The 56291-nt window shown below is 57.9% G+C and carries 51 protein-coding genes and 7 pseudogenes; 25 read left to right on the top strand and 33 right to left on the bottom strand.

Annotation, left to right across the window (positions count from 1 at the left end):
- Positions 1-14 precede the first annotated feature (14 nt).
- The 5 genes from ACIQUB_RS16740 to ACIQUB_RS16720 all read right to left on the bottom strand — a co-directional run bounded on the left by ACIQUB_RS16740 (position 15) and on the right by ACIQUB_RS16720 (position 3843).
- Positions 15-1331 carry a sensor histidine kinase gene (locus ACIQUB_RS16740; RefSeq protein WP_402930753.1) on the bottom strand — a complete coding sequence of 439 codons (1317 nt, stop codon included), beginning with the start codon at positions 1329-1331 and terminating at the stop codon, positions 15-17.
- Positions 1328-2005: a response regulator transcription factor gene (locus tag ACIQUB_RS16735; RefSeq protein WP_402930752.1), complete on the bottom strand. Its 678-nt coding sequence runs from the start codon at positions 2003-2005 to the stop codon at positions 1328-1330. The genes ACIQUB_RS16740 and ACIQUB_RS16735 overlap by 4 nt, the downstream gene beginning before the upstream one ends.
- Positions 2002-2568, bottom strand: a complete 567-nt coding sequence (locus tag ACIQUB_RS16730; protein ID WP_402930751.1) for a cytochrome b/b6 domain-containing protein — start codon at positions 2566-2568, stop codon at positions 2002-2004. Before ACIQUB_RS16730 ends, ACIQUB_RS16735 begins: the two co-directional genes overlap by 4 nt.
- A 3-nt stretch (positions 2569-2571) precedes the next feature.
- Positions 2572-2838: a PepSY domain-containing protein gene (locus ACIQUB_RS16725; RefSeq protein WP_402930750.1), complete on the bottom strand. Its 267-nt coding sequence runs from the start codon at positions 2836-2838 to the stop codon at positions 2572-2574.
- A gap of 324 nt (positions 2839-3162) precedes the next feature.
- Complete coding sequence (locus tag ACIQUB_RS16720) at positions 3163-3843, bottom strand: permease (protein WP_402931191.1); 681 nt, start codon at positions 3841-3843, stop codon at positions 3163-3165.
- A 369-nt stretch (positions 3844-4212) separates the two neighbouring features.
- Between ACIQUB_RS16720 and ACIQUB_RS16715 the strand changes: the two genes are divergently transcribed.
- Positions 4213-5778, top strand: a complete 1566-nt coding sequence (locus ACIQUB_RS16715; RefSeq protein ID WP_402930748.1) for a catalase — start codon at positions 4213-4215, stop codon at positions 5776-5778.
- A 560-nt stretch (positions 5779-6338) separates the two neighbouring features.
- On the opposite strand, the pseudogene ACIQUB_RS16710 reads toward ACIQUB_RS16715, so the two are convergent.
- From ACIQUB_RS16710 to ACIQUB_RS16700, 3 genes and pseudogenes are all read right to left on the bottom strand, one after another.
- A pseudogene (locus ACIQUB_RS16710) lies at positions 6339-6747 on the bottom strand (IS21 family transposase); the annotation flags it as partial.
- A gap of 577 nt (positions 6748-7324) precedes the next feature.
- Positions 7325-8143: an alpha/beta fold hydrolase gene (locus ACIQUB_RS16705; protein WP_402930746.1), complete on the bottom strand. Its 819-nt coding sequence runs from the start codon at positions 8141-8143 to the stop codon at positions 7325-7327.
- Positions 8144-8238: 95 nt separating this feature from the next.
- Entirely contained in the window at positions 8239-9687 is a 1449-nt protein-coding gene (locus tag ACIQUB_RS16700) for an HWE histidine kinase domain-containing protein (RefSeq protein ID WP_402930744.1), read from the bottom strand.
- Positions 9688-9842: 155 nt separating this feature from the next.
- On the opposite strand from ACIQUB_RS16700, the gene ACIQUB_RS16695 reads away from it, so the two are divergent.
- The 8 genes from ACIQUB_RS16695 to ACIQUB_RS16660 all read left to right on the top strand — a co-directional run bounded on the left by ACIQUB_RS16695 (position 9843) and on the right by ACIQUB_RS16660 (position 21976).
- The gene (locus tag ACIQUB_RS16695; RefSeq protein WP_402930742.1) at positions 9843-9998 is read left to right on the top strand and encodes a DUF2256 domain-containing protein; all 156 of its coding nucleotides are present in this window, start codon (positions 9843-9845) and stop codon (positions 9996-9998) included.
- 64 nt (positions 9999-10062) lie between these two features.
- On the top strand, positions 10063-11139 hold the full coding sequence (locus ACIQUB_RS16690; RefSeq protein WP_402930740.1) for a catalase family protein: 1077 nt from the start codon (positions 10063-10065) through the stop codon (positions 11137-11139).
- Positions 11140-11212: 73 nt separating this feature from the next.
- The gene (locus ACIQUB_RS16685) at positions 11213-13489 is read left to right on the top strand and encodes an FdhF/YdeP family oxidoreductase (RefSeq protein WP_402930738.1); all 2277 of its coding nucleotides are present in this window, start codon (positions 11213-11215) and stop codon (positions 13487-13489) included.
- A gap of 39 nt (positions 13490-13528) precedes the next feature.
- A complete protein-coding gene (locus tag ACIQUB_RS16680; RefSeq protein ID WP_402930736.1) occupies positions 13529-13738 on the top strand; it encodes a hypothetical protein in 210 nt (69 codons plus the stop codon).
- A 679-nt stretch (positions 13739-14417) separates the two neighbouring features.
- Positions 14418-15653: an efflux RND transporter periplasmic adaptor subunit gene (locus ACIQUB_RS16675; RefSeq protein ID WP_402930734.1), complete on the top strand. Its 1236-nt coding sequence runs from the start codon at positions 14418-14420 to the stop codon at positions 15651-15653.
- 8 nt (positions 15654-15661) lie between these two features.
- Positions 15662-18799, top strand: coding sequence for an efflux RND transporter permease subunit (locus tag ACIQUB_RS16670; protein ID WP_402930732.1), 3138 nt, complete (start codon positions 15662-15664; stop codon positions 18797-18799).
- A gap of 634 nt (positions 18800-19433) precedes the next feature.
- Positions 19434-20747, top strand: coding sequence for an ABC1 kinase family protein (locus ACIQUB_RS16665; RefSeq protein WP_402930730.1), 1314 nt, complete (start codon positions 19434-19436; stop codon positions 20745-20747).
- Positions 20748-21541: 794 nt separating this feature from the next.
- Positions 21542-21976 carry an SDR family NAD(P)-dependent oxidoreductase gene (locus tag ACIQUB_RS16660; RefSeq protein WP_402930728.1) on the top strand — a complete coding sequence of 145 codons (435 nt, stop codon included), beginning with the start codon at positions 21542-21544 and terminating at the stop codon, positions 21974-21976.
- A 407-nt stretch (positions 21977-22383) separates the two neighbouring features.
- Here ACIQUB_RS16660 and ACIQUB_RS16655 read toward each other — a convergent pair.
- A pseudogene (locus tag ACIQUB_RS16655) lies at positions 22384-22697 on the bottom strand (cytochrome b); the annotation flags it as partial.
- Here ACIQUB_RS16655 and ACIQUB_RS16650 point away from each other — a divergent pair.
- From ACIQUB_RS16650 to ACIQUB_RS16635, 4 genes and pseudogenes are all read left to right on the top strand, one after another.
- On the top strand, positions 22694-23362 hold the full coding sequence (locus tag ACIQUB_RS16650; protein ID WP_402930726.1) for a hypothetical protein: 669 nt from the start codon (positions 22694-22696) through the stop codon (positions 23360-23362). The pseudogene ACIQUB_RS16655 and the gene ACIQUB_RS16650 overlap by 4 nt on opposite strands.
- A gap of 214 nt (positions 23363-23576) precedes the next feature.
- Positions 23577-23696 (top strand): annotated as a pseudogene (locus ACIQUB_RS16645) (hypothetical protein); the annotation flags it as partial.
- A gap of 52 nt (positions 23697-23748) precedes the next feature.
- A complete protein-coding gene (locus tag ACIQUB_RS16640; RefSeq protein WP_402931230.1) occupies positions 23749-23982 on the top strand; it encodes an RES domain-containing protein in 234 nt (77 codons plus the stop codon).
- A gap of 382 nt (positions 23983-24364) precedes the next feature.
- A pseudogene (locus tag ACIQUB_RS16635) lies at positions 24365-25003 on the top strand (hypothetical protein); the annotation flags it as partial.
- A 274-nt stretch (positions 25004-25277) separates the two neighbouring features.
- Here ACIQUB_RS16635 and ACIQUB_RS16630 read toward each other — a convergent pair.
- From ACIQUB_RS16630 to ACIQUB_RS16590, 9 genes and pseudogenes are all read right to left on the bottom strand, one after another.
- Positions 25278-25745, bottom strand: a pseudogene (locus ACIQUB_RS16630) (Fic/DOC family protein); the annotation flags it as partial.
- Positions 25746-25796: 51 nt separating this feature from the next.
- Positions 25797-25961 (bottom strand): antitoxin VbhA family protein, encoded by a 165-nt coding sequence (locus tag ACIQUB_RS16625; RefSeq protein WP_402930724.1) that lies wholly within the window; start codon positions 25959-25961, stop codon positions 25797-25799.
- A gap of 27 nt (positions 25962-25988) precedes the next feature.
- Positions 25989-26411 (bottom strand): hypothetical protein, encoded by a 423-nt coding sequence (locus ACIQUB_RS16620; protein WP_402930722.1) that lies wholly within the window; start codon positions 26409-26411, stop codon positions 25989-25991.
- Positions 26404-26667, bottom strand: a complete 264-nt coding sequence (locus tag ACIQUB_RS16615; RefSeq protein ID WP_402930720.1) for a type II toxin-antitoxin system prevent-host-death family antitoxin — start codon at positions 26665-26667, stop codon at positions 26404-26406. Before ACIQUB_RS16615 ends, ACIQUB_RS16620 begins: the two co-directional genes overlap by 8 nt.
- A gap of 54 nt (positions 26668-26721) precedes the next feature.
- Entirely contained in the window at positions 26722-27189 is a 468-nt protein-coding gene (locus tag ACIQUB_RS16610; RefSeq protein ID WP_402930718.1) for a hypothetical protein, read from the bottom strand.
- A 19-nt stretch (positions 27190-27208) separates the two neighbouring features.
- Positions 27209-27445, bottom strand: coding sequence for a hypothetical protein (locus ACIQUB_RS16605; protein WP_402930716.1), 237 nt, complete (start codon positions 27443-27445; stop codon positions 27209-27211).
- A 97-nt stretch (positions 27446-27542) separates the two neighbouring features.
- Positions 27543-27884, bottom strand: coding sequence for a hypothetical protein (locus ACIQUB_RS16600; protein WP_402930714.1), 342 nt, complete (start codon positions 27882-27884; stop codon positions 27543-27545).
- Between the two features lie 1078 nt (positions 27885-28962).
- Positions 28963-30243 (bottom strand): type II toxin-antitoxin system HipA family toxin, encoded by a 1281-nt coding sequence (locus tag ACIQUB_RS16595; RefSeq protein WP_113238619.1) that lies wholly within the window; start codon positions 30241-30243, stop codon positions 28963-28965.
- Positions 30243-30653, bottom strand: coding sequence for a helix-turn-helix domain-containing protein (locus ACIQUB_RS16590; protein WP_402930711.1), 411 nt, complete (start codon positions 30651-30653; stop codon positions 30243-30245). The genes ACIQUB_RS16595 and ACIQUB_RS16590 overlap by 1 nt, the downstream gene beginning before the upstream one ends.
- A 578-nt stretch (positions 30654-31231) precedes the next feature.
- On the opposite strand from ACIQUB_RS16590, the pseudogene istA reads away from it, so the two are divergent.
- Positions 31232-31711, top strand: a pseudogene (istA, locus tag ACIQUB_RS16585) (IS21 family transposase); the annotation flags it as partial.
- A gap of 119 nt (positions 31712-31830) precedes the next feature.
- On the opposite strand, the gene ACIQUB_RS16580 reads toward istA, so the two are convergent.
- Complete coding sequence (locus tag ACIQUB_RS16580) at positions 31831-32379, bottom strand: hypothetical protein (protein WP_402930709.1); 549 nt, start codon at positions 32377-32379, stop codon at positions 31831-31833.
- A gap of 64 nt (positions 32380-32443) precedes the next feature.
- Between ACIQUB_RS16580 and tnpA the strand changes: the two genes are divergently transcribed.
- From tnpA to ACIQUB_RS16555, 5 genes and pseudogenes are all read left to right on the top strand, one after another.
- On the top strand, positions 32444-32899 hold the full coding sequence (tnpA, locus tag ACIQUB_RS16575; protein ID WP_113239831.1) for an IS66-like element accessory protein TnpA: 456 nt from the start codon (positions 32444-32446) through the stop codon (positions 32897-32899).
- Positions 32896-33249, top strand: a complete 354-nt coding sequence (gene tnpB, locus ACIQUB_RS16570; protein WP_402930706.1) for an IS66 family insertion sequence element accessory protein TnpB — start codon at positions 32896-32898, stop codon at positions 33247-33249. Before tnpA ends, tnpB begins: the two co-directional genes overlap by 4 nt.
- Positions 33250-33297: 48 nt before the next feature.
- Positions 33298-34853: pseudogene (gene tnpC / locus ACIQUB_RS16565) on the top strand (IS66 family transposase).
- A complete protein-coding gene (locus tag ACIQUB_RS16560; protein ID WP_113237858.1) occupies positions 34850-35398 on the top strand; it encodes a UPF0149 family protein in 549 nt (182 codons plus the stop codon). Before tnpC ends, ACIQUB_RS16560 begins: the two are co-directional and overlap by 4 nt.
- Positions 35399-35481: 83 nt before the next feature.
- Positions 35482-35907 (top strand): sulfocyanin-like copper-binding protein, encoded by a 426-nt coding sequence (locus tag ACIQUB_RS16555; RefSeq protein WP_402930704.1) that lies wholly within the window; start codon positions 35482-35484, stop codon positions 35905-35907.
- Positions 35908-35998: 91 nt separating this feature from the next.
- Here the strand turns inward: ACIQUB_RS16555 and ACIQUB_RS16550 are convergent, their stop codons facing one another.
- From ACIQUB_RS16550 to ACIQUB_RS16505, 10 genes are read right to left on the bottom strand one after another with little or no spacing between them, the layout of a single operon-like run.
- Positions 35999-37453 carry an NAD-dependent succinate-semialdehyde dehydrogenase gene (locus tag ACIQUB_RS16550; RefSeq protein WP_402930702.1) on the bottom strand — a complete coding sequence of 485 codons (1455 nt, stop codon included), beginning with the start codon at positions 37451-37453 and terminating at the stop codon, positions 35999-36001.
- Positions 37450-38379, bottom strand: coding sequence for a 2-hydroxyacid dehydrogenase (locus ACIQUB_RS16545; protein ID WP_402930700.1), 930 nt, complete (start codon positions 38377-38379; stop codon positions 37450-37452). The genes ACIQUB_RS16550 and ACIQUB_RS16545 overlap by 4 nt, the downstream gene beginning before the upstream one ends.
- Before the next feature lie 7 nt (positions 38380-38386).
- Positions 38387-39712, bottom strand: coding sequence for an NAD(P)/FAD-dependent oxidoreductase (locus tag ACIQUB_RS16540; protein ID WP_402930698.1), 1326 nt, complete (start codon positions 39710-39712; stop codon positions 38387-38389).
- Positions 39713-39751: 39 nt separating this feature from the next.
- A complete protein-coding gene (locus ACIQUB_RS16535; RefSeq protein ID WP_402930697.1) occupies positions 39752-40105 on the bottom strand; it encodes a cupin domain-containing protein in 354 nt (117 codons plus the stop codon).
- Positions 40106-40128: 23 nt separating this feature from the next.
- Complete coding sequence (locus ACIQUB_RS16530; protein WP_402930695.1) at positions 40129-40809, bottom strand: ABC transporter permease; 681 nt, start codon at positions 40807-40809, stop codon at positions 40129-40131.
- A gap of 1 nt (position 40810) precedes the next feature.
- Positions 40811-41524, bottom strand: a complete 714-nt coding sequence (locus tag ACIQUB_RS16525; protein ID WP_402930693.1) for an ABC transporter permease — start codon at positions 41522-41524, stop codon at positions 40811-40813.
- Between the two features lie 59 nt (positions 41525-41583).
- On the bottom strand, positions 41584-42402 hold the full coding sequence (locus tag ACIQUB_RS16520; RefSeq protein WP_402930692.1) for a transporter substrate-binding domain-containing protein: 819 nt from the start codon (positions 42400-42402) through the stop codon (positions 41584-41586).
- Between the two features lie 37 nt (positions 42403-42439).
- Complete coding sequence (locus tag ACIQUB_RS16515; protein WP_402930690.1) at positions 42440-43213, bottom strand: amino acid ABC transporter ATP-binding protein; 774 nt, start codon at positions 43211-43213, stop codon at positions 42440-42442.
- Between the two features lie 32 nt (positions 43214-43245).
- The gene (locus ACIQUB_RS16510; RefSeq protein WP_402930688.1) at positions 43246-44646 is read right to left on the bottom strand and encodes an aspartate aminotransferase family protein; all 1401 of its coding nucleotides are present in this window, start codon (positions 44644-44646) and stop codon (positions 43246-43248) included.
- 10 nt (positions 44647-44656) lie between these two features.
- A complete protein-coding gene (locus ACIQUB_RS16505) occupies positions 44657-46144 on the bottom strand; it encodes an NAD-dependent succinate-semialdehyde dehydrogenase (protein WP_402930686.1) in 1488 nt (495 codons plus the stop codon).
- Positions 46145-46280: 136 nt separating this feature from the next.
- On the opposite strand from ACIQUB_RS16505, the gene ACIQUB_RS16500 reads away from it, so the two are divergent.
- Positions 46281-46757, top strand: coding sequence for an Lrp/AsnC family transcriptional regulator (locus ACIQUB_RS16500; RefSeq protein WP_402930684.1), 477 nt, complete (start codon positions 46281-46283; stop codon positions 46755-46757).
- Between the two features lie 196 nt (positions 46758-46953).
- On the opposite strand, the gene ACIQUB_RS16495 is transcribed toward ACIQUB_RS16500, so the two are convergent.
- Positions 46954-48453 carry an FAD-dependent oxidoreductase gene (locus ACIQUB_RS16495; protein ID WP_402930682.1) on the bottom strand — a complete coding sequence of 500 codons (1500 nt, stop codon included), beginning with the start codon at positions 48451-48453 and terminating at the stop codon, positions 46954-46956.
- Positions 48454-48587: 134 nt separating this feature from the next.
- Between ACIQUB_RS16495 and ACIQUB_RS16490 the strand changes: the two genes are divergently transcribed.
- Genes ACIQUB_RS16490 through ACIQUB_RS16480 form a run of 3 tightly spaced genes read left to right on the top strand, consistent with a single transcriptional unit; the run spans position 48588 to position 51276 of the window.
- On the top strand, positions 48588-49589 hold the full coding sequence (locus ACIQUB_RS16490) for an SIS domain-containing protein (RefSeq protein WP_402930680.1): 1002 nt from the start codon (positions 48588-48590) through the stop codon (positions 49587-49589).
- Positions 49590-49614: 25 nt separating this feature from the next.
- The gene (locus ACIQUB_RS16485; protein WP_402930678.1) at positions 49615-50325 is read left to right on the top strand and encodes a GntR family transcriptional regulator; all 711 of its coding nucleotides are present in this window, start codon (positions 49615-49617) and stop codon (positions 50323-50325) included.
- 12 nt (positions 50326-50337) lie between these two features.
- Positions 50338-51276 (top strand): ornithine cyclodeaminase, encoded by a 939-nt coding sequence (locus tag ACIQUB_RS16480; RefSeq protein WP_402930676.1) that lies wholly within the window; start codon positions 50338-50340, stop codon positions 51274-51276.
- A gap of 18 nt (positions 51277-51294) precedes the next feature.
- Here the strand turns inward: ACIQUB_RS16480 and ACIQUB_RS16475 are convergent, their stop codons facing one another.
- The 3 genes from ACIQUB_RS16475 to ACIQUB_RS16465 all read right to left on the bottom strand — a co-directional run bounded on the left by ACIQUB_RS16475 (position 51295) and on the right by ACIQUB_RS16465 (position 53908).
- Positions 51295-52083: an amino acid ABC transporter ATP-binding protein gene (locus tag ACIQUB_RS16475; RefSeq protein WP_402930674.1), complete on the bottom strand. Its 789-nt coding sequence runs from the start codon at positions 52081-52083 to the stop codon at positions 51295-51297.
- The gene (locus tag ACIQUB_RS16470; RefSeq protein WP_402930672.1) at positions 52083-52997 is read right to left on the bottom strand and encodes an amino acid ABC transporter permease; all 915 of its coding nucleotides are present in this window, start codon (positions 52995-52997) and stop codon (positions 52083-52085) included. The genes ACIQUB_RS16475 and ACIQUB_RS16470 overlap by 1 nt, the downstream gene beginning before the upstream one ends.
- Before the next feature lie 65 nt (positions 52998-53062).
- Positions 53063-53908 carry a transporter substrate-binding domain-containing protein gene (locus ACIQUB_RS16465; protein ID WP_402930670.1) on the bottom strand — a complete coding sequence of 282 codons (846 nt, stop codon included), beginning with the start codon at positions 53906-53908 and terminating at the stop codon, positions 53063-53065.
- Positions 53909-54172: 264 nt separating this feature from the next.
- Here ACIQUB_RS16465 and ACIQUB_RS16460 point away from each other — a divergent pair, with 264 nt between their 5' ends.
- Complete coding sequence (locus ACIQUB_RS16460; protein WP_402930668.1) at positions 54173-55261, top strand: LacI family DNA-binding transcriptional regulator; 1089 nt, start codon at positions 54173-54175, stop codon at positions 55259-55261.
- 96 nt (positions 55262-55357) lie between these two features.
- Positions 55358-56275 carry a PfkB family carbohydrate kinase gene (locus tag ACIQUB_RS16455; protein WP_402930666.1) on the top strand — a complete coding sequence of 306 codons (918 nt, stop codon included), beginning with the start codon at positions 55358-55360 and terminating at the stop codon, positions 56273-56275.
- The last annotated feature ends 16 nt before the right edge of the window (positions 56276-56291 follow it).

Here is a 56291-nt window from a genome sequence, read left to right as displayed (position 1 = left end):
AAAGGCCCGAACCCTTAAGACTGGAAGGCCATTGCGAAAATAGACCCAGTTGCCGACGTCGACCGTTGCAGTTCACTGCGGTGGATCTCAGCGATGCGCGCAATTATCTTCAACCCGATCCCCAGACTGTCGGCCTTCGGCTTCGCCTCAGACCGGCCAACAGCGGCCGGCAGGCAATCTTGAACTTCAATAAGATTAGGTCCGACCCGGACGATGATATGGGACTGATCCGGCGTGTGGCGGACGGCGTTTTCGACCAGATTGCGGATGGCGTCGCGCAGCAGCGCGGGAATTCCCTGGACCACTGCCGTTTCGCCGGCGGTGATCAACTCAACGGAATGCTGGTTCTCGTAAACCCACGGTGCAACTTGCTCGACGGCAGATGCTGAAAGAGCAACTAGATCGACAATTTCAAACGCGCCGTGATCGAAGCTTTCAAGGCGGGCAAGCGTCGTCAACTGGGACACGAAACGCACGAGATCATCGAGGTCTGCTTCCACCATACGCGCGCGCGGATGATCGATATGGCCAAGCTCCAGCTTCATGGCAGCGAGTGGCGTGCGGATTTCATGCGCAATTCCTGATGTTAGCGTCTTCTGCGACCTCATAAGCTCCGCAACCCGATCGAAAGCCCGGTTCACGGCAACAGCAAGATGAGCGACCTCGCGCGGCATCTCGTCGAATTTCAGATGCGAGCGAGCGTCCATAGGGTCGATCTGGTCGGCTGCGTCGGCGGCAGCCCGCACCGGCTTGAGTGCCTGACGGACCGAAAGCAACGTCGCGCCAAGCACGAGTACCAGCAAGATGCTCATCGGTACGATGAGGTGTTCGATAATTTCGTTCCACAAGACTTTGGTCACAACGTCCTGCGGGTCGCCCAAAGTTGCCACATCAATCAGAAACCGTTCGTCGCCGATGACGAATGCCCGCCCACCAACCAATGTAAGCGGCTTGCCAGACTTCAGCGACCGGAGCCAGAAATCCGGCCTGTCGATGTCTTTGGGAAGAAACCGGTCCTCGCAGGCCGCATCGCAGGACTCAAATACGAGAGTGCCGTCGGCCGCACGAATCCTTGCGAGGTATCCGTCGCCGTCCTGACGATAGCGATCCCTCATCGTGTCTGGAAGTTCGTAGCGAACATCTCCATTAAAAACAGAAATGCCCTCAGAGAGCCGCTGGGTCTCCTGCTCTACGTAGAGCCGAGATAGCTCACCGACATTCCAATAATAATCGGAGGTGACGACCGCAAGCTGCACGAGCATGGCGAGAACAGCAAAGAACGCGATGCGCTTGGTCAAGATGGCACCGAGCGTCGGACGGTTGCGGCTCAATCGAGCAACTCGCGAATCATGTATCCGACGCCCCTGATGGTTTCAATCGCCGTTCCCGACGGATGACCATCCAATTTCTTGCGGAGCCGCGAGACGGCGAGCTCGACGGCATTGGTGCTTCTTTCATCTCCGAACTCAGAAAAGGCATGCTCGATCTTGGCTTTCGCAACGACCTTGCCGCCATTGCGCATTAAAAGCTCGAGTAGTTCCTTTTCCGAGGGAGCGAGGCCAATTTCGGTGTCCGCACACATAACGCGACGAGATGCGACATCCATCTGGAGAGAGCCGTACTCAAGGACAGGCATCAAGGTTGCCGGCGCCCGACGCATGAGGGCGCGAATTCGGGCGATCAGTTCTCCATTGTGAAACGGCTTAGTTAGATAATCGTCGGCGCCCGCATCGAGCCCGACGATACGCTCGTCGACCGCGCCCCGCGCTGTCAGAACAAGCACCGGTGTTTGCATCTTTGCATCACGCATAGATTTCAGGACATCTATGCCATCCTCATCCGGCAGACCAAGATCAAGGAGGACCAGGTCATAATCCTGGTCTTCTAGAGCCGACCGGCCAAGTTCAGCCGTTGCAAAGGCATCGATCTTCCAGCCAATATCCCTTACGGTTTCGCTGATAAGCTCGCGGAGTCGGGTACTATCCTCGATCAGCAGGATCCTCATGCCTTCTTTCGACCTGTTACCATGGACCAGACCAGATTTTCCCGGTGTCTGTAGCTCTCGACGATGGCGGCGCCTGCGTGAATGAACACCAGTACCATAATACTGTTGGCGATGGTTCCATGCAATTGCTCGAGCCACTTTTCGCCCCAAAAGGCGTCGAGGGTCGTCATCCAACCGGTCAGCGCCGTGGCGGAGAGTAGCCCGATCAGCACCAGCATCATGATGGAAGCAAGCGGGTTATGGCCGATATAGCGGCTCTCGTTGCGCGTCACTATTCCGAAGAGCTGCCTTCTGACCTTGGTAGGCGTAGGCAGGAAATCGCTAAATCGCGCATGCTTCGTGCCGACAAATCCCCATATCAGCCGAACGACGATTGCCCCGGCAACCACATATCCCGTCACGCGATGCCAGTATTTACCCTCTTCCAGAATGAAGAGGTTGAGCGTGCAGGCGGCGACGATCGTCCAATGGAAAATGCGAACGAGCGGGTCCCAGACCTTGATCGTTCGCGGCGCTATGTTGGAGGGCGATCCGCCCGCCTCACTGGAGCCAATCTTTGTCATGGATCAGTCACCCTTCTGGACAATGTCGCCGGAAACCGGATTGAAATAGACCTCGGCGCGCTCACCGTTCTTGTCTTTGCCGTAGATCTCATAACAGTTGCCGGTAATCTCGAAGGTCTTGACCTTGTAGCCAAGCGTATCAATCTTCGCCTTCATGGCTGCCTCAGAGATCCACTTGGACTTTGGTTCCGTTGTGCAGCTGGGGCTAGCGAATGCCAGAGCCGGCGTTGCGGAAGCGATTGCGAGAGCGGCGATAAGTTTCAGCGTCATGGCTTTGATCCTCTAGGATGCCCGCTTTTGGGCGACGAGGTTATGAATAGGAGCGACAACCTGTCCGTTTGCTGTCAACCGGGTCATGAACTCGGGACCCTCGATGCAAAACAGCGCTCAGAAGAGCGGTGTCGGACATCGGCGATGCAACTAAGCTGATCGTTTGGCCGCGAACCCGTCGACGTAGCAGACGCCTAGCTTTTGACTCCGAGCGCGGGGCCGGCAGGGCTAAGACCTAGATTCGTCACGGCAGGATTTGGGGCTTGCAAAGTACTAGCCTTTTGACGCAACTCAAACGCCTCACCACAGTTGGCAACCTTTGGATCAAATCTTTGCGGAACCGAAGCTACTCGCATCGACATTGATCATGAGAGCTACCGCCAGTGCCGCGATGGTGGCGATCACGAACGTCCCGGTGAAAATAGCCCCCGCTCTGATGGGCCCGATGTGCAAATCCTGAACAAACCAGCGAATCTGTGCCTGTGCGTACCAAATCAAAGCCACAACGACAGTCACTGCGCCCGCCAACACGCCCTGCGCTCGCGGCATGCTGATCAAGTCAATTCCAAGTACGAGGATGAGGGCAAACGGTGCAGCCACGTAGCATTGGCTAAAAAACGGCGGCCGAAGTGTATCTCTGGTAATCCGGACCTTCTTCCATCGAAGCAGTGTGACCGCCATCGAAAGCGGGTAGACGCCAAAGATCACCCCTCTCGCGATCAGAAGGTTCGATCCGGAGCCGAGCTGCCTGGCAGCCTCGGTGGGATCAAAGACTGATGGGAGCAATCCGGACAGGCCCTGGGAGAGCAAAAGCGTAATCAGCAGGAACAGTGGAGGGCTCAGTGTGTCTTCGTATTGGTCTTCCAGCCTGTCGGCGAGCTCGGTATCGGCGTAGCGCATCATGTTGAGTGGCCTCGAGACCGAGCGCCACAGGGTGATCGGATAAAACAGCAACCAGGAGACCAGCTCATAGAGCAGCTCTTCGAGCGACTTCAGCAATTTCATGAAGTCCAATTTTTCGCCCCTTCGATTTCTACCGACAGCGCTTTTCTTATCAGCGCGGGGTCACAACGTCACGTCGCGGCCCTTTCGCGCCCGGCTCATCTCGAAAATGATGCCTAATTTATGGGGTCATGGAGCCATGCATGTCCCTCACCGAGATCTCCGCGAAGCTCTTCGTTCATAGTCTCCGCCGACGTCGACAAGAAACAACAAACGGGTTTGTTCGCGTGGTAAATTAGGATCCTCATCTCTCATAAAACCGTCAAGGCGGTGTGGATCAAGTATTTCATCTGACGGACCAAGTCGTATGGAACCGCACGACGGACATGGCGTTATAGAGTCCAGGCGCAACACGAACTTTCGAGGGCCATCATGACCGACAATAAGTCCGCCTCCCGCACGACGACCGATGCAGGCATCCCCGTGCAAAGTGACGAACATTCACTGACGATAGGACCAAATGGCCCTATTGTACTGAACGATCACTATTTGATCGAGCAAATGGCGAATTTCAATCGCGAGCGTATTCCTGAACGCCAACCCCATGCCAAAGGCAGCGGGGCGTTCGGCCATTTCGAAGTAACCAATGACGTTACCAAATTTACGAAAGCGAAATTCCTTCAGCCGGGTGTGAGGGTGGAGACGGCTGTTCGCTTTTCCACTGTCGCCGGAGAGCGCGGTAGCCCGGACACCTGGCGAGATCCCCGCGGTTTTTCGGTAAAATTTTACACGGAGGACGGTAATTTCGACATGGTAGGCAACAACACGCCTATTTTCTTCATTCGTGACCCGATGAAGTTCCAGCATTTCATCCGCAGCCAAAAGCGGCGGGCAGACAATGGACTGCGCGATCATGATATGCAGTGGGACTTCTGGACCCTCAGTCCTGAAAGTGCCCACCAGGTCACCTACCTGATGGGTGACCGTGGGGTACCGAAAAACTGGCGCGAGATGAATGGCTATGGAAGCCATACCTATATGCTCATCAACGAAGCGGGCGAAAAGTATTGGGTAAAATGGCACTTTCACACCGATCTGGGCGATGGCAACGCTCACCTAACCCAGGATCAGGCTGACAACACGGCAGGTCAGGACGGCGACTACCATCGACGCGATTTGTTCAATCACATTGCCAACGGCGAATTCCCGAGCTGGACGCTAAAGTTTCAAGTGATGCCGTTCGATGATGCCAAGACGTATAGAATTAATCCATTCGACCTTACCAAGACATGGCCGCACCGTGACTACCCCCTCATGGAGGTCGGCAAGCTTACGCTCGATACGAATCCCGTGGACTGGGACACCCAGATTGAACAATTGGCGTTCGAACCCAATAATATGGTGCCGGGCATCGGCCTTAGCCCCGACAAAATGCTTCTCGCTCGCGGCTTTTCATATGCTGACGCACATCGTGCCCGCCTCGGCGTGAACTATAAACAGATCCCCGTCAACCAGGCCAAAGCAGCCGAGGTGCATTCCTATTCGCGAGCAGGACAGGGCCGCACGGTTAATGCGCTTGATCCGGTTTATGCTCCCAATTCCTATGGAGGTCCCGCCGCCCAACCGCAGACAGGCGGCGAAGCGACATGGCTGGCCGACGGCGAGATGGTCCGCGCGGCCTACACCTTGCGAGAAGGCGATGACGATTGGAGCCAGGCTGGCGCGCTGGTGCGCGAAGTGATGGACGACGCACAACGCGATCGCTTTGTCCAAAATGTTTCGGGTCACCTCGCCGACGGCGTCAGCGAGCCAATCTTGGTCCGCGCATTCGAGTATTGGCGCAATGTCGACAAAGACATTGGGGACAGGATCGAAAAGGCAACCCGTGATATCGTCGGCGGCGCCTCGCAATGTCCGGGAATGGCAAGCGCTCAATCAATTTCCGGATATCAAGGCATCCCCGCGACGTCGTCAATTGGAAAAAGCGCAAAGAAGTAGACGCCGGCCCGCAAACTGCATAATCATCGTCCTAAGTTTAGCGTGATTTAACCTCCACTGTTACCGCCTCCCTGCTTAAAATGTGGGGAGGCGGTGTGTGCACGATACACTTCAAATTTGCCTCCGCACCACGTGCCGTCTGTTCACTTCCCTCATTGGGTACGGGCTTGAACGCGTTGGCTCAAATGAGTGAGGTCCTTCTCAGAAAAACCGGAGGATCGATACTTCGTCATCACGGGAACACGCTGGCGGTGTAGTCATCCTGCGATCGACGCAATCAAACACCAGGCACTCGTCAAAGATTTGATGTCAGCACGCCGCGGGGTCCAGCACGCGTCAGAAAATCCTCCTGAATGGCGAAACTAGAGTGGGTGGAGGCCGCGAAGCGTTCACTGCGTGAGCGTGGACCGGTCAGATGGACCGATGGCGCTCAGGACTTCAATCGCCATCCAGCAAACAACGCGCAGTCCGCGGCGTGGTTTGCACGGCAAGCCGCTGAGTCATGCGGCAAGCACTGACTTGCCAAGACCTGCTTTTTGGAGGGAGATTCGGAATAAGCCGCCAACTGCATGATCCCGCCGCATCGTCACAGGCACCCTCAACGCGCAGCCGCGACAAAGGTCGCAATTTATCGGTTATAGCGATAACCATCGGGGTGAAGACCGATGTATTCGTCCCATAGGATCTGCGGCGTCACATGCTTGCGCTTCAGCTCGCGGTGGACCTGCGCCCAATCCTGGTTCCGGCGCGCGGCGGTGTCCTATCTTCGTCCCGGCCCCCCCTGTAGAGCGCCGCCTCCAGGACTGCGTCGCTGACGTCGTCACCAAGGGGCCACGACAAGCCAGCAACCGCTGCACACCGTAGCGTCTCGCGCACCGTCGACGGCGCAGTCCCAACCCGCACCGCAATCGACTTGTGCACAAGTCCTTGCTCAAACCGATATCTCAGTCTCTCGCGGACACGCCGCATCTCCACTCTCTCCGCAGGCATTGCGTTCCTTCCTCCTCGACCTCGAGGGAAGAAACCTCACACCTGCAGACCACCCTCGAAAGATGCCTCAAAAGGGGGCGGCATCATCTCGGAACGAGGGGGCGACTATTTCTCGGAATCAGGGGGCGACATCATCTCGGAATCAGGGGGCGGATTGCCTCGGAATTTGCAGCGATGACGACTAGCGAACGTCACCGCTGCCTAACCAACGGCCGCTTTAAAAGCGCTGGCACGAGTTTCGTCAATTTAAAAGGACGCGCCCTCCCGATCACAGTCCATGGTTTCGATTCCAAGGTGGTTGAGGAGCTTCTCGACAGCGCAGCTGTAAAAGAATAGCGCGTTAAAGACGCAGAGATCGCGGCTCTACAGGCAAAGCTGAAGCGCACAAGCAGAAGCCAAGAACCGCTAGGGATGCATCCTTTCGGCGCGCCAGCTCCAAAGCTTCGGGGCTGGCAGCAATTTCATCACGAATGCCTTACCTTGACCCACAAAGGCCCGGAGCCAAGACTTTCCGGAATAAAGTTGGGCGCAACACGGTACGCCCGTCGCTTTCATCTCAGCGTAGAAACTGGATCAGGTCTTCGTTAAGGCGTTCTGGTACCGTTGCAAACAAGCCATGCGGTTCGCCTTCATACTCGATAAGCCTTGCGCCTGAAATCGCGTTTGCAGCCGCTCTGCCTGTGGGGTCAATCGGTACGGTCTTGTCGCCTGTGCCGTGGATGACGAGAGTGGGGATCGTAAAGGCTGCGAAATCTGGACGGAAGTCTGTCTTGCCAAATGCGTCGACGCAATCGATTGTCGCCTTCGGGCTTGCCATGACGCCAAGAATAAAGGACCAGTCTAGCACGCCTTGGCTGACGGGGCTGCTCACGAAGCCGACCCCATAGAATGTCTTGGCAAAGCTATGCAGGAAGTCGAAGCGGTCCTTGCGAATGTCCTTCTTCATGCCCTCGAAGACGCTGGCGTCGACACCGTCGGGGTTGCTTTCGTCTTTAAGCAAGTAACCGGCGACCGATGCAACCAGAACGGCTTTCGATACTTTCGATGCTCCATGACGTGAGAGATACCGAGCGATTTCGCCCCCGCCCATTGAGAAGCCGACAAGACTGACACTTCCCAGTTCGAGGCCATCGATTACGGCAGCTAGATCGTCAGCAAATGTATCGTAGTCATATCCGGTCGACGGATGTCCTGACTGCCCAAATCCCCGACGGTCGTAAGTTATGACCCTGAAGCCTGCTTCCAGGAGAGCCAATGTCTGGTACTCAAACATATCCCCTGTCAATGGCCAGCCGTGGATAAGGATGACCGGGCGGCCTTCGCCCAGGTCCTTCACGTGCAGCTTCGTGCCATCTTTTGCTTCGACGAATGCCATATGGTGACTCCCTTGATGATGTCACCGATAATGCTGGCAGGATAGATAGAGTTCCAGGCAACTGCACAATGTTCTTTTCACTTTCGTTTGGTTCTTTATCTCATCGGAACTGTCGCGGTGAAGGAAACACCAGACGGAAGGTAAGAGATTTTCGCTACGCCCCCGGCTTCGCTTGCCAAAAGACGTTGAATGAGTTGGGTTCCGAAGCTGGTCTTGACGGGTGGAGTGACCCGCGGCCCGCCGCTCTCTCGCCATTTAAGGTTAAGTTCACGCCCATTCGATGAAGAGTCGATGAGCCATTCAATTTCAATGTGGCCTGTGTCAGTGCAAAGCGCACCATATTTGGTGGCATTCGTCGCAAGCTCATGCAAAACGAGCGCGTAAGCCGGAACAACATGAGAAGGCAGATCGAAGTCCTCGCCCGTAATCGTGAAGCGTGCTGCATCGTCGACACCGAATGGAGCAAGAGTTCGTGTCACAAGGTTCCGAAGAGACGCACTCCCGAAGTCTTCGGTGACAAGAAGATCGTTAGCGACAGCCATCGCGCGGATCCGCGCCGACAATGTCGAGCCAGCCTCATCGAGTGTTTCGGCCCGCCGAATTGTCTGCGACACGACAGCCTGCAAGGATGTCAGCGTGTTCTTGACACGGTGACTCAATTCTCGCGCAAGAAGCGCGCGATGCCCCTGTACAATCCGTCTGGATGTGATGTCCTGTGTCGTACCGGTAATGGACAAGGGGATGCCGCACGGCGAGTAATTTGCGCGTCCACGAATTTGGACCCACCTGAGCTCACCGGCCGGGGTCACAAGTCGGTATTCCGCATCAAGCGGCGTCCCGTCAGCGATCGCTTGATCGATTGCCTCTACTTGCAGCAGACGATCCTCAGGATGAATTGACGATCTCAGGTCTGCGAGCGTCAGCGGTTCTTCTGGCGCTCGACCGCAGATCGACTTACATTCCGTTGAGGCTGTCAATTCACTGGTGGCAAGGTCTATGGTCCATATGCCAAGCCTACCAGCTTCCAGCGCCAGCCGCAGGCGTTGCTCGCTGGTTTCCAGCTCTTCAGCGCGCTTCAAGACCTCGGCTTCAAGGTCGGCTTTGCGTTGCTCGATGGCTGCAAGCTGCTCCACCTCAAGGGTCACATCCTGCTGAGACGCTACAAAAAAGGCGAGTCCTCGCTCATCGAACACCGGCGTGACGAGCAGCCTGTTCCAAAATTTGGTGCCGTCCTTCCGATAGTTCAAAAGATCGACTTCGGTTTCTGCCCTCGCGTTAATCGCTGCTTTTAGGATTACAAGCGATGACTCGTCGGTTGCCAGCCCTTGCAAAAAGCGGCAATTCTTGCCCAAGATCTCGCTTTCTGCATATCCGGTCATCTTCACAAAAGCAGCATTGGCGTAAATGATAGGATTATCAGGCAGATTTGGGTTGGTGATCACCATCGGTGTTCGCGTGGCGCCAACCATACAAACGAAGGGGTCGGCGCTGCGCATCGTGTTCATCGACTCGTAATCAGGCAGTTCATCGTCCTTCAGAGCCATACAACGCTTTCGCAACCACAGTTTCTGGATTGTTTTAGTGCTGAAGGATACCGGAGTCTAGCTAACGCCAAGTTTCAACAAATAGCCGGCGCGGACGTCAAAGCCCCCACCGATCGGGCATCGAGCGTTTTCCCCGTTGCCAAGAGAGCCTCAAAGTGCCGAAACGTCGGGAAAAACTCCACTTGCCTTCGAAGATTTGTCCTGTTTGCAAACGACCCTTCTTATGGCGGAAGAAGTGGGAAAAGAGCTGGCAGAACGTGAAATACTGTTCTGAACGGTGTCGCAACGCAAGAAATGCTCGCAATCGTTAACCCCTGGCCAAATGCGGAACCTTGGATGCGCTCATAACGTTTCCAGTCTTTCGTGGAGCATCTTATGTCGATATCACAGCCAATCCTCTATTTGCCTGAGCTCGAGAGCATCGAAGACGACGAGATCGAGACAGTTGCCGGTCTCAAAGAACAGTTCGACGTCATCATGCAGAAGACGGCAGAAGACTATGGCCATGCCGTGCGCTCAGTGCATGCCAAGGCACATGGCATCATCGAAGGGGAGATGACCGTCGCAGGCGGCCTGCCGCCTGAGCTCGCCCAAGGTATGTTTTCAGCACCCGGAACCTATAAGGTCTTCATGCGCCTCTCGACCAATGCCGGCGACATTCTTCCTGACGCAATTTCTCTGCCTCGAGGCGTTGCCATGAAGGTGCTGGAAGTCGAAGGACCGCGCCTTCCTGACGCCGAAGGCTCGACGCAAGATTTCATCATGGTGAACGGCCCTATCTTCCAGGCGCCAAACGCCAAGAAATTCCTATCTAGTCTGAAGCTTCTCGCCAAAACGACAGACCGAATGGAGGGGACCAAAACCGTTATGTCGAGCGTGCTCCAGACGATGAACAAGGGTCTTGAGGCAGTCGGCGTTGCAAGCCCTACCATCCAATCGCTCGGCGGCGCGCCAAATTCTGATCCACTGGGCGAGACTTATTTCAGCGTCACACCTTTCCGCTACGGTGATTATGTTGCCAAATTCAGGTTGAAGCCGGTTTCGCCTGACCTGACAAAGCGGACGGACACCATCATTGACGCGAGCGTCCGAGACAATGCCATTCGAGAAACGGTTCAGGCAGAAATGCACGAGACGACTGGGGTATGGGAATTCCAGGTCCAGCTCTGTCGCAATATCAACGAACAGCCTATCGAGGATCCGACGGTTGAGTGGAAAGAGAAAGATTCTCCTTTCTTTACTGTGGCGACGGTCACTGCGATGCCACAGGATAGCTGGAGCGATGCGAACGTCCAGAAGGTCGACGAAGAGATGCGTTTCAGCGTCTGGACCGGCTTGGCGGCCCACCAGCCCCTCGGCAACATAAATCGGGCGCGGAAAGATCCGTACCGCCATTCGGCCGAATTCCGAGCCCGGTTCAACGGTTGCCCGTTTCACGAACCATCCCACTGATGCCTCCTGAGTTTTTCTCCCAGAGCGTTTTGATGAACGCAGCGCATTTGTCCTTTTTAATGGGAAAGCTTCTATGACCGAACTCCTGCACAATCCTGAATCCGAAGGCCCTTCTGGCGGATGGGGATCAGTCAAATCAATTGCACGTATTGTTGGTGATGAGCGGCCGTCCCCGATGGTTCTTGAAGAACTGGCTCGACAGAACAAGCCGGGTGGCGTGATGTGCGTTTCCTGCGCGTGGCCCAAACCGGTAAACTACCACCCATTTGAGTTTTGCGAGAACGGGGCGAAAGCGACTATCTCGGACCTGACGAGCGCGCGATGCACGCCTGACTTCTTTACCGATCACACGGTAACGTTGCTTCGTGACTGGAAAGACTACGACCTCGAACAGACCGGCCGGCTGACGCACCCACTGCGTTACGATCGTGAAGCCGATCGCTATGTCGAAGTCGCTTGGGAAGACGCCTTCGAAGATATTGGCAGAACTTTGCAGTCCCTCCCGCGCGAAAGCGTTGTGTTCTATTCGTCTGGACATGCTGGCTTGGAGGCATCCTACCTCTACGCGTTGCTCGCTCGGACCTACGGCAACAATAACCTGCCGCAAAGCTCGAACATGTGTCACGAGACGACGTCGGTTGGGCTGCAGAAGGTGATCGGTTCCCCGGTCGGAACCATCGTATGGGATGACCTTGAAAAGGCTGACGCTTTTTTCTTCTTCGGTCAGAATCCTGGGTCTAACAGCCCGCGCTTCCTGCATCCGCTGCAGGAGGCGAAAAAGCGCGGCGCAAAAATCGTCACCTTCAATCCCGTCATGGAGCAGGGCCTGGTCTCCTTCGTCAACCCGCAGAGCCCTGTCGATATGCTGACGGGGCGCGAGACCCAGATCAGCGATGAATATCTCCAGGTTCGCGCTGGCGGTGACATCGCTGCCATGCTCGGTCTCTGTAAGGTCATCGTCGAAGCGGACGATGCGGCCTTGGCGAGCGGAGCATCGCGCGTTCTCGACGTTCCTTTCATCGATGAGCACACGGTAGGTTTCGACAGTTTCCTCGATCTCATTCGATCGACAGACTGGACCACAATCGAGGCGGAAAGCGGCCTGACTGAGAATGCGATTAGACGTGCCGGCGAGATCTACGCTCACGCGGAGCGCGTGATCGGCGTCTACGGGATGGGGCTGACGCAGCATTCCCAGGGCGCTTTGAACGTTGCGATGGTCGTCAACCTCCTTCTTTTGCGTGGCAATATTGGCCGCGAGGGTGCTGGATGCTGTCCGGTGCGTGGCCACTCGAATGTTCAAGGCCAACGAACTGTCGGTATTGCCGAAAAGGCAAAGCTCATTCCCATGGACAAGCTGAAATCCCTCTTCGATTTTGACCCACCAACCGAAGATGGTGTGACGATCGTCGATGCCGTGAAGGGCATGATGGAAGGAAAAATCAAAGCGACCATATCGCTTGGCGGTAACCTAGTCCGCGCCGTTCCTGATCAGAAGGCAATGGAAAGCGCTTGGGCCGAGCAGGAACTGACCGTTGTCGTCTCGACGAAGCTCAATCGCAGCCACCTTTTTCCCGGCAAGAAGTCATACATTCTTCCGTGCCTTTCGCGTCTGGAGCGCGACGAGCAAAGGACAGGCGCGCAGTCCGTCACCACGGAAGACAGCTTTTCTCACATCTCGGGATCTGTCGGCAAACGTACGCCAGCCTCCAAGCACCTTCGAAGTGAGCTTGCGATCGTGACGGGCATTGCGAAAGCAACAGTTTCCCCGAGCCCGAAGCTGAAATGGGATGAGTGGACAGGCGATTACGGCCTTGTCCGCGACCTCATCGAGATGACCTACCCCGATCAATTCAAGCGGTATAACGATCGAATGTTTCATCCGGGAGGATTCTATCGCGGCAACGCGGCACACGAGCGCGTCTGGAAGACCGAAGAAAAGAAAGCGGTGTTTACCACGCCTAATCAGTTGAACGCTTTGGCGTTTAGCGATGCCGTGGGGCGCTACCGCCTCATCACTATGCGCTCAAACGACCAGTTCAATACGACGATCTATGGATACTCTGACCGCTTTCGCGGAATAGAGGGAACCCGAGACGTGGTGCTGATGTGCGCCGACGATATTCGGTCGGCGGGGCTATCAGAGGGTCAAGTCGTAACCCTTGTGAGCGATTTCGAAGATGGGATCACGCGCGAGCTTCGTGGTCTCAAGGTGACTGAGCATCATCTTCCGCGCGGGACGATTGGAGCCTATTATCCCGAGGCCAATGTCCTCGTCGCGATCGACCATCATGATGAGTTGTCGAAGACGCCCGCGTCGAAAGCGGTGCCTGTCCGGATACATACGTGACGGTTTTAGCAGGCACTTAATTGAAGTGGGAGACTATTGATGGACGCTTACGTTTTCTCAACAGACCACGCAGGGTCGCACAGGCCCTATCTAATTGTTCCCGACCAAAATTCCCCTCGTCCTGGGCATCCAGCTGGCAAATCATGGGTCCCCTGGAAAGCAGTGAAACTCGAAGAGCAGATTTTCGGCCACGATCGCGACCGCGTCGCCAAGGCAGTTGAGGCAGAAGGATATTTCATCAGCGAATAAAAAGTCGCTGTCACTAGCACAAAGCCCATCCTCGCCTTGCGTTAGCAAACTCCGGCGGACGAGATTTACAGCTTTCCCGACGCGGGTTTCCGCAACCAGATGACGTAGCAAACCCCGAATCTCAAATCCTCCGTCGAGACGTTGCGTGTGCTCTTAGGTGAGGTGTCATCCCGTAACAACCGCTATATCCTGTTGATCTCGTTTGTGGAGCGCGGGCCACGGCGCCTCCGCGGCAGTTAGGAGGCGAGCTCCGGTGTCGCTTGTCCGACGCTCTGAGCCGTGAAACGGTGGGCGCAGACCTTTGCCGCCAAAAGCACACCGGCGGCTTTTCGGCAATGCTAACTGAAAGCAGATCGACGAAATCCGGCCGAGTTCTCTGCTGGCGAGCGGGAAAGGCTAATTATGTGGTAGGTGGCATTTAATAAGTTGAGATTGTAAACGGGATGAAGCTTCCCACTGGTGCCGTTGGCAAGGAAACGATCACTGCCATTGCCACGGCCCTTGAAGGGTCGGGGCGCAAGATTTGGCAGCGCTGAAAGCCGGCTTCCGGCCAGCTTTGGAGGTGTCGGTGCGAGACGAGGAACCGATTGGGCCGCCCGCCGTTCTAGCTGCGGCCGCAATCTAAATCATCAAGCCTGCATCGCGTCTCTGTGATTTGCCAGGCATACAGGAGCCTTGAATGCATATCGTCCGGACCGGATGGCTCGCAAACCTCGGATGTCTCGCAGCGCTCTCCTTTGCGCTTTTATCCTGCAACCAGCAGGCACCGCAGCAGCAAAAAGCGGTTACCGATGCAAAGCCGGAAGTAAGCGCTGTTACCCTGCACCCGCAGTCGGTGACGATAACGGCTGAAGTTCCCGGCCGCACGGTTGCATCGCTGATCGCCGAGGTCCGGCCACAGGTCGGCGGCATCATCCGCGCCCGCAATTTCAAGGAGGGCAGCGAGGTCAAGGCCGGCGACGTGCTCTACGAGATCGAGCCCGGCCCCTATCAGGCCGCCTATGACAACGCCGTGGCCACACAGCAGAAAGCTGAAGGTGCAGTTCCCAGTGCGCAGGCCAAGGTCGATCGCTATCAAGGCCTAACGTCGCAGGATGCCGTTAGCAAGCAGGATCTTGATGATGCCCGTTCGACGCTGGCGCAGGCGCTCGCCGATGTTGCCTCTGCGCGGGCAGCGCTGGAGACGGCGCGTATCAATCTCGACTATACGAAGATTCGTGCGCCGATCGGCGGCCGTATCGACGCCTCGGCGGTGACCGTGGGTGCGCTGGTAACGGCGGAGCAGACGACAGCCCTTGCGACCATCAACCAGCTCGATCCGATCAATGTCGATGTCACCCAGTCGAGCACCAATCTGCTTGCCTTCCGCAAGGCGGTGGCTGAGGGGCGGATCAAGACTTCTGGCGACAGTGTCTCTGTCAACGTCAAGCTTGAGGACGGCTCGAAATACGACAAGCCGGGCAAGTTCGAATTCGTCGAGGCGTCCGTCTCGCAGACGCTGGGGACTGTTACCGCCCGCGCGACATTCCCCAATCCAGACCGGCTGCTGCTCCCCGGCATGTATGTACGCGCCACCATCGAAGAGGGCGTCGCGCCTAACAGCTTCCTCGTGCCGCAGCGCGCCGTTACCCGCGATACCAAGGGCGATCCGACAGCAATGTTCGTCGCGTCCGATGGCAAGGTGCAGCGGCGCACGCTCTCGGTTCAACGTAGCATCGGCAACAGCTGGTTGGTTGCCGGCGGCATCAATGATGGCGACCGGGTGATCGTCGAGGGTATCCAGCGCGTCAAGGACGGGCAGGAGGTCAAAGTCGATGAGGTGATGATCGACGATGCCACTGGCGAGATCAAGCAGGCGGACGCTGCCGAGGCGGCGCCCGTCAAGGAAGCGGCCAACACGCCCGTCAAGAAGTGAGGTAGCCTGTGTCCCGGTTCTTCATCGCCAGGCCGGTCTTCGCCTGGGTCATCGCCATCGTCATCATGCTCGCCGGCGTCCTGTCGATCACAACGCTGTCGATCTCGCAATATCCGCAGATCGCGCCAACGACTGTGCGCATCTCTGGCACCTATCCGGGTGCCGATGCCGAAACGGTCGAAAACTCGGTCACGAAGGTCATCGAGCAAGGCATGACCGGGATCGACAATCTCGACTACATGACCTCGACGTCGCAATCGACCGGTCAGGCGTCGATCTCGCTCACCTTCACCAGCGCCGCCAACGCCGATGTGGCTCAGATGCAGGTTCAGAACAAGCTGCAGCTGGTGCAGGCGCAGCTGCCGCTCAGTGTCCAGAATACCGGTCTGACGGTTACTAAGTCGACCTCGAACTTCCTGATGGTCATCGGCTTCGTCTCCACCGATGGCAAGCTGACCTCGACCGACCTTGCCGACTATGTGAACAGTTCGCTGAACGACACGCTGAAACGCGTGCCCGGCGTTGGCGATACACAGCTCTTCGGTTCCGGCTATGCGATGCGCGTTTGGCTCGATCCGGACAAACTTGCCAAATACTCATTGATGGTCAGCGATGTCACATCGGCGATAGAGGCGCAGAACACCCAGGTGGCCGCCGGTCAGCTCGGTGCGCTGCCGCAGCGCAAGGGTCAGCAGCTGAACGCGACGGTGACCGCCAAGAGCCGCCTGCAGACGCCGGAGCAGTTCCAGAACATCATCCTGAAGAGCGCAAGCAGCGGCTCACTGGTACGGCTGAACGATGTCGCGACCGTCGAGCTCGGCGCCGAGAGCTATTCCAGCTTTTCGACCTATAACGGCAATCCGGCCGCAGGTCTGGCGGTCAACCTCGCCTCTGGCGCCAACGCAATCGACACGGCAGAGTCCGTTCAATCGACCGTCGAAGGCCTGCGCAGCACGCTGCCACCGAATGTTGAGGTCGTCTATCCCTACGACACAACGCCATTCGTCAAGCTTTCGATCGAGGACGTGGTCAAGACGCTGATCGAAGCGATCGTTCTTGTCTTCATCGTCATGTTCGTCTTCCTACAGAGCTTCCGCGCGACGATCATTCCAACGCTCGCCGTTCCGGTCGTGCTGCTCGGCACGTTTGGCGTGCTCGCCTTCTTCGGTTACTCGATCAACACGCTGACGATGTTCGGCATGGTGCTGGCCATCGGCCTTCTCGTCGATGATGCCATCGTCGTCGTCGAAAACGTCGAGCGCGTGATGGAGGAAGAGGGGCTTTCGCCGCGCGAGGCGACCATCAAGTCGATGGACGAAATCACCGGCGCGCTGATCGGCATCGCCACCGTCCTGTCGGCGGTGTTCATTCCGATGGCCTTCTTCTCCGGTTCGGTTGGCGTCATCTACCGGCAGTTCTCGGTGACCATCGTCTCGGCCATGCTGCTGTCGGTCGTGGTCGCGCTAATACTGACGCCTGCGCTTTGCGCCACCATTCTGAAAAAGCCGAAACATGGCGCCAAGCGCCGTGGCGTCTTCGACTTTTTCAACCGCAATTTCGATCGCGGCACGCGTCGCTACCAGAAGAGCGTCAGCGGCATCATCCGCCGTTCCGGTATCTTCATTGCTATGTTTCTGCTGATTGCTGCGGCAACCGGATACATGTTCACCCGGCTCCCAAGTTCGTTCCTACCTGAGGAAGACCAGGGCATCCTGATCACCAGCGTGCAGTTGCCGGTCGGTGCCACGGCCGACCGTACGCAGAAGGTGCTGAAGCAGGTCACGGATCACTATCTCAACGACGAGAAGGATTACGTCAACGGCGTAATGGCCGTCGTCGGGTTCGGTTTTGGCGGCCAGGGACAGAATGTCGGTCTCGCCTTCGTCAAGCTTAAGGACTTCGATCAGCGCACGACGCCACAGGCGAAGGCCCAAGCCGTGGCTCAACGGGCGATGGGGGCATTCTCGAAGATCAAGGACGCCAATGTCTTTGCGCTGTCGCCGCCGGCTATTCCAGGCTTTGGCAACAATGCCGGCTTCGACTTTTATCTGAAAGACATGAATGGTGCGGGTCACCAGCAGCTTATCCAGGTCCGCAACCAGCTTCTGGCGACTGCCGGCAAGAGCAGCATGCTCGTCGGCACGCGTCCGAACGGTCAGGAAGACTCGCCGCAATATTCGGTCGACATCGATCAGGAAAAGGCGAGTGCGCTGAACCTCAATCTTTCTGATATCGACACGACGCTGTCGACGGCCTGGGGTGGCAACTACGTCAACGACTTCATCGATCGCGGCCGCGTGAAGAAGGTCTATGTTCAGGCAGACAAGGCATTCCGCATGCAGCCGGAGGATTTCGATCGCTGGTATGTGAAGAATTCAGATAGCGAGATGGTGCCGTTCTCGGCCTTCGCCGCTGGCCACTGGAAGTATGGCTCGCCGCGTCTCGAGCGCTATAACGGCTCATCTGCCGTTGAAATCCAGGGGGCTGCAGCCCCTGGCGTCTCATCGGGCGACGCGATGAACGAGATCGATGCGATTGTCGGCCAGCTGCCAGCAGGCTTCACTCATGAGTGGACGGGGCTTTCGGCACAGGAGCGGCTCTCGGGCGACCAGGCGGCACAGCTTTACGCGATCTCGATCCTCGTCGTCTTTCTGGCGCTCGCATCCCTTTACGAAAGTTGGGCAATTCCGTTCGCCGTCATGCTCTCGGTTCCGATCGGTGTCTTCGGGGCCTTGGCCGCGGCGCTGCTCTTCGGTCAAAGTAACGACGTCTACTTCAAGGTCGGCCTGCTGACGACCATCGGTCTTGCGGCGAAGAACGCCATCCTGATCGTCGAATTCGCCATCGATCAGCAGAAGTCTGGCAAGGACCTTGTTACGGCGACTGTGGAGGCGGCACGCCAGCGCTTGCGGCCGATCTTGATGACCTCGCTTGCCTTTATCCTCGGTGTCCTGCCGCTGGCAGTCGCAAGCGGGGCAGGGTCAGGCAGCCAGAACTCGATTGGCATCGGCGTCATGGGCGGTATGATATCGGCCACCGTAATCGGCGTGTTCTTCATCCCGCTGCTCTTCGTGACAGTCCGACGCGTGTTCAAGTTGCGTGCAGACGATGGGAAGTCTGGCGACGCCGATGTCGAGATGAGGTGATTGTTTCGATGGAGACGTGACCCGAGGGTCTCAAGGCGCTTGAAGCTTCACACTCCCAACCTGGGGTCCCTGCCTTTCCGGACGGGGTCCAACGCAATAGAGTATTAGGCTGCAACGTGGCGTGGTACGGAAAGCATATTCTGGAGCTTCCGGCGTCGTATTTAGGTGGCCTTCCCCGCCGTGAGGGAGTGTGATGTCCAACGTAACGGAACGTCACCATGACAAGGAATGAGGATGAACCATCGATAGCGGCAGTCAAAGTCTGCACTGATGAAATGGCAACCGGTCAGTCCAAACATCAGCTGCCAAAGACGCTCTGTAACGCCGAAACGGTGTAGTTAACAAGTGGCACACTTGACGACGTCCGGCCCATCGAGCTTTGCGCTTTGCTAGTGCCAGGCCCTAAATTGTTTGATCCACGCTCGTCGGTTCGACGTACCTCACAGTGATAAACTGTTGGAAACTCGTTTGAATTACAGGATCTCAAAATTAGATCGAACTGCGTTTCCTCTCACACACGAGGCGGCACTTCGTCCGATGGGGCTGATTGCTGGTTGGCCCCCTTCACGATGCTGTTCGAGGAAGCATATCTCGGTTTCCTGCGTCTAGCCCCCCTCTTCAAAGGATTTCTTTGATGAACGATCGTACCTGTCCCGTCCCGCAGGGCCGACTCAGTCGGCTCACCGGCCTTGGCAAACTTGCTGGTGGCATCGCCGCTGGCGTCGTGGGCGAAGGGCTGGAGCGACTAGCACGGGGCGAACGGCCGCATTTGTCGGACTTGCTTCTGACCCCATCGAACGCCCGCAGGGTGACAAATCAGCTCTCACAGATGCGAGGGGCTGCCATGAAACTCGGGCAGATGCTGTCACTTGATGCCGGCGACCTGCTACCGGCCGAGTTGACCGTGATACTTTCCCAGTTGCGTGACTCGGCCCATATGATGCCATTAAGCCAGTTGCAGCAGACGCTGAATTCTGCTTGGGGGGCCGACTGGCGGCGCCATTTTGCGGACTTCGATGTCATACCGATTGCCGCGGCCTCGATCGGGCAAGTCCATCGCGGCGTTCTCACGTCTGGGCGGGAGGTCGCGGTCAAAGTTCAATATCCAGGAGTTTCAGCCAGTATCGATGCCGATATAGATAACGTCGCTTCGCTTATGCGGATGTCCGGCCTGCTTCCACGAGGTCTCGATGTGGAGCCGCTTTTCGCTGAGGCGAAGCGACAGCTGCACGACGAGGCAGATTACCGGCGCGAAGCAGAGCAGATGCGTCGCTACAGGGATTTGTTGGCAGCAGATAACCGTTTTATCGTTCCCCAACCCATCGAGGCCCTCCTTCGCCCAACCATCCTACCGATGGATTTTATGGCAAGCGTTCCGATCGAGAAGTTAGCGGACGTCCCGGCGATTGAACGGAAAAGTGCAACGGAAGCTCTTCTTGAACTGCTATTGAAAGAGTTGTTCGACTTCGGTCTGATGCAGACGGATCCGAACTTTGCCAACTATCGATGGCAGCCAGATACTGGACGGATTGTGCTTCTCGATTTCGGAGCGACACGACAGGTACCGACTCAAACCGTTGAAGACTATCGTGGCCTTCTGCGGGCCGGGTTGGCGCGGGATAGGACAGCGGTGCGAGACGCGCTTGTTGAGATGGGGTTTGTCTCCAGTGCGCAGGCTTTGAAGCATGGCGACGCACTAGACGCGGTGATCGCAACCGGCTTGCTTCACTTGAACGCAAGCCGTAATGGACTGTTTGACTTCGCTGATCGAAGGTTTGTCGGAACGGTTCGCGACCAGGCCGCACCTCTCATCGGCGATCGCGCGAGCTGGGCCCTACCGCCGCCTGACAAACTGTTTATCCAAAGGAAGATCAGCGGCATGGTGCTCCTTCTCACTCGTTTAGAGGCTCAATTGAATGTCATGGATCGTCTCGCAGCCTACGCTTGAAACTTCACGACCACGATCAGCGCATAAGGCCGATCGTTCACTTTGGCACTAAACACCACTGGTACGCGGTCACATACGTTTCCATCAGGGCTGCGCATTCGGGCAATTCCGAAAAGGAGCTGACGGCTTGGCCGCGAGTCAGCTTCCTGCGCAAGACCAGATTCGGCAAATCTCCCGGATTGTGCGCAACGCTTTTGAGAAAAGCGCGCCCTTGGCAATCTCTGCCAGGCTATGGCTGGCATCGAGGTCGGCATCGGGAAGTTGATAGAGACGTGAGCAAGCCGCAGCACCTCGCCATTCCGTTCCATCCCGGCTCACGGTTGCCGCTGTAACATCAGCGTTCCGAACCCTCTGCCAAGTGTGCTATTCCGCGCCAGACAAGCACTGTCCGGACGATTTGACGTTGAGTACTGGAGCCAGATATTGATACGAAAACTTCGTGTATAGAAGCTATTTTGTGGGGATTTGTATCACTTTTCAGAGACGCCAGAAAGCCTCCAGTTTGCGCGGGTGGTGACCATGAAACGAAAATTCAGCACTTCTTGACGATGGACCGCCTGACAAGTCGGGTAACTACGACAACCCAAAAACTCCGGCAAGATGCCTCCGAATTAGCCGCCGTGTTGTTGCATGCGCCGAACGTCAGGATCGGCTAAAATTGTTGTCATCCATCTAGTCTCTGTCGACAAGACACTCCAAAGACGCCCGAAGTACCCATCACGGAATGGTTTTACCGCATTTCAGAATAACCAAACGCCATAACGATCCCCCGCGCCTAAGCGACCAGCTATGCTATGCGATGGAAGACGGCCCAGTGGTCGATCGGCGGAAGTTTCCAGTCTTACAGGAGGCGTCGTATCGAGCCGCCCGCAAGTTCGGCGATTGGGGAGAAGGTGCTTGACGCCGGCTACTGCGCCGTTCTGACGGAAGGAATTATCGATCAGCTGAAAGACCTTGCGGCCAAACATGGCGACGCCTTGTCTCTGACGCCGTTGAATGTCACGAAGCAGAACCAGATCAATGCAGCTTACAGGGCAGCGATCGCTCGATTGGACCAAGTCGATGCGCTCGTCAACAATGCCGGCTACGGATACCTTGGTGCTGTCGAGGAAGGTGAAGACGCCGAGATGTGCGCCGTTTTCGAGACTGAACTCTTTACACCCTTGAACCTGATCAAAACGGTATGCGCGGCACGCGAAAACGCCGCCAAGGCCAGATCGTCAACGTGAGTTCGATCGGTCGCCGCATTATCTATCCAGGGGTTTGCTATTACATATGGTAAGGTTCGGGCTCGAAACTACGTCGGAGACGCTGGCGAATGCATCTTCTCCACACTGGCCTGCCCCACCGGCGACGTCGCTTGTGACCAGCGAGGCCGCCAAAACTCCCTGCGAAGGGGTGCATCCGTCAGACGACGTATTCGTTGGCCCGGATGGACGATATGCATAGGCCGATCGCCTGATGCAAAAATCCCCCTGGACAGAAACAGCCGACCAGCTTGAAGTGGGAGAGAACGCCAACCGAACTCCTTATGTTTCGTATGGAGCGGTCCGACGTGAAGCACCCACGACCCTGAAGCCACGCGCTTTGTGAAAGCACGGCGTCTTCTACCGCAAACGACGCTGCACGGAAAGCTTTATCTGCCTGGCAGCATGGAGTGGAGGACGCCGTCGCGACGGACCAGCCCATGAAACAGTCCCGCCGCCAAATGCATCAGAACGAGCGCGAAGAAAGCGAAGCCAAGGTAGGAATGCGCATCCCACAGCCATGCGTGGAGCGTCGAATTCTGGGGCGCGATGGCGGGCAATCGAACACCGCCAACCAGCACGATCGGGTATGCCGCCGCCGACAGCATCGCCCAGCCGATCAAGGGCATACTGATCATCAAAATATACAGACCGACATGGGACAGTCGGCAGCAAGCTTCATCGGCTCCGGGAGATCGGATGGCCATGACCGATAAGAAAGGTGGTTCCCGCAAGCGCACCGAGCGTCGCGGCAATCCAATTAGCGGATATGCCGGTAAATGGGAGCCACTCTTCGAGAAAAAAGCAGCGGCCCGTGCGACCGCTGCGAGAGTGCTTTCTGGCGTTTCCGAGGGTGTCATACGCGCCAAGAACACAGGCGGCACAATTCGTGTGACATATGTCATTCGATCCTTGGACGAAGAACCCGAACTCGAGATTGAAGAGATCACACCACAAAGGGACGCTCTGGATATAGCGCTTGCGGCTGCTAGGCAGCGCGGGAGTGAGCGCGTCGCTGAGATCCTTAAGCGGCCCGAGATGTTGTCTACAGACGAGTTTGCCGATGAGATCGGCTCCACTCGCGAGACGGTGAACAAAAAGCGCAAGCGTCACGAGGTTCTCGGGCTCGAAGGAGCGAAGCGAGGCGTGCGGTGTCCAAAATGGCAGATCGGGGATGACGGCCAACTGCTTGGTGGTCTCGCGCAACTATTTGAAGCTTTGAACGGGCACCCTTGGGCGGTATACCGGTTCCTTTTGCAGGAAAGCGGTAGCCTTGGCGGCCGAACAGGTCTCGAAATGCTGCGCGCCGGTAGGATCGAAGATGCAGTGGGAGCCGCACGCTTGATTGGCCAAGGTGATTTCTCCTGAGCATCTCATCGAACTTGCTTCCGCCAACCGACTTTGGTTCGCGTGAACTGGTAATTCATGAACTGACCGCTGTGGCATCCTGGTACCGGCTCTACCGAAGTCGGTATCCCGATCCGCTTGGCTACGGCTTCGGATCGAGCCGCTTCAGTGATCCTGAAATCACCCTAACTCCTCCTTATCGTTCGGCGTCCTTTATATCGGCAGCAGCATCAAGGTGTGCTTCGCAGAAGCGATCTTGCGCGAGCGCGCAGTCGGATCAAAGGGCACCTTCCCTGTCAGCATGGAGGAGCTTCTGGAGGTGTCCTGCGCCTCTGTCGCGACCATTGAACCTGTTCGGCTCGCGGACCTGCGCTCGGACGGTATGCTGCGGATGCGGATTCCAACTGATGCTGCCCGGTGCCGCTTCGCACCAACTTGGACAGCAGTGGTCAAGAGCAGTCTGGCTTCACGACGAGAAACTCGATGGGATCATTTACGATTCTCGGTTGAATGGCGAAACCAATGCCGTCCTGTTCGATCGCGCGCTTACAAAACTAAGGGTAACCGCCGCTGGACCGCTGCTGGATTTTCGAAATGAAGTGGCGCAAATCTTGGATGACTTCGCGATAGCTATCGTCTGATCGACTGTGCTCTTCAACGTCGTAGTGACTTGATCTCTTCCCACTCGACACCTGCAACACGCATTTAAATCCTACGAGCGCGTGGCGGGTACCTGTCGCCGGCAGCGATCGTCGCGGCAAAGCCACGAAAGCGATACCTGGATTACGAACAAGACATAACTCGGTATCGGCCGAGCCCTTTATTTAAGCAAGGCGCATTTAATTTAATTAAGCGCCGGACTTAGATAAGCGCATTGAATTAACGCTGCAACCATTGATTTCCCGAGTGAGCGAACTGGTGGCCGAGAAGCGCTCAATGTGCTGCGACCGATACATCTTTTATTAAAACTGCACTTCTATTCCCGCTCGCCCTCGGCATTGGGCTGAGAGAAACGGAACCAACATGACCAGAAACGACCTTTCATCACGTCATTTTCAGCGAAAGATCTTCGAATTCTGCGAACTGCGGATCGCACCGACCGCCTCCAAGCAAGCGCTGGATAATATCCGGCCCTATCTAACGAGCTTGATTATCTATCGAAAGTCACCTCCGATCCTAAATGGCCATATTGATTGGGCGACGATTGGCCAAGCCTGCGGTATCGAAGCTGAGCTCACAGCAGAATTCAAGAAGCAACTCCGGCCTGGCCTTGATGCAATCATCCGGTGGCTCGGTGTCGCACCGGCGGCCGAAGACGCCCGCACGTCAAAACCCACGGGCCGCCAGAACAAGACTCCGGGCGCCAAGAAGACAGTCTCCACACCCCCAACCAGAAAGCCGCAACGCGAGCGGACTAACAGCACCTTTGCTCGGTCCGCATCTGCGCAACGTGGCCCGTCATCAAAGCCAATCAGCCCTTTCCCAGAACCACTATTCGAAGCGACAGAAGATCCAGTGAGCTTTCAGGATGCGCTCGCCTATCATATGCGACGGTTCGGCGACACATATTGGCAGCTCTACCGAGCGGTTGTTCATCTGAATGAGACCTTCGATAATAAAACGCTTCTATCCTGGATCCAAGGAGAGCGGGTCCCTCAAAGCGGCCACGATAGGTCTGGCCCGGTTCCGAAGTGGCCATATAGAAATGATCCCATGGCGCGACATGCGGGCCATCGGGGCGGCCACCGCGCTCGATCGCCTGCTGGGCGACGTCCAGTGCGGCGACGCGGACCGGATCGGCGATCTCGGCGAACAACCGGCGCATCGGACCGAGATCGCCACGCTCATGGGCGGCTACCGAGACGACGGTCATGCGTTCGGCCGAGACGACGGAAAAGTCGATCGGGTGACCGGCCTGCAAGGCAAGGGCTGTGAAAAACTCGCGCTGGGTGCGGCCAGTGCCCTCGCGAAACGGGTGAATGCTGTTGATCGTGGCAAACGCTGTCGCCGCCTTGTCGGCGAATTCTTCGCGCGAAAGCCCTGCCAAGAAGTTGTCGGCCTTCAGGCCGGCAAAAAGCGCATCGAGGCCGCGGTCGATCTGCGGGCCACGGGCAAAGCCTTGGCCACCGGTCTTTTGCATGGTCGGCATCGATGCGGTCGAGCCGTCAGCGAAGGTGAACGGCTCATGGCGAAGATGGCCTGCCCATTCGTAGACATCCTGGAAAAGATGGCGGTGGATGCCGCGCAGGTGCGCGGTATCGAAGGTTTGGGCTGGCCCCAGACCTTCTCGCAATTCGATCAGTCGAATTGCGAGCGGCGCGTGCTCTTTGAGCTCCAGCTCTTCGTAAGAACTGGCGCCGACCTTGTTCTTCAAGGTTGCGCCATCGTCGAGTGTGAAGGCCATGTGAGCCGATCCCGTCTCAGGCTATCCCGAGGATGGCCTTGACCTTCGGCATCATCTCGGAAGCTCGATCTCGCCGGCAATGAAGGCATCGAAGACCGGCTGGCATGCCGGATTGGGCTTGAGGCCTTCCTGCGCGTTGGAGCGGAAGGCGTCGCGCACCAGCTTGGCGCGACGGTCCTGCTCTTCGCGGTTGATCTTCGTGGCGTCTATCGTCATGGCATGCCTCCTTCAAAAAAGCTGACGTCAGGTCCTGTTGATGCGCGCAGCTCCGGCTTTCAGGAACGGAGCGAATTTCTGGCGCAGGACTTCCAGGAACGGGTCGCTGAATTTTCCGAGCGCCGTCTGGCCCGGATCGAAGTGATAGGATTTCTCCAGAATGTCGTAATTGCATTCGCTGACCGTGATCCAGCCGCGCCCGTATTTCGATAGGTTGGCGCGTTGGAGTTCAAGCCGTGGGATTTCGATGGCGGTCTGTCCTTCGAACGGCGGTTTGGACGAAATCGGCAAGAGCAGCATATGGGTCAGGCCCTTGGCATCGACCATTGTCAGAATCAGGCAGGTCGGCCGGTCCTTCTCACCATGATCCCGCCCCGGATCGGCATCGCGCTGCCAACGCCACAAATAGGGATAGGAGACGATATCGCCCTTGGTGAAGCGATCAGTCATCCTTCGTTCCCTTGAATTCACCGCTGTCCGCATCGAGCTGTGTCAGGAACATGTCCGCAAGCTCCTCCGGCATCTCGCCTGCCGCGTAGGCCCGACGCGGATCTGAATTACCTTTCATGCGCTCGTAAAGATCGGCCGAAACAACCACGACAGAGGGCCTCCCATATTTTGTCAGAGTGATTGGCTCAAGCCGCGCTTCGTCATGATATTTGCCGAAATCTCGCATAAATTCCGTGGTGCTGATCGATTTCGCCATCTCGGAAACTCCTGTTCTGTATGTTCTGAATAATACAGAACATACAGAACATTATCAAGTGCGGGCTGGCTTACCGGACGAACCGAGCCGCTCGCCAATGCTCGGAGGATGCGGCTGCGCCGCGAGTTTCGTCATTTCGATGATCATGTCTTTCAACATGTCCGCAACCGAATAACCCTGAGCGCGGGCATTCTCGATGATCGCCTCCAGCGATGTGAATTCTTCAAGCAGCGTTCCAAGCCATATTTCCTTGAACCCACCCATGAAGGCCTGCAGGAAGAAAGTGCGTAGAGGCGGATCGAAGCCGATAATGGCACCGTGGTCGATCTCACCTTTGTGGGTCACCGTGATCTTATGCCTGCGGTCGAATCTCCTCTCCTTCTCGATGATGCGGGCTTTCAGGTCGGCGACCGCCGCCGGAAACGAATTGTCCTTGATGTGTGCGAACTGCATCCAGTAGGCGAGCCGTTCGCCATGCGAGGGGCCGATCCCGGCCCGCCTTTCCAGTTTTCCGATGCTCATGACTGATCTCCTGCTGGCTTCATGTCCTGTTCGAGTAGAGCGACATGATACGCGGATTCTTGAGCAGGTCGCGGCGCACTGGGAAGGTGACACCATGCCAGTCCTGCCATGGTTCCCAGCCCTTGGACGTCGCCCGCCCGTACCAGATCTGTGCCATGACGGTGTCCGCATCGACCACCGCCTCGATGGAGACGGTGAAGGAGCCGCCCAAATTGGACGGCGTATCATAGACCTCGACGTGCGTTTGTCGTTCCATGGTCGCCTCACGCGGTGATAATAATCGGCCTCTGGCGCTCGATGCGAACGCCGAGACTGGCCAGCGTCACGCCGAAGGTTCCCGGCGCTTTGACCTCCTAGAAAACAGGATCGAAGACGGGCCGAACGATGGAGAACATGTCGGCAATCGCGTTGATCGTTTGGTGAGGGGCGACGGTGTCGCCGTCCTCGTCCAATCCCGTTACAACCAGATTTCCCGCCAGCGGTGCAGGATGACCGACCAGTTCGGAGACGGAATGCAGCCCGTCGCCCAAACGAATGTCGTCGCAATAGACAAGGTGCTTGTTGCCGATATGGACGGCGTCGATCAGGCTGCAGCCGATCAGGCCGTAGATGGATTTCAGACGGTTTTCGCTATCGACCCGCACGTAAGTGCCGGCACTCGGTTCGATTAGATAGGCTGTGAAATCCTTGTTCATTTTCGATCTCCATTTGCCGCGAAGCGGTTGGCCCTTGCCCGATCGGGCAGGAGCCCCGCTCCTGTTCCCGAGCAATCGGCGATCCGATCGGGAGAGAGGGGGACAGGGCATTCGGCCGGGAGGGGGATCACCCGCCCGAAGGGTCGGTGGAGGCGCGATTTTGCGCAGCAACCGATGCTGCACGAGCAGGGCCGCAGGTTCTGGAAGGAAGGACGGGGAGACCCGGACGAAGGCCTTGTGGGGGAGAGAGCGGCGGCCGCTCTCGCCCCCTGCCCTAAACCAGGAGACAAAAGCGTCGCCCTGGCGTCGTTTGCCATTACGCCATCGGCGAAAATCGCCAGACTGACCGTCACCCGGATGGGCCGAAACGATTGGGCTGAAAGCTACTGCTGAAGCGGGATGGAGCAGGTCTTGGCAAAGACCTGATGCGACCACTGCGCAAGCTGGCGGGCAGGTCGATCGGTTCGGTAAGCGCCAGCGCGTAGGACAGCGATGCCGAAGGCAGGCGCCTCGCTATCTCTCACCAACGCGGCAGCGGTAAAGCCCAAACCCATCCCTCTTTTGCATTAAGAGCCGATTATGCAAATTATTGCACAATCGCCGCATAATGCGCAACAAGACTTGCCTAGCACCGTCCACAAAACCCAATCCACCAAATGCGCAAGAAACGACCGCCTAATAGTTTCCTTTTGGTACTCGGTCGCTGCTCAGTTATTCGACCGAAACTCTCCAAAGTCTTCAAGTATCCCGCTGTACCGCTCGGCTTGCTCCCCTTTGCATGATGTGGGAGCTCATCTATCCTGGCTGCGACGCGGAAGGCACGACCTGATCTGAAAAGCCAAGCAACCTCCCAATCGCACCCTCTGGTTTGATCACAGACTTGCCGCAGACCATCGTTCCCTTTATGTTCTCGCAACGACACCAATCAAGTTCGTAACCGATGCCGCTGGATGCCCCGGTTGCAAAGGCGAGGGGCAGTCTCGCCTGGCGCCTTGCAGGGTCCAGCCACGACATGGGCTAGCATGTTTGTCTCGTTTAACAGCAGGTGTGCTCCTCAATATCTCATCACCTGACAGTTTCAGCCGACCACCTCCTGCACGAGAGTAAGCGTTCTCAACCTGCGTAGGAAGCGATCTGCGCGCTTCTCGTCGAGTAAGGACGGGACAAGGGTCTGCCAAACTTCGATAGCGTTTTTGACTTGCCTGCTAATTTCAGCTTCGATCCAATCTTCTTCCAGGCCTAGGAACTTTGCCGCGCGACGGAAGCGGCGAACCGTCACGGTGTTAAAGTTGTTGGTGTTGACGAACTGCAACGCCATCTGGTCGTCGGGGATATAGAGCACGGTCGGGACGATGTCGTAGGCTGGCGACAGGCGGATCTCGCCTGGGCTTGGAAACAGAAAGGACCAATTCTTGAGATGGTTATCGCCGTTGCCGACCAATATGTCGGCAACAATGCGACGAAACCCTTCTAGGACATCGGCCCTCCAGTCGGTGCTGAACCGTCGGATCATGTTAAGCACAGTCTCTCCAGTCCCCATCGTATATTTGCGCTCGCCAAGCGCGCCAAGGATCTGGGCCATGTCTTCCATGTGGATGCGTAGACCGTCAGCGCCGCGGTCGAAACGATCGACAACAAGCGCTTGGGGGCCAGCCTTTAGGAATTCAGGTGGAATATCCCTTACGTGTTCGACGGACAGCAGCCGGAAATCGGCGGTCGTTACGCCGATTGAGCGAGCAAGCGTCATTCCGGCAAACTCAAGTTCCGGTAAATTGGGAAAACGTTCTGTCGGCACCTTCAGGATGCAACGTGCGTCGCCCGCCCGTGCCGGCACGGTCAAGCGATCTCCGTCCATCCGGCCGGCAAATTTCAGTTGAACCCCGGCAAGGGAAAATTTCACCGTGCCCTGAGGACGGGGGGCGTCAAAACCAGCGACCTGTTCAAGCTTCAGCGGGCCAGCCGATGCCGGCGTCTCAGTTTCGGGCGTGATTAACACGGCGCCTGGCAGATCCGCGCCGAGCCGTGTCAGGAGATCGAACTGGTCATGATCGCCTGGGCCCATTTCGTGCAACACAAGATCGTGCAGGGCGCCTTCTGGCAAGAGGCCGGCAAACCAGGGTGGCAAAGTTCCTAATATGCCAATTTTGTCACCACGAAAGGCAAGCCGATCCATTGTGCCCTGCTCGCTGGCTGGCTCCAACCAGGAAAGGCTGAGGATCGGACGGCCCGCATCGCGAAGATAGGCTTCCTCGACAATAAATGCCGTTTCGCCGGCAGCACTGCGGGTGAGCGTTCCAACTCGGACAGCTTTCGCTTGATGAAGGAGGTGAACGCTGAGGATCGCCGCGGTCTTTGACATCAGTCATCATCCTCGTCACTGAGGGACACAAACACCTCGTTGAATACTGACTTCGGAGGGGTAGAGACGGGTGGGAGGGTTGAAGTGGTTCCCAGCAGCGTTTCAACCTCATGCAGACGTTGGCGCGGGACGATTAAAGGCACCAAATCGAGCGCGTCGCAAATCTGGACAAGTAGCGTCAGACGGTCCTTGCCCAAACGTCCGCTCGTCAAGTCTCGTTCGAATTCTGTTAAACGCGCGGGGCTGCGACCGATACGTGCTGCCAGCTCTGTCCGTCGCAAGCCCCGCGCCTGGCGCGCGGCGGTTATCTGATCGGCCAATCGCTCAAACATCCGATAACGCATTACGGTATTCCGTTCTTTTGAAGAAACCACACGGAATGTCGTAACAGGCCAGAGAAAAGAACTCAAACGGAATTCCGTAAAAATCTTTAGAATTTACGCTATTCCGTTATACACTAATGGGCCCAGCCATAATCGAAGTAGATTTAGACGGGCGAGACACTTTCAAAATATTCGCAAACGAGCGGAATTTCCACTGTGACCGCTCCGCGTAAACAAATAAAGAGGTCTCTGAAAGCGCACCAACGGGCGTCCATCTCCGCGGGGGCATGAGATGCAACAAACGGTTCCCCCCAGCGCAGGATGCGCACTTCAGCGAGCATTAGAAAAATACAGCTTAAGATTGCGATGTCAAAGCTGAATAGGGCTGCGACGTTGTCAGCCATTTAGGAAACGCGACAATGGCTGCTCGGATCAGCACCCGATCCGACCGGGTGGGCCGGGTTCTAAGGGCGGAGCGGGGGCGGGTGATGACGCTCCCTTTCGGCTTTAGCTTTCTCTGTGGCAATTGTTTCGTCGTCGGCTGATACTCGCTTTTATCTGAATAGAGCGGGTGGGGATCAAAGCTGCACGATGCTTCCGGAAATCAAGCTGCAGGGTAACGTCGATGTCGCCGCGCTGTCACCTCTTCTTCGCGGCATGCTTCTGTCCGTTGCCTCCGCGATCGGGGTTATACCGGCGGTTACAGCGCCGTCACGGATTTTCTCCGCGATGTACGGCCTCCAGCCAGCCAGGGTTTCGAAGTTCGTTTCGAGACGCCGCCTGGTGAGCAGGCGCAGGTCGACTTCGCCCAGTTCCATGTGGTCTTCACCGACGAACCGATGACGCCGAGGATCGTCTGGCTGTTCTCGATGGTGCTGGGTCATAGCCGTCTCATCTGGGCGCGCTTCGTGATGCATCAAAACCTGCCGACTGTCCTGCGTTGCCACATCGCCGCTTTCGAGGCCATCGGCGGCGCTCCTCGCGAGGTGCTTTACGATCGAATGAAGACTGCCGTCATCGGCGAAGGTCAAACGGAAGGCGTCATCTACAACCGTGCTCTCATCGATCTGGCTCGCCACTATGGTTTCCATCCCAGGGCTTGCAAAGCCTATCGAGCCAAGACGAAGGGCAAGGTCGAGCGGCCGTAAATTGAAACTGGCGATATATCGTACGTAATATCGAATAATATGATTTATGGAACTTAAATGCTGACCTTGTCAGCTTCACCGGCTCAATACGGACTATTGCGAACGCCCCAGTCCTTTTAAGGAGCTGATATGAACTTCTTCAATGCTCCATCGATCGCCGCGCCATCCAAATAGCTCAACCCTGGCCCGCCGGCGAAATGCCCCCAAACCGATTCGATTATTTTGAGTGTCGCTTTCGGCATACAGGCCACTTCGATCTCGTTGTCCTGGGGCGGAAAATAGAGATCTGTGCGGCATGGCATGACCAGTGCCTGCGCTTTGATCGCGCCGAGCGCCTTGGTGCAGTCGCCGTGGTAGAGTGGATTGTCGCTAATGTCCCCAGCCTGCCATGTCGCGATCATGGCCAAAAGATTGTTTGCGTCTGCTGGCAGGAAAAGGCTTTCCCAGAAGCCAACAAGAAATTCCTCGAGCGATGGGAAACCGAGCGCGGTCTTGTCTAGTTCCTGGAGGTAGAAGCTCTGGGACACGCACCAGCCGGCATAAACCCGCGCCATTGCCCTCAAACCTTTTTCTGGCGGTTCCTTATACCAACCATCTTGAAAATCGCTTGCGGCCATCAGCGCAGCCTTTGCTCCTTCGAGGAAGACAGTGAGCGCTGCGAACACCCCACCTTTTCTAGTTTTGCTTGAGGATCAAGGATCTGCACTTTGATTTGGAAGGGCGGATTTGATGAACGACGAGAACGATAGTGCCATGCTCAGAGCCAGGCTTGAAGCCAGGCACCAGGAAAGCTACCGCCGGGTTGAAGTGATCACTGGAGAACGTCGGCGACGGGACTGGTCGCCGGAAGAGAAAGACGAGATACTGCTGGCATGTGCCGAGCCCGGTGTGAACATTTCGGCGGTCGCGCGCCGGTACGGTGTCAATCGCGGGCTCCTGAACAAGTGGCGGAAGGCCGCGGGTCTGCCGGTCGGCAGGCATGGCGGTAGAGGACTGGATGTTCCGGTATTCGTTCCGGTGACGATTTCGGACGAAATGGTTGAGTCGCAAAGCGCCGACAACAGGTCCGATGTTGATACGGGCCGTATCGAGATCGAGCTTGGCGGCGGGCGGATTGTCATGAGCGGCAATGTCACGCCAGAGCTGGCACAAGCGGTGGTGTCAGCGCTGCGGGGCAAGCGGTGATCGGTGCGTCGAGGGGGCTTCGCATCTTGGTGGCGACGCAGCCGGTCGATTTCCGGCGCGGAATGAACGGCCTCGTCGCTTTGGTGGCGGCGGCACTTGCTGCCGATCCCTACTGCGGCGACATTTTCGTTTTCCGGGCCAAACGTCGCGACCGGCTGCGCTGCATTTATTGGGACGGATCGGGCATGATCTTATCGACGAAGTGGCTGGAGAGCGGCAAGTTCGTGTTCCCGCCCGTAAAGGACGGCGCGATCTGCATGTCCCCGGAACAGTTCAACCTGCTCGTTGCCGGGCTGGACTGGACACGAGTTCAGCGAGAACCCGTAAAGCGGCCTACGAGAGCCGCTTGATCCCATTGTATTTGCTTGAAGATCCATGCCGGTATGGTAGGTTTCGGCATGTCTCTTCCAACCGATCAACTCCCGCAGGACGTCGAGCAACTGAGCCGTATGGTTCTGGTCCGCGATGCCCGGATAGCCGACCTTCAGGAGGAAGTCGCCAGCCTTAAGCGGTTGATCCATGGCGCCAGATCGGAGATGCTTTCGACCATCGATCCGGCACAGGCGAGCTTTGATCTTGGCGATCTTTCGACTGTCCCGGTTGCTGCCAATGACGATCGACCCGACGGCTGCGAACAGGGGTTGCGATGCAAGCCACCCGCGGCCCGCAATATCGGCTTTCTTCCCAAACACCTGCCACGATACGATGTCGTCATCGAGCCGGAAAGTCATACCTGCTCCTGTTGCGGAGGCGGGCTGCATCGCATTGGCGAGACGACGAGCGAGGCGCTCGATGTCGTACCGGCCATCTTGCGCGTCAGACGGACCATTCGCCCCCGCTATGTATGCCGGGCCTGCGAGAATGGCGTCTTTCAGGCACCTGCGCCGGCACGCTTCATGGATGGCGGCATGGCGACGACGGCCTTTGCTGCCCATATCGTTGTTTCCAAATTTGCCTGCACCTGCCCCTCTATCGGCAGACACAGATCTTCGCAGCCTCGGGCGTCAGTCTCGATCGTGGGACGCTCGGCATCTGGGTGGCGCGCGTTGCCTGGTGGCTCAAGCCGCTTTACCACAGGCTCCTGGCCTTCATTCGCTCACAGCCAAGGGTATTCTCCGACGAGACGCGGTTGCCACGGCTCGATCGGGGGCGAAAGCGAACGAAAGTCTGCCAACTCTGGGCGCAGGCAGTAGATGATCGGCCATGGAACGGACCCGCCCCACCGGCGGTCGGTTATATCTTCTCCGAAAGCCGCAGCGCCCGTGAGGCGGAGCTTCAGTTGGCGGCCTTCGCCGGCGTTCTCCAAGTCGATGGATATACCGCCTACAAGACCCTTGCCAGACATCGTGGCAAAAGCAATTCCAGTCCTCTGAGACTGGCCTTCTGCCTGGCCCATGCCCGGCGTAAGTTCGTCGACGTGGTCAAGCTCACAGGGTCGCCGGAGGCGCTCACGATCGTCTCGATGCTGGCCGAGATCTATCGGAATGAGCGGGAGATTCGGGGGCAAAGCGCCGAGGACCGGCAAAGCATCCGGCAACTTCGCTCAGCTCCGGTCATGCGCCAGATTAAAACCCGCCTGCTTGAACTGAAGGACGACATCTCGACACAGTCCGCTCTGGCCAAAGCCATCAATTACATGCTGACGCACTGGACCGGTCTCACCGCTTTCCTTGACGACGGGACGATAGAGATCGACTCCAACATTGTTGAGCGTTCGATGAAGTCCGTTGCCCTGACGAGAAAGAATTCGATGTTCGTGGGTAATGTAAAAGGTGGCGAGACCTTTGCGATCCTGGCCTCTCTCGTTAACTCCGCCAAACTAAATGGGCTCGATCCACACACCTGGCTGGCCGATGTTCTCGAAAGGATCGTCTCGGGAAGCACCACGATCAACCAGCTCGAGACGCTGCTGCCCTGGAACTGGAAAGCCGATCGGGTCGGTCAAGCCGCATGATCCGACCAGCCGTTTCCTACGACGAACTCGACGAATACCTTCGCGGCGATGGCCACAACGACTACGTCGGGGTGAGCGCCATCGATGGGCTGGTCGCAGCCATTGTCGCCGGCCCGGTGAAGATCCTCCCGGAGACCTGGTTGCCGCACGTATTCGGGGGCTCAATACCGCAAACCAGGCCGGGCTCGATCGAGGAGCGGCTCGTCAATACAGTGCTCAACCGCCACGACGAAGTGGAAAGCCTGCTATGCGACGCCCCAGGGCACTACTATCCGATCTTCATGAACCACAAAGGCAAGACCATCGTCGGTCCCTGGGCGATCGGATTTTCCCTCGGCCTCGGTCTGGGCGGCGAAGCGTGGGCGCCGATCCTCCTTGCCACGCCAAAGCCGGTGATCGCCCCCATCATGGCCGTCAATCAGCAGCTCGCCAAACTCCTCATCCGGCTTTCTCCTCAGGAGCGGCGCAAAATAAGGGCGACGGCCCACCACCATATCTCATCCGCAGTGCTGCAGTTGCACGCCATCACAAGGCAGGCCAGATAACAGCGCTGCCGAAACCCGCACAAACGAAACCGATCCGCAAGATGGCCTGTTCGTTGCGCTTACGATTGAGGAGAAAGAGCCGCATGCTGAATTACAAGAGCATATTGAGCGTAGTCGCCGCACTTTGCGCTGCCACGCCGTCGTTCGCTGCAACGACTGTCAAGGCCATGGAAGACGGCGAAGGTGGTGGCGCCATGTCATTGACCGTCGATCAGCCGACCGTAAAGGCGGGCGATGTCGTGTTCCAGGTCCACAACGATGCGATGACCGAGGAACACGAGATGGTCCTCGTCAAACTCAAGTCTGCCGACCAAAAAGTGGCAGTTCTACAAGGCAAGCACCGTGTCGACGAACGGCAGCTCAAAAGCCTGGGGGAAGTATCTGAACTGAAACCAGGTACCGACGGGTCGCTGAAGGCAAAACTTACGCCCGGTTCGTATCTGCTTCTATGCAATATCAAAGGCCACTACGAGGCTGGAATGCATGCAACGTTGACGGCGGTCAAGTGATCGCAATGGTCGGCGGCTTTGATGTCGCCGACCCCTCGCAGCGACTTTAAACCGGCGTCCGTTTACGGCCGATAGATCAAAATGAATGCCCTTAGCTCAATCCACCAATGTGGAAACTCTTGGTCTCCAGATATTCTTCCATCCCCGCCTGAGCTCCCTCGCGCCCCAAGCCAGATTGCTTGATCCCGCCGAACGGTGCGACCTCAGTCGAAATCGCACCGGTGTTGAGCCCGACCATCCCAAACTCGAGCGCCTCTGCGACGCGCCAAGATCGGCTAAGGCCCTCGGTATAGAAATAGGCGGCCAGTCCATAGGGCGTTCCGTTGGCGATCGCGATCGCCTCTTCCTCCGTTTTAAAGCGGAATAGCGGCGCGACGGGACCGAACGTTTCCTCGCTCGCCAGGACCATGTCGACTGTCGCATCCGCAAGCACGATCGGGGTCGCATATTGCTCGCCCTTTGATACGACCTCGGCGCTTGCGATCACGCGCGCGCCTTTCTCGATTGCATCGGCGACATGTCGTTCGATCTTCGCGATGGCCGGCTGATTGATCATCGGGCCGATATCGACGCCGATATCGATCCCGCGACCGACGGTCATGGATCGGACGCGAGCGCTCAACTTTTCTGCGAAAGCGTCGTAGACACCGTCCTGCACCAGGATTCTGTTGGCGCAGACGCAGGTCTGCCCGCCATTGCGGAATTTCGATACGATCGCGCCGTCGACCGCCTTTTCGAGATCAGCATCATCGAAAACGATGAATGGTGCGTTTCCGCCGAGTTCCAAGCTCAGGCGCTTGACGCTATCGGCAGCACCGCGCATCAAAAGTGAACCGACGCGGGTCGATCCGGTAAACGAAATCTTGCGGACGATGGTGTTTTGCATCAGTTCATCGCCGATACCGTCGGGCATGCCGGTGACGACATTGATCACGCCCTTCGGAATTCCGGCCTGCTCGGCGAGATAGGCAAGAGCCAGGGCGGAGAACGGCGTTAGATCCGACGGCTTGATGACGATGGTACAGCCTGCGGCCAACGCCGGCGCCACCTTTCGAGTTATCATCGCGGTCGGAAAATTCCATGGCGTGATGATCGCACAGACGCCGACGGGTTCTTTGAGGACGACGATACGCCGGTCTGGTGTTGGTGAGGGTATCGTTGCTCCGTTTATCCGCCGAGCCTCCTCGGCGAACCATTTGACGAACGAGGCCCCGTAACGAATTTCACCGGCAGCCTCGGCAAGTGGCTTGCCTTGCTCGCTGGTCAGGATCAGTGCCAGATCGTCGATATTGGCGAGCAGAAGATCATGCCAGACCTCAAGTAGATGAGCACGCTCAGCGTGGGTCTTCTTTTTCCATGCGCCGAATGCCGAGGCGGCGGCCTCTATCGCACGACCTGTATCCGCCGCGGCCATATAGGGCACCGTGCCCAGAACCTCGAGCGTCGCCGGGTCACAGACGTCAATGCTTTTGCCGCTTTCAGCGCTGACCCACTGACCGTTGATCAGCGCCTGCTGCCTCAGCAGTTGCTTGTTCTTGAGGATCATGATGAGAAATCTTCCCTGTCGACAAGACCAATCGGCGCCCGGCCGGCCTGTAGCAATTTCAAGTTTTCGATCGTGGTCATCGCTGCCGATGCCGGCTGTGTGATGGCCGCGATATGCGGTGTGATGATCACCTTCGGATGCCTCCACAGTGGGTGATCCGAAGGAAGCGGTTCGGGATCGGCCACGTCGAGAAACGCCCCGGAAAGATGGCCCGTGTCGAGGGCGGCAACAAGGGCATCGCTGTCCAACTGACGGCCCCTGCCCGCGTGCACGATGCTCGTGCCGCGTGGCAATGCCGAGAACAGCCGCTCGTTCAAGATGCCCCTCGTCTCCGAGGTCAGCGGCAGCAGGCAGACGAGAATATCGGTTGCGCCCAACATTTCGTAGAGGCCATCCTGGCCGCGAAAGCATTCAACGCCATCGATCGATCTTGCCGATCGGCTCCATGCGGAAAGCTTGAAACCAAAGTCCTGGAGCTTGGCGAGCGCGGCCTGCCCGAGGACGCCTATGCCGAGGATCGACACCCGCCGGTCAGCCGGTTGGGCCTGAGGGACCACCTCACGCCACAGGCGCCTGCGTTGCTGATCGATGTAGACATGCAGATTGCGGTGAAGCGAAAGAACGGCCATCACGACATACTCGACGACCATGCGAGTAATGCCCTCATCGACCATGCGGATCAGCTTGACACCATATGGCAGTGAGCCATTCGAGAACTGATCGACGCCGGCGCCGATGCAGAACACCGCATCGAGGTTCGGATAGCGCGCGAGATCTTTCGGCGGCTTCCAGGTCATGATGTAGCGGACATCGTTCGGATCTACGACATCCAAGTCCATAGAAAACCGGACGCCATGAAGGTGCTCGGCAAATGCTCTTGCGAACACCGCACCGCGCTCCGCATCGCAGAGGAACAGAAAGGTCATATCCGTTTCACCGCTGCTTCACACGCCGCAGCGTCTTCTTGTCGTGCCGCTCGTACATCGAGTAGACGATCGGAATGAACCAAGGGCGTCCGCTATAGAAAGGGACGGCTTTGGGCGCAGGGTCGAAATCGAAAGCGCTGCGAGCCTGCTCCCTGTCGTCCAAGACCTTGAGGGCGGCCTTCTTTCCCAGCCAGCGGGCCCACACGACGCCCGAACCGCAATAGCCGGTGGCATAGATGGTGTTGCCTGTAGTGAAAATACGCGGGATCATGTCGCGGTGCATGGCGACGTAACCGAACCAGCTATGCGTCAGTCCGACGCCGGCGAGCTCGGGGAACAGGCGCGCGAGCTCCGCTTGCAAGTGCACCGTCGGCGCGCTTGGGTCGCCCTCTGTCGTTCCATCGCGGCCGCCGAAGAGTATGCGGGAGCCATCCGGTGACGGGCGGTAGTAGTAGCTCAGCTTGCGCTGGTCGCCGTGCATCATGCGCGCCGGCATCAGCCGATCCATGACGCTCTTGCCAAGCGGCTCCGTCGCAATGATCCGGCTGCGGACCGGAACCAAGCGGCGGCGCAGCCACGGGTCGAACCCGTCCGTATAACCATCGGTGCAGACGAGAAGGGTTTTCGCGAAGACCTCACCGCGTTCCGTACGCACCCTGACGCCGCCGGCCTCGTCGATGGAGCCTAGCACGGCAGTGTTTTCGTGGATCTCTGCATCCGTGGAAGCGGCGATCCTGATCATTCCGGCCAGAAGTTTGGCCGGCTGCAGGCCCCCGATGTCCTTTCGGACAAGGCCGCCGACATAGAGGTCCGTGCCGATGTATTTACGGACATCACCCTTATCCACCGCAAACGCCTCGATATCGAGCTTGCGATGGAGTAGATCCGCGTAGCGGCGCAGATCGCCGGTTTCTTCCAACGTCATCGCACCATCGAAGAGGCCCGATAGGAAAAAGTCGCAATCGAGCTTCTCTTCTTCCATGAAGCGCCAGAGATCTTCACGTGCTGTCTTCCCCTCGAGAAGGATGCCATCGGCGCGCTCTTCGCCGAACCGCTTGATCAGCTCTCTTCGGCTGGGTCGAATACTGCCGCTGGCCATGCCGCCGTTGCGGCTTGAGGCCGCCGCGCCAAGGGCTTGCCGATCGAAGAGCTGGACGTGGCGCCCGGCCCGCGCAAGCTCGATCGCGGCGGAAAGCCCGGTATATCCGCCACCGACGATGACGACGTCGCAGGTTGGACTTAGTGGTCGAACCGGCAATGACGGGAAGTCGCAATCATCCCACCAGTAAGGTGTCGATTGAACTGATGTCTGAGCGGATAGAGGCATGAGCATGTACCGTATCGATGTTGCGCGGAGGTGGTGCGGCGTGGATCAGCTGCGCTCGACCCACATCTTGCGGGTAGTCTCGATGACCTTCCAGACACCTTCGAAGCCGGGATGCATGACGAAGGAATCGCCAGCGCTGATACGGCGGGTTTCGCCGCCGTCTTCGGTCAGCTCGGATACGCCCGAGAGGATGTAGCAAAACTCGAATACCTTGCCCTTCATCGAACGATAAGCACCAGGCGTTGCCTCCCAGAGACCGCAGGACACCTGACCATCCTCAGTTTTCGCGATATCCCAGGAGAGAAAGCGTGGGTCGCCTTCGAGGAGCCGCTCCGGCAACGGCTGGCCTTTACGGGGCTCGGGAAGATTGTTCTGGTCGATGAATGTAAGCTTGGACATGACAGACCTTTCTGAGGACGTTGTTATCGGTTGAAGGACAGGCGCCGTTCGAGAATTTTCAACGATGTGAGCGTGACGATGTTGATGGCGAGATAGAAGGCGGCAGTGATGATGAAGATCTCCATGATGGCGAAGGTCTCGCTCATCAACCGCTTGGCATAGCCGGTGATCTCCAGAACTGTGATTGTCGAGGCGAGGCTCGATTCCTTGACGATGATCGCGACTTCGCTGCTGTAGGAGGGGAGCGCCTGGCGCAGCGCCAATGGAAACTTGATGCGCGTAAACACGTGCCACGGAGACATCCCGCAGGCTTCCGCCGCCTCGATGAGGCCTTTCGGCAAAGAGAGGAAGGCCGTGCGAAATATCTCGGCGGTGTAGGCGCCGGTGTTCAAGACCACGGCCAGGATTGCGGCGTTCAGTCCGCTGCCGATCATCCACCAGATCACTGGATTGTGGCGAATGAAACTCACCTGTGCCAGGCCGTAATAGATGATGAAGACCTGCACCAGCATTGGCGTGCCGCGGAAGATTGCGCAGTAGATATCGCAGGCTCGGCGGAGAAGATTGTTTTTCGAGCCGCGTCCGAGGCCGACCAGAACGCCGAACGGCAAGCCCAGCCCAACGCCAAAGACTGCGATCAGCAGCGTCACTTTCGTGCCGACAAGTAGAAACGGCACCGCGTAATCGATGATGCTGAAATCCATGTCAGCGCCCTCCGAAGCCGCGATTGAGGGAGCGTTCGGCTGCCGAAAACACCGACTGGCTGACCGCCGTCATGCAGAAGAACAGCACGGCCGCGATGCAATAGAAGAGGAGCGGCGAGCGAGTGATCCCGGCTGCGATCGCAGCAGTCCGCATCAATTCTTGCAAGCCGACGACCGAGATCAGCGACGTATCCTTGATGGTCATTTGCCAGACATTGTTGATACCACCAAGCGCCAGTCTCAGGGCAAGCGGAAGCGTCACGCGGAAGAAGGTGATGTTCCAGGGCAGAGCCAATGAATGCGCCGCCTCGAGCAGCCCACGTGGCACCGCCTCAAGTGCGCCCCTGATCACCTCGATGGAATAGGCACAGGAAATCGCCGCAATCGCGAGAACCCCGATGATAAACGGATAAGCGTTTTCGGTTGCCTGCTGGAAGCCGAAGACCGTGGTCACGGCCCTTATCCAATCGATTGATCCGAAGAAGAGCAGGTAGATAACCAGCAACCCCGGCACGCCGCGGATCGCGATGCTATAGCCATCGACGAACTGCGATACAACGGGGACCCGTCGCCAGCGCATGACGGCCAAAGGGGTTGCAACGATAAAGCCAAGCGCCATACCGAGAAGCCCGATAGCGATCGTCACAGCGCTGCCCTGAAGCAGAGCCAGTGCCCAACCGCGCTCTACCATCAAAACCCAGAAATCATTCAGCATAAGTACCATCCCATTGACCTGCCCCGACAAGGGCCGAGGCAGGTCGCCTTGTCAAAGGGTCACTTTTTGCAGGGGATGGTATAGTCGTCTTGGAACCAATGCATCGACGACTCCTTGACCTTTCCGTCATTGACCATCTTGCAAAGCGCTGCGTCGATCTTGGCCTTGAGTTCGGTGTTATCTTTACGCATGCCAACGCCCATGCCCTTTCCGAGCGTGGCAGGGTCGTCCATAGCCATGACCTTCACGTCGATCTTGGTGAAGTTCGCGCCATCGGGCGTGGCAAGAAAATCCTGCCAGGTTGGCGAGTCACCATAGGCGGCATCGATGCGGCCGCTCGAGAGATCGGCAAGCTGCTGCGTCGTGGCGTCGTAGGTCTTCAGGTCCGCGGAGGGGATGTTCTTCTGGACGAACTTCGCATAGGTCGTGCCCGTGACGACGCCAACGCTTTTCCCGTCAAGCGCCTTTTCGACTTCGGCAAGCGTCTTCAACTTGGCGAGAGGCGAATCCTTGGCGACGACGAAATACTGCGGCGTCGTCGCATATGGGATCGTAAAGCCGATCTTCTTGGCACGCTCCTCGGTGATGCTCAGACCGGAGATGATCACGTCGAAGCGATCACTGTCCATGGAGGGCACGAGCGAGCTGAAGGTCTGAACCACGAACTTGCACTTCACCTTGAGCTCGTCGCAGATGCCGTTGGCGATATCGGCGTCGAAGCCCGTCACGTTCCCGCTTGGATCGGCCATGCTGAATTTGGGCGCGTCACCTTCTGTCCCAATTCGAAGGACACCTTCTTCAGCGGATGCCGTGCTCGTCGCAGCTGCCAGAAGAAGGCTCGATGCGAGTGCGCCTTTGAAAAATTTGCTGCTGATCATTGCGTTACCCCTTTATGGTTTTTGTGGTGGCCTGCCTTTAGGCACTGGCCGGCATGACACTGGAAAGAAACTGCCTCACCGCTTGCGAAGCGGGATTGCGAAACAGTTCCTCCGGCGTATCGTCCTGCTCAAGGCGCCCCTTTTGCAGGAATATCATCCGGTTCGACACATCGCGCGCGAACCGCATCTCGTGAGTGACGAGGAGGATGGTCGCCCCCTCCTCCGCCAACGTTCGTATGACCTTGAGCACTCCCCCCACCAATTCCGGATCGAGCGCGGACGTTGGCTCGTCAAAGAGCATGAGCTTCGGGCGCATAGCCAGAACGCGGGCGATCGCCACACGCTGCTGTTGCCCACCCGAAAGTTGGTGCGGATACCGATCCCTGAACTCCGCCATGCCCACTTTGGAAAGGGCCGTGAGCGCAAGCTCGACAGCATCGTTCTTTGCGAGCTTCAGCACATAGACCAATGCTTCCGTGACATTGCCAAGTACGGTGCGATGTGGCCAGAGATTGAAATTCTGGAACACCATGCCGATCTGTCGACGAAAGCGCATGATACTCGCCGCACTGCTGACCGTGCGGCCTTGGTCACCGGAACTGACCGAAACGGCTTCACCGAGCACTTCGATCCGCCCCGAGCTCGGCGTCTCCAGGAAATTGACACAGCGAAGCGCCGTGCTCTTGCCGCAACCCGAGGAGCCGATAAGGGAGATCACCTCTCCCTGGCGCATACGGAAGCTGACGCCATCCAGCACCCGTGTCGTACCGAACGACTTGACGAGATCATGGACCTTCAGGACTTCTGTCATTCGCGCGGGCTCTCCAGTGGGGCGACCGTCCATTAGCTCTTCACGACGCCTTGGCTGTCGAGCTCCTTAAGGACTTCGTCGACGGCGGCCTTGGCAATCGCAACCATCTCATCGATTTCCGCTTCGGTCATGATCAGCGGCGGTGCAAAGCCGAGGATATCCCCATGCGGCATGGCACGCGCGATCAGATTGCGGTTGCGCGCAGCCTGGGATATCCGGGCACCAACCTTCAGCGCCGGGTCGAAGGCCAATTTGCTGCCGCGATCGGCAACGAATTCCACGGCGGCCAGCATGCCGACCCCACGCACTTCGCCGACGATCGGGTTTTGCTCGAAGGCGGCCTTGAGCCGTTTCATAAGATAGGCGCCCTTCTTTGCCGACTGCCCGGCAAGGTCCTCGCGCTCGACGATATCAAGGACAGCATTCGCGGCGGCGGCACCGATCGGGTGGCCCGAATAGGTATAGCCATGGGAGAAGGAGCCTACGCGAGGCGTGGCTTCCTCCATGACCTCATAGACTTTCTGCGACACGATCGCGGCAGACAGAGGCACGTAAGCCGAGGTCAACCCCTTGGCGACCGTGACCAGATCCGGCTTCATACCGTAGAGATCGGAGCCGAACATCGCGCCAGTGCGCCCGAAGCCACAGATGACCTCATCGGCGATGAGGAGAATGTCGTATTTCTCCAGAACAGCCTGAATCTTCGGCCAATATCCGGCAGGTGGCGGCGTGATCCCGCCGGTCCCGAGAACCGGCTCGGCGATGAACGCGCCGACCGTATCCGGCCCTTCAGCGATAATCAGCGCCTCGAGCTCATCGGCACGACGCTGCGAAAATGCCTCTTCGGTCTCACCTGGATGAGCGCCGCGATAATAGTGCGGAACGCCGGTGCGCAGGATTCCGGAAACCGGCAGGTCCATGTGATCGTGGTAGAAGCTCAGTCCGGTCATCGATCCCGAAACGATAGAGCAACCGTGATAGCCCCGCTCGCGAGCGATGATCTTCTTCTTGTGGGGCTTGCCGCGGAGGTTGTTGTAGTACCAGACGATCTTGGCCTGGGTCTCGTTGGCGTCCGAGCCGGAGAGGCCGTAGAAGACCTTGGACATGTTGCCGGGAGCCATCCGCACCAGTCGGTCCGACAGACGGGCAAGCTCTTCGGTCGTGTGGGCGGCGTAGGAATGATAGTAGGCTAGCTTGTAAGCCTGCCGCGCTATCGCCTCAGCCACCTCGGTGCGGCCATAACCGATATTGACGCAGTAGAGGCCAGCGAAACCATCGATATACTCACGACCGGTCGCGTCCTTGATATGGACGCCCTTGCCGGTCTCCATGATGGTCGGATCGGTGTCGCCGTTGGCATAATCCTTCAGATAGGTGAAGGGATGGAGAACCGTCCTGCGATCCATTTCGGCGATTTCAGCGATATCAGTCATCTTCATTTCCTTACGCGGCCAAGCCGCCAAAGCAGACGTATTTCAATTCCATGAATTCGTGCAGGCCATGCCGTGAACCCTCACGACCAAGCCCCGATTGCTTCCACCCGCCAAAGGGGATGGGGGCGCCGGTAAAAGAGGCGGTGTTGACGCCGACCATCCCGTATTCCAGCGCGTCAGACAGACGCATCGCCCGTTTCAGATCCTGCGTGTAGACATAAGCGGCCAAGCCCATCTCGCTGGTGTTCGCCGCCTGCCTCACCTCATCTTCGCTGCCGAACCTGAGCACCGGGGCAACCGGACCGAACGTCTCTTCGGTGACGATCAGCATGTCGGGACGAACGTTGACCAGAAGTGTCGGGGCAACGAAATTGCCGGCAGCTGGATCAGGTACGGCGCCCGCCAGCAGCGTTGCACCTCTTTCAAGGGCGTCGGCTATATGCGATCGGCATTTCTCGACCACGGATCGCTTTGTCATCGGGCCGATATCGACACCCGGTTCGAAACCCGGACCGATCTTGAGCTCGCCGACCCGCTTCAACAGACGCTCGACGAACGCGTCGTGGATGCCGTCCTGAACATAGATCCTGTTCGCGGCCAGGCAATCTTGGCCGGAAGTCGTGAACTTCGCCGCGACGCAGCCGTCGACCGCTTCGTCGATATCGGCGTCATCAAAGACGATGAACGGCGCGTGGCCCCCGAGCTCCATTGACACTTTCTTGACCGATTGCGCGGCTTTCCCGAGCAAGAGGCGTCCCACTTCGGTCGAGCCGGTGAAGCTGAACGCACGCACCCTCTCTTCGGCAAGCAATGCATCGGTTAGAAGCACCGCGTCACCGGTAACGACCTGAAATACGCCGGCCGGAAAACCGGCGCGGTGCGCAAGCTCGGCAAGCGCAAGTGCCGAAAGCGGCGTTTCGGCCGCCGGCTTCACGATGACAGGGCACCCGGCAGCAAGAGCCGCGGCAGCTTTGCGTGCAATCATCGCGCTTGGGAAATTCCACGGCGTGACGGCAACGCTGACACCGACAGGCTGCATGGAGACGAAGAGCCGGCTCGAAGGCTTGTGTGCGGGAATGGTCTCCCCGTAGGCGCGCTCGCCCTCAGCCGCAAACCACTCGATGAAATTGACGCCATAAAGGATTTCGGCTTCCGCCTCGCTAACCGGCTTGCCTTGCTCCGCCGTCAGGATGATGGCGAGGTCACGAGCGTGCTCGCGGATGAGCCCGGCCCAGTTCAGGAGAAGCTTTCCACGCTCACGCGCCAGAAGATCGCGCCAACTGGCGAATGCTCGCTCGGCGGCATCCACTGCCTGACCAAGCAGCGCCGTGTCGCAGTCTGCGACACGCGCGATTTCTTCCTCTGTCGCCGGATCGAGCACGCTCGTCGATGTCGCCGTCCCAACCCAGACGCCGTCAACATACGACCGATCACGGAGCAAGGTGGCATCTCCCAACCGCTTCAATGCACGATCTGCTGTCGGTATCGCGTTCAACATTTCGCCCCTCTTGTTTTATTCTGTTGCCAAGAAGCTTATGTGCAGGGCAGCGCTGTTATTCAGCAACATTGCTTGTCTTTGCTCAGAATTCCTGCTTTCTTTGGCTGACAGACGACGGAGACCTGCGAGAAATCCTATGCAGCTTGATCGACTTGATGCTCGGCTCCTCAGCATCCTCCAATCCCATAACCGCTACAGCACCGAAGAGTTGGGCACACTCGTCGGTCTTTCGGCGACAGCCGTGCAGCGCAGGGTAAAGCGTCTTCGCGAGGAAGGCGTGATCGAAGCCGATGTGTCGATTGTTAAACCAAAGACGATTGGACGCCCCATCGCGATGCTGGTCCTGGTCTCGCTGGAGCGCGAACGCGCCGACATCGTCGACCGCTTCAAGCAATCGATCCGCCAGACCCCGGAGGTCATGAACGGCTACTACGTGACCGGAGACTCTGACTTCGTGCTGATCGTAACCGCACGCAGCATGGAGGACTACGAAGGTTTCACGCGCAAGTTCTTCTACGAGAACCCCGACATCAAGGGTTTCAAGACCATGGTGGTCATGGACCGCGTCAAGGTGGGCTTTTCAGTACCTATCGACTTCGACGATTTCTCCTGAAAGTGCTACGGTTCACTCAAGTGGCAGTGTCGTCGGCTGCAGTTTCGTCACCAGTCCATCCTCCCTTGCAAATTGCAGTGTTCGCTTCAGGCGTAGCGTCGCAGCGACCGGGGAACATAGGTAGAGCTAATGTCAGCAGGCCTGGATAACAGTGAAGAGCAAAAAACTCTGGTGGAAACTGAGAACGATTTCATGCTCACCGAGTGGAATTTTTCTCCGGGTCGAGACCGAATTCCCAGCGCGCTTCGTCTATAAAGGCCGCCAACTGGGCGGCCGCTTCCGCAGGAGACCAGCCGAGGTGTGGCGCGGCTAGGTCTGCGGCGGCGCGCGCTTGAGACATGCCAAGGTCGGGTCCCCATCCAACAGACAGACGCCGACGCAAGATATCGGATAGCGTCCGCGCCTGCTCACTGCCTACGGCATGTGCTATTGATGCCTCGTTCACATCTTCCAAATTCGTGGAATCAGGTGCGGAGTAATTGGACGAAGGCGCCCGCAGCGACGGCGACAAACGGCGACCAACCGCGCGGGTGAGGCGCCTGCCGGCATCGCGATGTGTCATCAGCAGGCCACCCGTGAATGTGAAGAAATTCGGCAAACCGGAATCACTCAGATCGTGCTCCCGTACGCTTGATGATGCATTCTTGCCATCAACACCAAGGCTGCGCGGGCGCACGCCTGCCCAGGAATAAAGAACATCGCTGCGAGACAGACCAAAGCCCGGAAAGAACCGGCCGAGCTGATCGAGGATGGCGGATATCTCCGCATCGTTCGCACGGAATCCTTCCGGATTGCCATCCGACTTCGAGTCCCACGGGCCGACATAGTGCAAGTCGCCCCACGGAATTAGATAAAAAGGGGAACCGCTTGGCGTCACGGTCTCGAAACCCATGCCGGCAAGAGCCTTTGGCAGGCGTAGGGCGATGTTCGTGCCCTTCTCTCCCGTATTGCGGCGCAATTCCGGCTTGCCGGCAATCGCGATCATCTCGTCTACCCATACACCGGCGCAGTTGACCACCGCACGCGCCGTGACCTCGCGCGATCCCTTATCGTCGGTCAGTGTTGCTTGCCAGAGATCCCCCAGGCGGCGCAGGCCAGTCACCGCGGTGTAGTTGAACGCTTCCATGCCCATTGCTCGCGCCGCCATGACTGCATCGACGACGATGCGCTCGGGCCATCGGTACTGGTACTCGGTGAACATCATCGCCCCGCCAATCTCGTCGAGTCCAGCCATCCCTTGTAAAGCAGGATGCTCACGCGCCTCTGTCGGCTGCAGCAAGCGAAGATCGAGCGGAACTTTGCCGCCGTCGCTCGCCGCCATCAGGCGAAAGGCAAGCCAAGCCTTCCACCGCGGAATAGCGTTTTCTTTTGTCAGAGGCACGATGAAGGTCACCGGCTTGACCCGCTCCGGCGCTGCCTGGACGAACTCCGCCCTACCCTGCATCGAGCGGCGCATCAGGCTAAAGCACTCGATCGCATCGCGCGGCCGCGACAGGAAGGCGGTGATGGAGCTGCTGGCAGCCGAGAGATAGCCGAGCCCGCAATGCTGCAAGCGCGACGTCTTGCTCGATGTCCCCGACCCATAGTCACCGCGCTCGACTAGAAGCGTCCTAAATCCGGCCGCCGTCAGCTCCTGGCCGGCGGCCGCGCCAATGATACCGCCGCCGATAACGAGAGTGTCGTAGATGTCAGCCATAGCTGCGTCCATTCCTGCCGGTGTTGATATAATGTGAGAACGTTCGCAAAAAATTCTCCGAGCTGTCAAGACAGTTGACCACGAGATGATTTTATATAATACGTATTATAACGTCCTATTGAAAGGCAACCCCAATGGCCCTCCCCGACACCTTCGACTCCGGCGTCCGCGCCGCCCTTTCCGCGATCGATGCGGGCAGCGTAAAGCATGTATTCTTCATTGCCTGCGGCGGTTCGCTGTCGATCATGCACCCGGCAAAGTTTCTGCTAGACCAGCATTCCCCGCTGCCGTCCGACGTCTACAATGCGGCGGAGTTCACGGCGCGGGCGCCGCGTTCACTCGGAAAGGGTTCGCTGGTTATCCTGTGCTCCATGACTGGCACCACAAAGGAGACCACGGCTGCGGCAGAGTTCGCCCGCTCGAATGGTGCGACGACGATCGGCCTGACGGTCGAGCCAGCCTCGCCGCTCGCAAAGGCGGTCGATTACATCGTCGACTTCGAAGCCCCCTACACCACCGGCGTGCCGATCGATGCTGGTAACAGCAATTATTCGCGCATCTATCAACTTGTCATCGGCTTGGTCGCCAAGACCGGCGGTAAGGATCTGACGGCAACTCTGATCGACAGCCTGCAGAAGCTTCAGCCGGCTATCGACAAGGCGCACGAGACCTTCGCACCGATCTTCGCGGATTTTGCACCGCGCTTTGCCAAGGAAGACGTGATCTACACAGTCGCCAGTGGCGCGAGTTACGGCGCAGCCTACTCTTTCGCCATCTGCGTGCTGATGGAAATGCAGTGGATCAACAGCCAAGCGATCCATGCCAATGAGTTCTTCCACGGACCGTTCGAGGTCCTCGACAAGAATCGCTCCTTCATCCTCCTCAAGGGTGTCGACAGCACGCGGCCGCTTGAGCAGCGCGCCGACGAATTCCTTCATCGCTTTGGATCGGCGGAAAACATCCTGGTGCTCGACGCCGAAACGCTCGATCTCGAGGGCATCGACCCAGCTTTCCGCGGCAATCTAGTGCCGCTGATCTTCTTCGACACATTGTGGCGCTTCGCCTATAAGGTCGCTGAGCTGCGCAGCCATGAAATGCTTGAGGCGCGCCGCTACATGAAGAAGATCACTTACTGAACAGAGACAACCGGATCGGGGACGGATGGAAGACCAGGAAAACATCTTACCCCTTTACGAACAGGTTCGGCGCTCCATCCTGGCCAGCATAGACGCTGGCCAGTTCACGGAGAGTGGTTTTCTGCCGCCCGAACCCGAGCTGATGGCGCTCTATGGCGTCAGCCGCATTACGCTGAGGCGGGCTATCGGCGATCTTTGCGAAGCCGGCCGACTGCAGCGACAGCAGGGGCGAGGAACGCTCGTCCTGCCAGGCAAGGTGCGCCAGACGCTCGTCTCGCTTTCCGGGTTTTCCGAAACGATGGATGGTCTGGGGCGCAAGGCCGGGCATCGCATCCTCTTATGCGATGACAAGCCCGATGCGCCAACCGTGCGGGAGCGGCTCGGTGCCATCTCCCTCATCCGCTTTGATCGTCTGCTGGAAAACGACGGCATGCCGATGACGCTGGAGACGCTGTGGTTCGACGCGGCACGCTTTCCAGAAGTCGTCGCGCCTGTCGCCGCCGGCCAGTCCTTCTTCGCTGCCTTGCGTGATAAGGCCGGCGTCATTCCAGCCCATGCGGAGCGGCAGATCGATGTCGGTTTTGCAGCACCGGCCGAGCGCGCCATCCTGTCTGTCACCGCATCGCAGCCAGTCTATCGGATCGAAAAGACTGTGACGGACGCCGACGGCCGACCTCTAGCCCTCTCCCAGCTCATCACGCCGAGCAACCTCGTTACTTACACGATCAAGACCTGAAAGGCTCCTCACATGCAGGTTTTCGACGCCGATGCCGTCCATGCGGCCCTGTCCTGGCCAGTCCTCATTGAAGCGTTGCGCAAGGCGCATCTCGGTCCCATGCCGGCTTGCGAGGTCGTCGTGCAATCCGATCCCACCAATGGTGAGGGGCAGTTCGTCACTCTCCCCGGCTGGGCGCCAGGCGGTCCGATCGTAGTGAAGATGGTCGGCGTCTTTGCGCGGAACGCGTCCCTCGAGCCGCCGCAGCCCGCCGTACAAGGCTTGGTGGCCCTATTCGACGGCGCAACCGGCGCGCCGCGCCTGGCGGCCGACGGCGCAGCGATGACCGCACGCAAGACGGCAGCGGACTCCGCGCTTGGCGCAATGCTTCTCGCCCGTGATAACGTCGAGGACCTGCTCATCGTCGGCGCAGGGGCCCTCTCCCCTTATTTCGCAGAAGCGCATCTTGCCGCCCGTCCCTCGCTAAAGCGGGTCATCATCTGGAACCGGACTCCCGCCCGAGCTGCAGCCGTCGCGGATCACTTGCGGCAAAAAGGCATCGACATTTTCGTTACCGAAGATCTCGACTCCGCCGTGCGTGGCGCCGATATCGTTACTTGCGTCACCATGTCGGACAAGGCGCTGATCAAGGGCGCATTGCTACGGCCTGGCGCTCATCTTGATCTCGTCGGCGCCTATCTCCCGACCCTACGGGAGGCCGATGATGAAGCCCTGTCGCGCGGAACGATCTTCGTGGACAGCCGCAATAATATGACGGGCGGCGGCGATCTCTCTCAAGCGGTTGACTCAGGAGCCATCACTTGGGACGCGGTAAGAGGAGACCTCTTCGAACTCGTTCAGGGCAAAGCCACCGGTCGGACGTCACCCGACGAGATCACCATCTTCAAGAACAATGGCGGAGCGCATCTCGATCTCTTTACCGCCTCTGCGCTCGCGGACACAATTGGCTAATTCCGGCTGGTCGACGCTTCAGGCGTCGTCCAACACGCGCGCCAGGAAGGACTTGGTGCGGTCATGCTGCGGACGGGTCAGCACATCGACTGGCTTGCCCTGCTCGACGATGACACCGCCATCCATGAAGACCAAATGATCGGCGACATCCCGGGCGAACCCCATCTCATGGGTGACGACCACCATTGTCATCCCGTCGTTCGCCAGCTGGCGCATAACGGCCAGCACTTCGCCGACAAGCTCGGGATCAAGAGCAGAGGTTGGCTCGTCGAACAACATGACATCCGGCTTCATCGCCAGCGACCGGGCGATCGCGGCGCGCTGCTGCTGACCGCCTGAGAGCTGTGCGGGATAATAGCCCGCGCGTTCCTTCATGCCGACGCGCTCGAGAAGCACCATGGCCTCCTCTGTCGCCTTGGTGCGCGAGACACCTTTCACAAGCATCGGCGCCTCGATCACGTTCTCCAGAGCCGTCTTGTGCGGAAATAGATGAAACCCTTGGAACACCATTCCCATGCGCTGGCGCTGGCGGGCAAGTTCGTTGAAGTTCATTTCGTAGAGTTTGTCGCCCTTCCAGCGGACCCCGACCGGCTCGCCATGCAGGAAGACCGCGCCGCCAGTCGGCTTCTCCAGATAGTTCAGGCAACGCAAGAGCGTGCTCTTGCCCGAACCGGAAGGGCCAACGATGCAGGTGACGTCGCCTCGATTGACGGACAAATCGATACCGCGGAGCACTTCGAGATTGCCAAAACTCTTGTAAAGGCGTTCGACCTTCAACAGCGGTTCGCTATTCGTCTTCCCGCTCATCAGATTGCCTCCTGCTGGCGCCCGAATAAGTTGAAGAAGCCAACGGCTTTCTTCGTGTCGGTGTTATGTTCGGATTTCAGCCTGTGCTCAACGGCGTGTTCCACCACGGTAAGGATAGTCGTCAGCACGAGGTACCAGATTGTCGCGACGAGCAGCAACGGCACGGTTTGGTAGGTGCGTGCGTAGACCATCTGTGCGGAATAGAGCAGGTCCGGCAGGGCCAGCACGGAGACGAGAGAGGTGAACTTCAGCATCGAGATCGTGTCGTTACCGATGGGCGGGATTACGATGCGCAGCGCTTGGGGTAGCACGATACGGCGTAGCGTCTGGCCCCGTGTCAAGCCGAGTGTTGCCGCCGCCTCGGTCTGGCCAGCGTTGATCGCCTGGATACCGGCGCGGATCATCTCCGCAGCATAGGCGCTTTCGGTGAACGCAAGTCCCATGATCGCGGCGCTGAACGGCGTGATCAGCTCGTTTGTATTCCAAGAAAAGAGCTTGGGTCCGTCAAAGGGGATCCCAATTGAGACCTCCGGCAACAGAAGCGCCAGATTATACCAGAAGATCATCTGCACCAGTGGCGGCACGCCGCGGAAGAACCAGATCCAGGCCCAACTCGCCGCTTGGAATACCTGGCTTGACGACAGGCGCATGATCGCCAGCAGCACGCCGATCGCAAGCCCGATGACCATGGCGAGCACTGTGAGGACAAGTGTCATACCGAGGCCAGAAAGGATAGCCGGGTTCAGCACGTACTGGCCGACCACGCTCCACTGCATGTTCTGATTGGTTACCAGCACCTGCAGGAAGATGATGGCGAACACCGCGAGAAGAATGCCGCCGAGCCAATGACCGACCCTGGGTACAGCGATTGGCTTGAGTTCGTGGATTGAGGGGCGGTTCGGGTGGTCGGACATGGAGGCTCTTTCTGCAGTGGCAAGCGCCGGCCGATCCGATAAGAACAGATGGCCGGCGCTGATTGTTAGAGATCTGCCGGGTGTTCTTCGGTGATCAGGAGCGCCTTTTTCAGAACACCAGAGTCGTTGATGCCCCACTTGGTCATGATCTTTTCATAAGAGCCATCGTCGATCATCGACTGAATGGCATCGGTCATGATTTTCCCGAGCGGATCGCCCTTGCGTACGCCAATGCAGCTATTGACAGCCGCAAGCACGAGTTCCGACACCTTCATGTCGCCGGTCTGCTTGGCCATGTAGGCTAGCTTGACCGAGGCCGCGGCCGTAGCCTGGGCGCGATTGGAGCGTACAGCGAGTTCGGCCTGCGCCTGGGTGCCGTGGGTTTGTACGGTGACCGGCTTATCCTTGCATTCGTTGGCGTTGAGCTTTTCCATCAGGTCAAGGTCCCAGGAACCGTTCAGGACAGCGATCGTCAGGCCGCAGACTTCGGAGGTATTCTTGATGTCGAGCTTGCTGGCTGCAGGATAGGCGAGCGAGGTGCCGATCTTGCGCTGGGACACAAAGTCGATCGTCTTCAGGCGTTCGGCCGTGGTGCCAAAAGAGGAGAAGCCGGCGTCGAACCGTTTAGCCATCAGACCCGGGATGATCGCGTCAAAGCTCGTGCCTTCGAAGGTGAAGGGAACGCCGAGGCGATCTTCGATCTCCTTCGCGATATCAACGCTCCAACCTTTCAGCTGCCCGTCGGCATCGGTGAATTCGTCAGGTGCCCAATCGTTGAATACAGCGGCTTTGATGCCCTTTTCCTTATACTGCGCCGGCAGCGCGTCGTGCAGGGCAGGAATAACATCGGCAAATGCTGGACAAGACAGCATGGCTGCCAGAGCACATCCGGTAAACAATGACTTCAGCATTTAAACCCTCCTTTTGAATGGGCATTTTCCCATCGTTGTCGTTCCCTCATTCCCTGCCATAGGAAATCCATCGGCGAGAACGTTCTCACATATCAGACACGGAGATTGGCAGCTCGTCAAGCGCTGCATCGCTATAATTACTCGATCGTCTCGTTGAAATCGGCCTCGAATGCTTCTAGAGCTTCGATGACGGTCGCTTTCCGTTGCCATCCGATAATCAGATTTTTCTCTGCTTTGATCGGTTATTGTGAGAAGGAATGAGCTATGAGCTCTAAGAGCAAGGCGACGATCGCTGATGTCGCGCGGGCCGCAGGCGTGTCGACCGCGACGGCTGGCCGCGTGCTGGGACATTACGGATATACCAGCGAGGAGAAAAGAGAGCAGGTACTTAAGGCCGCGCAAGATCTCGGATACCGACCGAACGCGCTCGCCCGCAGCCTGATCACCGGAAAGACGCGGACGCTCGGTGTGGTCGCCGGCGATATTCAGAACCCGTTCTACGCCTCCGTCATCCGTGGCATCTCCAACGTCGCAGATGCTAACGGCTTTGGCCTGCTGATCACCAATAGCGACGAAATTCCGGCACACGAAGTCCACGCCGTCGAGCTTTTGGCACAAAAGCAGGTCGACGGGCTGATCGTTACGCCAATCGATACGCGCAAGGCTCGCCACCTATTCAATATCAAAGCTATGGGCATGCCACTTGTGTTGATTGATCGCGCCGTCGGCGGGCTTATGGTCGACCGGGTCGCGACGGACAATATCGCAGCTGCCGAACAGGCCGTCCGCCATCTAATTGGCGAAGGCCACCGGCGTATCGGCATCGTCGCGGAACTTGTCAATGAGAATTTCATGACCCTCGACGACTTCGTGAGCCATGCGATCGCCGGCGATCCGATCGAAAGTGAAACGCTTTATCCAAGCTGGCAGAGGCTTCTTGGTTACATTCGTGCCCATCGCATCGCTGGCCTGACCGTCGACCCTCGCCTTATCATGCGCGCCGGCAGCTACTCCGCCCAGGCGGCGCAGGACGTTGTTCCCCCCGTCATGACCAGCCCTTATTCACCAACGGCACTCTTCACGACCGACGGCACCATGTCAGAGGGCTCCATGCGCGCGCTTACGATGCTGAAGCTTTCTGTACCGGAGGATCTGTCGCTAGTTTGCTTCGATGACCTCGACTGGATGAGTTTCCTGCGCCCCGGCATCACTACCGTATCCCAGCCGCGACTGGCCATGGGTGAAGCTGCTGCCCGCATGTTGCTCGAGCGGATACGTGGCGAAGAATACCCAAGCCGCACTGTCCTTATGCCGGCCGAGTTGATCGTACGCGGCTCTGTTTCCCGCGTCTAAAACGACCATCAAAACTCCCGCGCAGAACAAAGAATTTGCAATACTAAGCAATCGGCCCTAAATGAGAACGTTCTCATTACTCTCTCAGGATCGTTGATGTTCGCTCCCGTTCGAATCTTAGCCTTTGGTGACAATGTCGTTGATTGTTATCGCGACCAAGGCCTGATGTATCCTGGTGGAAATTGCGTAAACCACGCAGTCTTTGCTAAGCGCGCCGGGGCCGAGACAGCGTACATCGGTGCAGTCTGTGATGACGATGCGGGGCGGTTGATCAGGGCTTCACTTGACGCCGAGGGCGTCGATACCTCCTTGATGAGGACCGCTGAGGGTCAAACGGCGTACTGCGTGATCGAGACCGAAGATGGAGACCGGGTATTCGTGGGCGCCAATCTCGGTCCATCGATTATCGCCCCCAATGCTGGTGACTTGGCACGGATCGGTGACTTCGATGCCGTTCACACCGGTCGCTCGAGCCATGTAGATGCCTGGCTTCCCCGTTTTGCCGCAAAAGCAAAAGTGTCCTATGACCTTGCCACAGTCCACCACCTGGACCGGGTGGCGACTGTAGCACCGCATTGCTTCCTGTTAGCGTTTTCGGGTGGTGGCCTATCAAGACAAGAGGCCGTAGCGCTTGCGGGGACTGCTCGAGACCACGGGGCGCAGTGGAGCCTGGTAACACGGGGAGGCGAAGGCGCGCTGCTCATCGGCGAGGCCGGACTTTTCGAGGTCCCCGTTCAGCCCGTCGATGCGGTGGATACGCTGGGCGCCGGCGACACCTTCATCGCCAGTGTGCTGGTTGGTCTGCTAAGAGGCGACGACCCCGATACGCTACTTGCCGCTGCAGCGGCAGCCGCCGCCGAAACCTGTCTGACGCCGGGCGCTTTCGGCTATTCAGCAACAATGTTGGTTGATCTTCACAACATGATGACGCTTGAGCAGGTCTACGCCACTACCAGACCGGCAGCCGATCACAATGACGTCCAAATTGCCGACATCGACTCCAATATAGATTGATTGCAGTTTTGCTGCC

It is taken from the genome of Rhizobium sp. NPDC090275 (assembly GCF_044772225.1).
Classification (GTDB): domain Bacteria; phylum Pseudomonadota; class Alphaproteobacteria; order Rhizobiales; family Rhizobiaceae; genus Rhizobium.
The sequence above is the reverse complement of the archived record's forward strand: the minus strand, read 5'-3'. Positions and strand labels throughout refer to the sequence as shown.

What these genes read in the sequence shown, in the direction of transcription:
- ACIQUB_RS16735 (WP_402930752.1), bottom strand. Translation starts at nt 2,005, where the DNA reads ATGAGGATCCTGCTGATCGAGGATAGTACCCGACTCCGCGAGCTTATC.
- ACIQUB_RS16730 (WP_402930751.1), bottom strand. Translation starts at nt 2,568, where the DNA reads ATGACAAAGATTGGCTCCAGTGAGGCGGGCGGATCGCCCTCCAACATA.
- ACIQUB_RS16725 (WP_402930750.1), bottom strand. Translation starts at nt 2,838, where the DNA reads ATGACGCTGAAACTTATCGCCGCTCTCGCAATCGCTTCCGCAACGCCG.
- ACIQUB_RS16720 (WP_402931191.1), bottom strand. Translation starts at nt 3,843, where the DNA reads ATGAAATTGCTGAAGTCGCTCGAAGAGCTGCTCTATGAGCTGGTCTCC.
- ACIQUB_RS16715 (WP_402930748.1), top strand. Translation starts at nt 4,213, where the DNA reads ATGACCGACAATAAGTCCGCCTCCCGCACGACGACCGATGCAGGCATC.
- ACIQUB_RS16705 (WP_402930746.1), bottom strand. Translation starts at nt 8,143, where the DNA reads ATGGCATTCGTCGAAGCAAAAGATGGCACGAAGCTGCACGTGAAGGAC.
- ACIQUB_RS16700 (WP_402930744.1), bottom strand. Translation starts at nt 9,687, where the DNA reads ATGGCTCTGAAGGACGATGAACTGCCTGATTACGAGTCGATGAACACG.
- ACIQUB_RS16690 (WP_402930740.1), top strand. Translation starts at nt 10,063, where the DNA reads ATGTCGATATCACAGCCAATCCTCTATTTGCCTGAGCTCGAGAGCATC.
- ACIQUB_RS16685 (WP_402930738.1), top strand. Translation starts at nt 11,213, where the DNA reads ATGACCGAACTCCTGCACAATCCTGAATCCGAAGGCCCTTCTGGCGGA.
- ACIQUB_RS16680 (WP_402930736.1), top strand. Translation starts at nt 13,529, where the DNA reads ATGGACGCTTACGTTTTCTCAACAGACCACGCAGGGTCGCACAGGCCC.
- ACIQUB_RS16675 (WP_402930734.1), top strand. Translation starts at nt 14,418, where the DNA reads ATGCATATCGTCCGGACCGGATGGCTCGCAAACCTCGGATGTCTCGCA.
- ACIQUB_RS16665 (WP_402930730.1), top strand. Translation starts at nt 19,434, where the DNA reads ATGAACGATCGTACCTGTCCCGTCCCGCAGGGCCGACTCAGTCGGCTC.
- ACIQUB_RS16660 (WP_402930728.1), top strand. Translation starts at nt 21,542, where the DNA reads ATGCGATGGAAGACGGCCCAGTGGTCGATCGGCGGAAGTTTCCAGTCT.
- ACIQUB_RS16650 (WP_402930726.1), top strand. Translation starts at nt 22,694, where the DNA reads ATGGCCATGACCGATAAGAAAGGTGGTTCCCGCAAGCGCACCGAGCGT.
- ACIQUB_RS16640 (WP_402931230.1), top strand. Translation starts at nt 23,749, where the DNA reads ATGCTGCCCGGTGCCGCTTCGCACCAACTTGGACAGCAGTGGTCAAGA.
- ACIQUB_RS16625 (WP_402930724.1), bottom strand. Translation starts at nt 25,961, where the DNA reads ATGACGATAGACGCCACGAAGATCAACCGCGAAGAGCAGGACCGTCGC.
- ACIQUB_RS16620 (WP_402930722.1), bottom strand. Translation starts at nt 26,411, where the DNA reads ATGACTGATCGCTTCACCAAGGGCGATATCGTCTCCTATCCCTATTTG.
- ACIQUB_RS16615 (WP_402930720.1), bottom strand. Translation starts at nt 26,667, where the DNA reads ATGGCGAAATCGATCAGCACCACGGAATTTATGCGAGATTTCGGCAAA.
- ACIQUB_RS16610 (WP_402930718.1), bottom strand. Translation starts at nt 27,189, where the DNA reads ATGAGCATCGGAAAACTGGAAAGGCGGGCCGGGATCGGCCCCTCGCAT.
- ACIQUB_RS16605 (WP_402930716.1), bottom strand. Translation starts at nt 27,445, where the DNA reads ATGGAACGACAAACGCACGTCGAGGTCTATGATACGCCGTCCAATTTG.
- ACIQUB_RS16600 (WP_402930714.1), bottom strand. Translation starts at nt 27,884, where the DNA reads ATGAACAAGGATTTCACAGCCTATCTAATCGAACCGAGTGCCGGCACT.
- ACIQUB_RS16595 (WP_113238619.1), bottom strand. Translation starts at nt 30,243, where the DNA reads ATGTCAAAGACCGCGGCGATCCTCAGCGTTCACCTCCTTCATCAAGCG.
- tnpA (WP_113239831.1), top strand. Translation starts at nt 32,444, where the DNA reads ATGAACGACGAGAACGATAGTGCCATGCTCAGAGCCAGGCTTGAAGCC.
- ACIQUB_RS16560 (WP_113237858.1), top strand. Translation starts at nt 34,850, where the DNA reads ATGATCCGACCAGCCGTTTCCTACGACGAACTCGACGAATACCTTCGC.
- ACIQUB_RS16555 (WP_402930704.1), top strand. Translation starts at nt 35,482, where the DNA reads ATGCTGAATTACAAGAGCATATTGAGCGTAGTCGCCGCACTTTGCGCT.
- ACIQUB_RS16550 (WP_402930702.1), bottom strand. Translation starts at nt 37,453, where the DNA reads ATGATCCTCAAGAACAAGCAACTGCTGAGGCAGCAGGCGCTGATCAAC.
- ACIQUB_RS16545 (WP_402930700.1), bottom strand. Translation starts at nt 38,379, where the DNA reads ATGACCTTTCTGTTCCTCTGCGATGCGGAGCGCGGTGCGGTGTTCGCA.
- ACIQUB_RS16540 (WP_402930698.1), bottom strand. Translation starts at nt 39,712, where the DNA reads ATGCTCATGCCTCTATCCGCTCAGACATCAGTTCAATCGACACCTTAC.
- ACIQUB_RS16535 (WP_402930697.1), bottom strand. Translation starts at nt 40,105, where the DNA reads ATGTCCAAGCTTACATTCATCGACCAGAACAATCTTCCCGAGCCCCGT.
- ACIQUB_RS16530 (WP_402930695.1), bottom strand. Translation starts at nt 40,809, where the DNA reads ATGGATTTCAGCATCATCGATTACGCGGTGCCGTTTCTACTTGTCGGC.
- ACIQUB_RS16525 (WP_402930693.1), bottom strand. Translation starts at nt 41,524, where the DNA reads ATGCTGAATGATTTCTGGGTTTTGATGGTAGAGCGCGGTTGGGCACTG.
- ACIQUB_RS16520 (WP_402930692.1), bottom strand. Translation starts at nt 42,402, where the DNA reads ATGATCAGCAGCAAATTTTTCAAAGGCGCACTCGCATCGAGCCTTCTT.
- ACIQUB_RS16515 (WP_402930690.1), bottom strand. Translation starts at nt 43,213, where the DNA reads ATGACAGAAGTCCTGAAGGTCCATGATCTCGTCAAGTCGTTCGGTACG.
- ACIQUB_RS16510 (WP_402930688.1), bottom strand. Translation starts at nt 44,646, where the DNA reads ATGACTGATATCGCTGAAATCGCCGAAATGGATCGCAGGACGGTTCTC.
- ACIQUB_RS16505 (WP_402930686.1), bottom strand. Translation starts at nt 46,144, where the DNA reads ATGTTGAACGCGATACCGACAGCAGATCGTGCATTGAAGCGGTTGGGA.
- ACIQUB_RS16500 (WP_402930684.1), top strand. Translation starts at nt 46,281, where the DNA reads ATGCAGCTTGATCGACTTGATGCTCGGCTCCTCAGCATCCTCCAATCC.
- ACIQUB_RS16495 (WP_402930682.1), bottom strand. Translation starts at nt 48,453, where the DNA reads ATGGCTGACATCTACGACACTCTCGTTATCGGCGGCGGTATCATTGGC.
- ACIQUB_RS16490 (WP_402930680.1), top strand. Translation starts at nt 48,588, where the DNA reads ATGGCCCTCCCCGACACCTTCGACTCCGGCGTCCGCGCCGCCCTTTCC.
- ACIQUB_RS16485 (WP_402930678.1), top strand. Translation starts at nt 49,615, where the DNA reads ATGGAAGACCAGGAAAACATCTTACCCCTTTACGAACAGGTTCGGCGC.
- ACIQUB_RS16480 (WP_402930676.1), top strand. Translation starts at nt 50,338, where the DNA reads ATGCAGGTTTTCGACGCCGATGCCGTCCATGCGGCCCTGTCCTGGCCA.
- ACIQUB_RS16475 (WP_402930674.1), bottom strand. Translation starts at nt 52,083, where the DNA reads ATGAGCGGGAAGACGAATAGCGAACCGCTGTTGAAGGTCGAACGCCTT.
- ACIQUB_RS16470 (WP_402930672.1), bottom strand. Translation starts at nt 52,997, where the DNA reads ATGTCCGACCACCCGAACCGCCCCTCAATCCACGAACTCAAGCCAATC.
- ACIQUB_RS16465 (WP_402930670.1), bottom strand. Translation starts at nt 53,908, where the DNA reads ATGCTGAAGTCATTGTTTACCGGATGTGCTCTGGCAGCCATGCTGTCT.
- ACIQUB_RS16460 (WP_402930668.1), top strand. Translation starts at nt 54,173, where the DNA reads ATGAGCTCTAAGAGCAAGGCGACGATCGCTGATGTCGCGCGGGCCGCA.
- ACIQUB_RS16455 (WP_402930666.1), top strand. Translation starts at nt 55,358, where the DNA reads ATGTTCGCTCCCGTTCGAATCTTAGCCTTTGGTGACAATGTCGTTGAT.